This window comes from Streptomyces sp. C10-9-1, assembly GCF_024497955.1.
Lineage (GTDB): Bacteria > Actinomycetota > Actinomycetes > Streptomycetales > Streptomycetaceae > Streptomyces > Streptomyces sanyensis.
This window is the reverse complement of record NZ_JANHKP010000017.1, coordinates 57,672-114,905: the sequence shown is the minus strand read 5'-3', so window position 1 is coordinate 114,905 and position 57,234 is coordinate 57,672. Positions and strand designations below refer to the sequence as shown.

At 74.0% G+C, this 57,234-nt stretch carries 46 protein-coding genes and 1 tRNA gene (2 of these 47 running past the window's edge); 9 read left to right on the top strand and 38 right to left on the bottom strand.

Features of this window, described 5'->3' with window-relative positions; translation table 11 throughout:
• Both NPS70_RS23550 and hrpB read left to right on the top strand, forming a co-directional pair.
• Positions 1-377, top strand: the 3' end of a protein-coding gene (locus NPS70_RS23550; RefSeq protein WP_256526380.1) for a class I SAM-dependent methyltransferase. Its footprint begins 427 nt before the window's first position; only the last 377 of its 804 coding nucleotides appear in the window; the start codon falls outside the window, past its left edge; the stop codon is at positions 375-377.
• Between the two features lie 318 nt (positions 378-695).
• A complete protein-coding gene (gene hrpB / locus NPS70_RS23545) occupies positions 696-3,290 on the top strand; it encodes an ATP-dependent helicase HrpB (protein WP_256526379.1) in 2,595 nt (864 codons plus the stop codon).
• A 277-nt stretch (positions 3,291-3,567) separates the two neighbouring features.
• Here the strand turns inward: hrpB and NPS70_RS23540 are convergent, their stop codons facing one another.
• Positions 3,568-5,394: a lytic murein transglycosylase gene (locus tag NPS70_RS23540; protein ID WP_256526378.1), complete on the bottom strand. Its 1,827-nt coding sequence runs from the start codon at positions 5,392-5,394 to the stop codon at positions 3,568-3,570.
• A gap of 223 nt (positions 5,395-5,617) precedes the next feature.
• Between NPS70_RS23540 and NPS70_RS23535 the strand changes: the two genes are divergently transcribed.
• Positions 5,618-6,553: a DUF4184 family protein gene (locus tag NPS70_RS23535; RefSeq protein ID WP_256526377.1), complete on the top strand. Its 936-nt coding sequence runs from the start codon at positions 5,618-5,620 to the stop codon at positions 6,551-6,553.
• Here the strand turns inward: NPS70_RS23535 and polA are convergent.
• Positions 6,466-9,123, bottom strand: coding sequence for a DNA polymerase I (polA, locus tag NPS70_RS23530; RefSeq protein WP_256526414.1), 2,658 nt, complete (start codon positions 9,121-9,123; stop codon positions 6,466-6,468). The two genes, NPS70_RS23535 and polA, sit on opposite strands and share 88 nt — an antisense overlap.
• Positions 9,124-9,301: 178 nt before the next feature.
• Between polA and NPS70_RS23525 the strand changes: the two genes are divergently transcribed.
• Positions 9,302-11,581 carry an FdhF/YdeP family oxidoreductase gene (locus NPS70_RS23525; RefSeq protein ID WP_256526376.1) on the top strand — a complete coding sequence of 760 codons (2,280 nt, stop codon included), beginning with the start codon at positions 9,302-9,304 and terminating at the stop codon, positions 11,579-11,581.
• A gap of 50 nt (positions 11,582-11,631) precedes the next feature.
• Positions 11,632-12,093 carry a PaaI family thioesterase gene (locus tag NPS70_RS23520; RefSeq protein ID WP_256526375.1) on the top strand — a complete coding sequence of 154 codons (462 nt, stop codon included), beginning with the start codon at positions 11,632-11,634 and terminating at the stop codon, positions 12,091-12,093.
• A gap of 126 nt (positions 12,094-12,219) precedes the next feature.
• Here the strand turns inward: NPS70_RS23520 and NPS70_RS23515 are convergent, their stop codons facing one another.
• The 6 genes from NPS70_RS23515 to NPS70_RS23490 all read right to left on the bottom strand — a co-directional run bounded on the left by NPS70_RS23515 (position 12,220) and on the right by NPS70_RS23490 (position 19,264).
• Positions 12,220-12,909, bottom strand: coding sequence for an ABC transporter ATP-binding protein (locus NPS70_RS23515; protein ID WP_256526413.1), 690 nt, complete (start codon positions 12,907-12,909; stop codon positions 12,220-12,222).
• Positions 12,910-12,983: 74 nt separating this feature from the next.
• Positions 12,984-14,189 carry an ABC transporter ATP-binding protein gene (locus NPS70_RS23510; protein WP_256526374.1) on the bottom strand — a complete coding sequence of 402 codons (1,206 nt, stop codon included), beginning with the start codon at positions 14,187-14,189 and terminating at the stop codon, positions 12,984-12,986.
• Complete coding sequence (locus NPS70_RS23505) at positions 14,189-15,571, bottom strand: branched-chain amino acid ABC transporter permease (protein ID WP_256526373.1); 1,383 nt, start codon at positions 15,569-15,571, stop codon at positions 14,189-14,191. The genes NPS70_RS23510 and NPS70_RS23505 overlap by 1 nt, the downstream gene beginning before the upstream one ends.
• Positions 15,568-16,491: a branched-chain amino acid ABC transporter permease gene (locus NPS70_RS23500; protein WP_256526372.1), complete on the bottom strand. Its 924-nt coding sequence runs from the start codon at positions 16,489-16,491 to the stop codon at positions 15,568-15,570. Before NPS70_RS23500 ends, NPS70_RS23505 begins: the two co-directional genes overlap by 4 nt.
• Before the next feature lie 179 nt (positions 16,492-16,670).
• Positions 16,671-17,831: a branched-chain amino acid ABC transporter substrate-binding protein gene (locus tag NPS70_RS23495; protein WP_256526371.1), complete on the bottom strand. Its 1,161-nt coding sequence runs from the start codon at positions 17,829-17,831 to the stop codon at positions 16,671-16,673.
• A 782-nt stretch (positions 17,832-18,613) separates the two neighbouring features.
• Positions 18,614-19,264: an ANTAR domain-containing response regulator gene (locus NPS70_RS23490; RefSeq protein ID WP_256526370.1), complete on the bottom strand. Its 651-nt coding sequence runs from the start codon at positions 19,262-19,264 to the stop codon at positions 18,614-18,616.
• A gap of 101 nt (positions 19,265-19,365) precedes the next feature.
• Between NPS70_RS23490 and NPS70_RS23485 the strand changes: the two genes are divergently transcribed.
• Positions 19,366-19,438 (top strand) — tRNA-Leu (locus NPS70_RS23485).
• 218 nt (positions 19,439-19,656) lie between these two features.
• Here the strand turns inward: NPS70_RS23485 and pyk are convergent.
• Complete coding sequence (pyk, locus tag NPS70_RS23480) at positions 19,657-21,084, bottom strand: pyruvate kinase (protein WP_256526369.1); 1,428 nt, start codon at positions 21,082-21,084, stop codon at positions 19,657-19,659.
• Between the two features lie 123 nt (positions 21,085-21,207).
• The gene (locus NPS70_RS23475) at positions 21,208-21,915 is read right to left on the bottom strand and encodes an SIMPL domain-containing protein (RefSeq protein ID WP_256526368.1); all 708 of its coding nucleotides are present in this window, start codon (positions 21,913-21,915) and stop codon (positions 21,208-21,210) included.
• Between the two features lie 127 nt (positions 21,916-22,042).
• Here NPS70_RS23475 and NPS70_RS23470 point away from each other — a divergent pair, with 127 nt between their 5' ends.
• Positions 22,043-23,857: a bifunctional UDP-sugar hydrolase/5'-nucleotidase gene (locus tag NPS70_RS23470; RefSeq protein WP_256526412.1), complete on the top strand. Its 1,815-nt coding sequence runs from the start codon at positions 22,043-22,045 to the stop codon at positions 23,855-23,857.
• A gap of 30 nt (positions 23,858-23,887) precedes the next feature.
• Here the strand turns inward: NPS70_RS23470 and NPS70_RS23465 are convergent, their stop codons facing one another.
• From NPS70_RS23465 to NPS70_RS23445, 5 genes are all read right to left on the bottom strand, one after another.
• Positions 23,888-25,321, bottom strand: a complete 1,434-nt coding sequence (locus NPS70_RS23465; protein ID WP_256526367.1) for a lysine N(6)-hydroxylase/L-ornithine N(5)-oxygenase family protein — start codon at positions 25,319-25,321, stop codon at positions 23,888-23,890.
• Positions 25,287-26,693: an aminotransferase class V-fold PLP-dependent enzyme gene (locus NPS70_RS23460; RefSeq protein WP_256526366.1), complete on the bottom strand. Its 1,407-nt coding sequence runs from the start codon at positions 26,691-26,693 to the stop codon at positions 25,287-25,289. The genes NPS70_RS23465 and NPS70_RS23460 overlap by 35 nt, the downstream gene beginning before the upstream one ends.
• 295 nt (positions 26,694-26,988) lie before the next feature.
• Positions 26,989-29,475, bottom strand: coding sequence for an aminopeptidase N (gene pepN / locus NPS70_RS23455; protein ID WP_256526365.1), 2,487 nt, complete (start codon positions 29,473-29,475; stop codon positions 26,989-26,991).
• 284 nt (positions 29,476-29,759) lie between these two features.
• Positions 29,760-30,083, bottom strand: a complete 324-nt coding sequence (locus NPS70_RS23450) for a chorismate mutase (protein ID WP_256526364.1) — start codon at positions 30,081-30,083, stop codon at positions 29,760-29,762.
• A 195-nt stretch (positions 30,084-30,278) separates the two neighbouring features.
• On the bottom strand, positions 30,279-31,052 hold the full coding sequence (locus tag NPS70_RS23445; protein ID WP_256526363.1) for a serine protease: 774 nt from the start codon (positions 31,050-31,052) through the stop codon (positions 30,279-30,281).
• A gap of 251 nt (positions 31,053-31,303) precedes the next feature.
• Here NPS70_RS23445 and NPS70_RS23440 point away from each other — a divergent pair, with 251 nt between their 5' ends.
• Entirely contained in the window at positions 31,304-32,197 is an 894-nt protein-coding gene (locus tag NPS70_RS23440; protein ID WP_256526362.1) for a hypothetical protein, read from the top strand.
• 79 nt (positions 32,198-32,276) lie between these two features.
• On the opposite strand, the gene NPS70_RS23435 is transcribed toward NPS70_RS23440, so the two are convergent.
• The 17 genes from NPS70_RS23435 to hisI all read right to left on the bottom strand — a co-directional run bounded on the left by NPS70_RS23435 (position 32,277) and on the right by hisI (position 52,333).
• On the bottom strand, positions 32,277-33,920 hold the full coding sequence (locus NPS70_RS23435) for a DEAD/DEAH box helicase (RefSeq protein WP_256526361.1): 1,644 nt from the start codon (positions 33,918-33,920) through the stop codon (positions 32,277-32,279).
• A gap of 89 nt (positions 33,921-34,009) precedes the next feature.
• Complete coding sequence (locus NPS70_RS23430) at positions 34,010-34,213, bottom strand: cold-shock protein (RefSeq protein WP_256526360.1); 204 nt, start codon at positions 34,211-34,213, stop codon at positions 34,010-34,012.
• 239 nt (positions 34,214-34,452) lie between these two features.
• Positions 34,453-35,175, bottom strand: coding sequence for a VWA domain-containing protein (locus tag NPS70_RS23425; protein WP_256526359.1), 723 nt, complete (start codon positions 35,173-35,175; stop codon positions 34,453-34,455).
• A gap of 294 nt (positions 35,176-35,469) precedes the next feature.
• The gene (locus tag NPS70_RS23420) at positions 35,470-36,930 is read right to left on the bottom strand and encodes a glutamate synthase subunit beta (protein ID WP_256526358.1); all 1,461 of its coding nucleotides are present in this window, start codon (positions 36,928-36,930) and stop codon (positions 35,470-35,472) included.
• Complete coding sequence (gltB, locus tag NPS70_RS23415) at positions 36,923-41,482, bottom strand: glutamate synthase large subunit (RefSeq protein ID WP_256526357.1); 4,560 nt, start codon at positions 41,480-41,482, stop codon at positions 36,923-36,925. Before gltB ends, NPS70_RS23420 begins: the two co-directional genes overlap by 8 nt.
• A 467-nt stretch (positions 41,483-41,949) precedes the next feature.
• Positions 41,950-42,678, bottom strand: a complete 729-nt coding sequence (locus NPS70_RS23405) for a VIT1/CCC1 transporter family protein (RefSeq protein WP_256526356.1) — start codon at positions 42,676-42,678, stop codon at positions 41,950-41,952.
• A gap of 361 nt (positions 42,679-43,039) precedes the next feature.
• Positions 43,040-44,101 carry a prolipoprotein diacylglyceryl transferase gene (gene lgt / locus NPS70_RS23400; RefSeq protein WP_256526355.1) on the bottom strand — a complete coding sequence of 354 codons (1,062 nt, stop codon included), beginning with the start codon at positions 44,099-44,101 and terminating at the stop codon, positions 43,040-43,042.
• A gap of 96 nt (positions 44,102-44,197) precedes the next feature.
• Positions 44,198-45,034 (bottom strand): thioredoxin domain-containing protein, encoded by an 837-nt coding sequence (locus tag NPS70_RS23395; RefSeq protein ID WP_256526354.1) that lies wholly within the window; start codon positions 45,032-45,034, stop codon positions 44,198-44,200.
• A gap of 63 nt (positions 45,035-45,097) precedes the next feature.
• Entirely contained in the window at positions 45,098-45,913 is an 816-nt protein-coding gene (trpA, locus tag NPS70_RS23390; RefSeq protein WP_256526353.1) for a tryptophan synthase subunit alpha, read from the bottom strand.
• Positions 45,910-47,199 (bottom strand): tryptophan synthase subunit beta, encoded by a 1,290-nt coding sequence (trpB, locus tag NPS70_RS23385; protein ID WP_256526352.1) that lies wholly within the window; start codon positions 47,197-47,199, stop codon positions 45,910-45,912. The genes trpA and trpB overlap by 4 nt, the downstream gene beginning before the upstream one ends.
• Positions 47,200-47,499: 300 nt before the next feature.
• Entirely contained in the window at positions 47,500-47,766 is a 267-nt protein-coding gene (gene trpM, locus NPS70_RS23380) for a tryptophan biosynthesis modulator TrpM (RefSeq protein WP_256526351.1), read from the bottom strand.
• A 7-nt stretch (positions 47,767-47,773) separates the two neighbouring features.
• Entirely contained in the window at positions 47,774-48,583 is an 810-nt protein-coding gene (gene trpC / locus NPS70_RS23375; RefSeq protein ID WP_256526350.1) for an indole-3-glycerol phosphate synthase TrpC, read from the bottom strand.
• A 113-nt stretch (positions 48,584-48,696) separates the two neighbouring features.
• On the bottom strand, positions 48,697-49,173 hold the full coding sequence (locus tag NPS70_RS23370; protein WP_256526411.1) for a DUF2752 domain-containing protein: 477 nt from the start codon (positions 49,171-49,173) through the stop codon (positions 48,697-48,699).
• Between the two features lie 232 nt (positions 49,174-49,405).
• A complete protein-coding gene (locus NPS70_RS23365) occupies positions 49,406-49,660 on the bottom strand; it encodes an HGxxPAAW family protein (protein ID WP_256526349.1) in 255 nt (84 codons plus the stop codon).
• Between the two features lie 106 nt (positions 49,661-49,766).
• Positions 49,767-50,432: a TIGR02234 family membrane protein gene (locus tag NPS70_RS23360; RefSeq protein ID WP_256526348.1), complete on the bottom strand. Its 666-nt coding sequence runs from the start codon at positions 50,430-50,432 to the stop codon at positions 49,767-49,769.
• Positions 50,433-50,438: 6 nt separating this feature from the next.
• Positions 50,439-51,950: an anthranilate synthase component I gene (locus NPS70_RS23355; RefSeq protein ID WP_256526347.1), complete on the bottom strand. Its 1,512-nt coding sequence runs from the start codon at positions 51,948-51,950 to the stop codon at positions 50,439-50,441.
• An 11-nt stretch (positions 51,951-51,961) separates the two neighbouring features.
• Positions 51,962-52,333, bottom strand: a complete 372-nt coding sequence (gene hisI, locus NPS70_RS23350) for a phosphoribosyl-AMP cyclohydrolase (protein ID WP_374212047.1) — start codon at positions 52,331-52,333, stop codon at positions 51,962-51,964.
• 144 nt (positions 52,334-52,477) lie between these two features.
• On the opposite strand from hisI, the gene NPS70_RS23345 reads away from it, so the two are divergent.
• Positions 52,478-53,110: a TIGR03085 family metal-binding protein gene (locus NPS70_RS23345; protein ID WP_256526344.1), complete on the top strand. Its 633-nt coding sequence runs from the start codon at positions 52,478-52,480 to the stop codon at positions 53,108-53,110.
• A gap of 35 nt (positions 53,111-53,145) precedes the next feature.
• Here the strand turns inward: NPS70_RS23345 and NPS70_RS23340 are convergent, their stop codons facing one another.
• The 6 genes from NPS70_RS23340 to NPS70_RS23315 all read right to left on the bottom strand — a co-directional run.
• Positions 53,146-54,336: an MFS transporter gene (locus NPS70_RS23340; RefSeq protein ID WP_256526410.1), complete on the bottom strand. Its 1,191-nt coding sequence runs from the start codon at positions 54,334-54,336 to the stop codon at positions 53,146-53,148.
• Between the two features lie 229 nt (positions 54,337-54,565).
• Positions 54,566-55,321 carry an imidazole glycerol phosphate synthase subunit HisF gene (gene hisF / locus NPS70_RS23335; protein WP_256526343.1) on the bottom strand — a complete coding sequence of 252 codons (756 nt, stop codon included), beginning with the start codon at positions 55,319-55,321 and terminating at the stop codon, positions 54,566-54,568.
• On the bottom strand, positions 55,318-55,734 hold the full coding sequence (locus tag NPS70_RS23330; protein ID WP_256526342.1) for a RidA family protein: 417 nt from the start codon (positions 55,732-55,734) through the stop codon (positions 55,318-55,320). Before NPS70_RS23330 ends, hisF begins: the two co-directional genes overlap by 4 nt.
• Entirely contained in the window at positions 55,731-56,459 is a 729-nt protein-coding gene (gene priA, locus NPS70_RS23325) for a bifunctional 1-(5-phosphoribosyl)-5-((5-phosphoribosylamino)methylideneamino)imidazole-4-carboxamide isomerase/phosphoribosylanthranilate isomerase PriA (protein WP_256526341.1), read from the bottom strand. Before priA ends, NPS70_RS23330 begins: the two co-directional genes overlap by 4 nt.
• Positions 56,456-57,097, bottom strand: coding sequence for an imidazole glycerol phosphate synthase subunit HisH (gene hisH, locus NPS70_RS23320; protein ID WP_256526340.1), 642 nt, complete (start codon positions 57,095-57,097; stop codon positions 56,456-56,458). Before hisH ends, priA begins: the two co-directional genes overlap by 4 nt.
• A 5-nt stretch (positions 57,098-57,102) precedes the next feature.
• On the bottom strand, positions 57,103-57,234 hold the 3' portion of the coding sequence (locus tag NPS70_RS23315; RefSeq protein ID WP_256526339.1) for a hypothetical protein. The gene runs 36 nt beyond the window's last position; 132 of the gene's 168 nt are visible here — the last part of the coding sequence; its start codon lies off the right edge, out of view; it ends in the stop codon at positions 57,103-57,105.

The window sequence follows — 57,234 nt, the reverse complement described above, 5'->3', positions numbered from 1 at the left end:
TCGTGGCCGACCCGGTCGCGGTCTTCCGCGAGGTGCGGCGGGTGCTGCGGCCCGGTGGGCGCTGGGTCTTCTCGGTGACGCACCCGATCCGCTGGGCCTTCCCCGACGAGCCCGGCCCGGAGGGCCTGTCGGTGGCCGCCTCCTACTTCGACCGGACGCCCTACGTGGAGCAGGACGAGCGGGGCGAGGCCGTCTACGTGGAGCACCACCGGACCCTGGGGGACCGGGTGCGGGACGTGGTGGCGGGCGGGTTCCGGCTGGTGGACCTGGTCGAGCCGGAGTGGCCGTCGTGGAACGTGCAGGAGTGGGGCGGCTGGTCGCCGCTGCGGGGCAACCTGATCCCCGGAACGGCCGTCTTCGTCTGCGAGCGGGACTGACCGGATCGCCCGCGCGGGACCGCGCCGGTCCCCGGAGGCCGGCGCGCCGGTCCGGGTCCCGGGACGCGGGCGCCGGTGGGGCGGGCCCGCGGCCGAGGGCGCCGTGGCGGGAGACGGGACCCGCGGCGGAGGACCCGCGGCGCGGTCGCCGGGCGGAGGGCGCGGTGTGCCGGGACGGACGGGACGCCCTCGGCGGACGGTGCGGGCCGGCGGCCTCGGGCCACTCGCCCGGAGAGCCGATGATCATACGATCCGATGGCACACGGAGCCTGTGGACAAGTGCGCCCGCGCCGCTGCCGGCCGTACCAGACTGAGGGCGTGATCCGAACCGACGTACTCGACCGCCTGCCCGTCCGCCGTGCCGTGCCCGAGTTGCTCGCCGCGCTCGACGCACAGGGTGTCGCGGTGCTCCACGCCCCGCCCGGCACCGGCAAGACCACGCTGGTGCCGCTCGCGCTCGCGGGCCTCATAGGGGCGGGCCCGGCGGCGGGCGGGCCGTCGGGAGCCGCGGCTCGCTCCGTGATCGTGGCCGAACCGCGCAGGATGGCGGTGCGGGCCGCAGCCCGCCGGATGGCCTGGCTCCTCGGGCAGGAGGTGGGCGGCGACGTCGGCTTCTCGGTGCGCGGTGAGCGGCGCGTCGGCACGGGCACCCGCGTCGAGGTGGTCACCACGGGGGTGCTGCTCCAGCGGCTCCAGCGAGACCCCGAGCTGCCGGGGGTCGGCACCGTGCTCCTGGACGAGTGCCACGAGCGCCACCTGGACGCCGACACCGCCCTGGCCTTCCTCGTCGACGTCCGCGCCACCCTGCGGCCGGACCTGGGGCTGGTGGCCGCCTCGGCGACGAGCGACACGGGCACCTGGTCCCGCCTGCTGTCCCCGGAGGCGGGCCCACCGGCACCGGTGGTCCGCAGCGGGGGCGAGAGCCACGGCGTGGAGTTCCGGTCCGCTCCCCCTCCCCCGGGCATCCGTCCCGCCCACGGCACCCGGGTGGATCCGCAGTTGCTGAGGCACGTCGCGGCCACGGTGCGTCGCGCCCTCCACGAGCACACCGGGGACGTGCTCTGCTTCCTCCCCGGGACGGGCGAGATCGCCCGCACGGCGGGCCTGCTGGAAGGGACGGGCGCCGAGGTGCTCCAGTTGCACGGCCGGGCCCCGGCCGGCGTCCAGGAGGCGGTGCTGCGCGGCGGCGAGCGGCGGCGGGTGGTCCTGGCGACCTCGGTGGCCGAATCGAGCCTCACCGTGCCCGGGGTCCGCGTCGTCGTGGACTCGGGTCTGGCCCGCGAGCCACGCGTGGACCATGCCCGGGGTCTCGGCTCGCTGGCCACGGTTCCCGTCTCGGCGGCGGCCGCCGAGCAGCGGGCCGGGCGCGCAGGACGTGAGGCGCCGGGAGTCGTCTACCGCTGCTGGTCGGCTGCCGACGACGCCCGCAGGCCCCGCTTCCCCTCCCCGGAGATCGCGGTGGCGGACCTGGCGGCCTTCGCCCTGCGGGTGGCGTGCTGGGGCGACCCGGAGGCGGCGGGTCTGGCGCTGCCGGACGCACCGCCCGCCGGGGCCATGGCGGCCGCCCGCTCCGTCCTCACGGCCGTGGGGGCGGTCGACGCGGAAGGCAGGGCGACGCGGAGGGGCGCGGCGATGTCCCGCCTGGGCGTCCATCCGCGGCTGGCGAGGGCCCTTCTGGACGGTTCCGAGCAGCTGGGCGCGCGCCGCACCGCCGAGGCCGTGGCCCTGCTCAGCGAGGAGCCGCCCCGGGAGTACGGCGACGACCTGGCCGGCGCGTGGCGCGCGGCGGGGCGAGGCGGGGACGCCTACGCGGCACGCTGGCGGGCGGAGGCCCGCCGCCTGGAGGGAGCGCTGGCCGCCCTGCCCCCGGATGCCCGCTCCGGACGGTCCGGGACGCCGGAGTCAGCAGGAGAGGGGCGGGGGGCCGGGAACAGGGAGGCGGCCGTCGGCCTGGTCGCCGCCCTCGCCTTCCCTGAGCGGGTCGCCTCCTCACGCGGCGCAGGCACCTTCCTGATGGCGTCGGGAACCCGTGCGGAGCTCGGGGCCGCATCCCCCCTGCGCGGTGAGCCGTGGCTCGCGGTGGCGGTGGCGGACCGTCCGGTGTCGGCCGCGTCGGCTCGGGTGCGGCTGGCGGCGGCGGTCACCGAGGGGGCTGCCCGCGCGGCGGCGGCGCACCTGCTGACGGAGGTCGAGGAGGTGGGCTGGGAGGGCGGCGACGTCGTGGCGCGGCGCGTGGAACGGCTGGGGGCGGTGGAGTTGGCCACCGCTCCCCTCCCCACACCGGACGCCGGGCTGGTTCGGCGGGCCCTGCTGGACGGCTTGCGGCGGGAGGGCTGCGGGCTGCTGCGCTGGACCGGGGAGGCGGAGGGACTGCGCCAGCGCCTGGCGTTCCTCCACCGGGTGCTGGGGCCGCCCTGGCCGGAGGTGTCGGACGAGGCCTTGCTCTCCCGGTGCGAGGAGTGGCTGGAGCCCGAGCTGTCACGGGCCCGGCGGAGGGCGGACCTCGGGCGCATCGCCGCCGGGGAGGCGCTGCGGCGGCTGCTGCCGTGGGCCTCGGGCGAGGCGTCCCGGCTGGACGCGTTGGCACCGGAGCGTCTGGAGGTGCCGAGCGGATCGCGCGTCCGCGTGGACTACGCCGGGGACCAGCCCGTCCTGGCGGTGAAGCTCCAGGAGCTGTTCGGCCTCCGCGAGACGCCGCGGATCGCGGGAGTTCCGGTCGTGGTGCACCTGCTGTCGCCCGCCGGGCGCCCGGCGGCGGTGACATCCGACCTCGCCTCGTTCTGGCAGGAGGGCTACCGGGCGGTGCGGGCCGAGCTGCGCGGCCGCTACCCCAGGCACCCGTGGCCCGAGGACCCCTCCACGGCCGAGGCAACACGCTTCACCAAGGCCCGCCAGGAGCGGCGCGCCCCGTAGCTGCGGCTCCCGGTGGACGGGGCCGGGCCCGGGGCACCGGGGAGCGGACCGCGCGGGAACGCCCCGCTGCGGCGCCGGATTCGCCCACCGGACCGGCCTCCACCGGGGGTGCCGCTGCCGCCTCATGGCAGGGGCAGGGCACCTCCCGCGGCTGCCGTCCCCGGCTCGGGGAGGTGCCCCCGGGAGACGCGCCACGCGCCGCACCGCCTGCGCGGGCGCGCCCGGAGGGTGCGCCCGCGGCAGCAGCGAGGCGGGGGCCCCGTCGGTCCTGCGGCTGTCAGGCCCCGGCGGACGGGGACGGAGAGGCCTCCCGGGCGGTCGGCTCGGGGTCCGCGGGTGCGGGGGCCTCGACGGTCAGCACGACGTCGAGCAGTCCGCCACCCGGCGTGGTCAGGCGCAGGCCGAAGGTGCCCTCCGCCTCGCCCGCGTGGATACCCGAGAGGACCAGGCGTCCCTGCTCGTCCGTCAGCAGGGTGACGGTGCGGACGGGAGTGCCGCCGTCGACGCGCTCGAAGTAGGGACCTGCCGCGTCGGTCCCCTCGCCCAGGTCCTCGCCCTCGGCGGGCTCGGGCCGGGTGATCGTCGCGGTGACGGTGACGCGCGGGGCGGGGGCGCCCTCGTGGACGGCCCGGACGGTGAGAGGCCCGAACGCCTCGCCGGGCGCCGCGACGAGCCGCACCTGCTCGGCGCCGAGTGTGTCGGCGAGGCGCTCGGTGACGGTCGCCTCGAAGTCGACGGGAGCGATCCGCGGGTTCTCGACCGCGGCGCGGACGGTGAAGGTGCCGGTCCTCTCACCCGCGCGGAGGGCGGGTGCGGCGACCCTGCCGTCGGCATCGGTCGTGGCCACAGCCTCGGTGGCTCCGTCGGGGAAGCGGGCGTCGGTCTCACCGACGACGGTGAAGCGGACGGGGTGGTCCGCGACAGGGGCGCCCGAGGAGTCCAGGACGCGGACGGTGGCGCTCGTGGCGAAGACCCGGCCGGCCGTCGCCGTGAGCGGGCCGCTCCCCGCGTCCTCGACCGTCGACACCGTGACGGGCGTGGGCTTGGGAGTCGGCGTCGGAGTGGGGGTCGGCGTCGGGGTCGGCGTCGGAGTGGGGGTCGGCGTCGGAGTGGGCGTCGGGGTGGGGGTCGGAGTCGGGGTGGGGGTCGGCTTGGGCTTGGGCGTGCCTCCCTTGCCGGGCTCCGACGGCGCGGGGCTCGGCTCCTTCCCCGGCCGGGACGGCGCCGGCGAGGGCTTGCGCACGGGCGGGGCGGGCTGCACCGGGGCGGGCTGCGGTGAGCTGTCCGGGCTCGGCCTGGACGGCAGGACACCCGAGCCGTCCGGAACCTCGTGCGTGCCCCGCTGGTAGAACTCGAACCAGGAGAGCACGGTGCGCAGGTACTCCCGCGAGTGGTTGTACGACAGGACCGCCCGGTCCAGGTCGTCCTGGACGGTCAGGTCGCGGTCCCCGTGGCAGAGGTACCGTCCGGCGGCGAGCGCCGCGTCGTAGATGTTGTCGGGGTCCTTGCGGCCGTCGCCGTTGGCGTCCTGCCCCCAGGTCTTCCACGTCGACGGGATGAACTGCATCGGCCCCACGGCGCGGTCGTGCACGGTGTCGCCGTCGTAGGCCCCGTCGTCGGTGTCGGAGATGTTGGCGAAGCCGACGCCGTTGAGGACGGGGCCGAGGATGCGTCCGACGGTGGTGCCCTCGGAGTCGACGCGGCCGCCGCGGGCCTGGCCGGACTCGACCTTGCCGATCGCGGCGAGCAGTTGCCACGGGAGGCGGCAGGCGGGGTCGGTGTCGGCGACCGTGCTCTCGGCGCGCCGGTAGGCGTCGAGGACCGTCGCCGGGATGCCCGCCTCGCCCGTGCCCGCCAGGACCGTCCCCACGGGCGGGTTCGTGCTGTTCGGCGAGTTCAGCGGCGGAAGGTCGGTGTAGTAAGGGGAGTTGCCGGTGGCGGGCGTGTCCGGGGTGGGCGTGGCGTCCGTGGTGCCCTGGCTGTCGCCCGAGGTCGCCGGCGCTATACCCGGCGGCTGAGAGGCCGACAGTGCGGCCACCGCGGCCGCTGCGACGGCTGTGGTCGTGGCCCCCTTGCGCAGACGGCGGCCGAATTGCGCTGCCATGGTCAGAACCCTCCCCTGAGGCGGCGTCCCGCGCTCCCCTGCACGAGTCCGACGCGACACTAGTCCACCGCGGGGTCCTCGGCACTGCCTCCTGACCGGTATTCACCGGTTCGGCACCAACACCGCGTCCGGTGTCCCGGCCGTGGCGGAGGAGGAGCCCCGTCGGAGGTAGCGCATACTGGGCAGAGCGGATGGAACCGACCGGCGCAGGGGGAGACGCAGGATGCCGTTCACGTTGAGCCATGCCGCGGCGGTACTGCCCCTGCTGCGGAGCGACGGCTCGGCACGCGGGCCGCTGGTGGCCTCCGGGCTCGTGCTCGGCACGATGGCCCCCGACGCGACGTACTTCGCCGCGAGCTTCGTACCCGGTGCCATGGAGTTCGGCTCGGTCACCCACAGCCCCGCGGGGGTGTTCACGGTCGACGCCGCCGTGGCCGCCCTGCTGTTCGCGGGGTGGCTGCTGGTCCGCGACCCGCTGGTGGCCCTGCTGCCGGGCCACTGGCGCACCCGAACCCACCCCGTGCCGGCCGGTGCCCACGGGCGGGCCGCCCCGCGCCGCCCGCCGCTGGTGCGGGCGGCTGCGTTCTACGCCTCCGCGGTGGTCGGTGCGTCGACGCATGTGGTGTGGGATGCCTTCACCCACCCCGGCCGGTGGGGGGTGCGCCTCCTGCCGGTGCTCGACCAGCACGTGGCCGGCTTCCCCCTCTACACCTTCGTCCAGTACGGCAGTTCGGCGGCGGCCCTGCTGCTGCTCGTCTGGGCCGCGGCCTCCGCGGTGCGGCGCGCGGAGCCCGTGGCACCCAGGTGGCCGCGGGCGCGGCGCGGTGAGCGCCGCCTCGCCGCGGCGGTGGTGGGGCTGTGCGTGGCCGCGGGTGTCCTCCACCGCTGCCTGGTCTGGTACTGGCACGGGGGGCGGGTGGAGACCGTTCTCGACATCGTCCCGACGGCGTGCTTCGGCGGGGGCGCCGGGCTGGCCGCGGGCCTCCTGCTCTACGGGGCCGCCGCCCGGACCGGTGCGGCGGCCCGGTGGCGCCGGGCCGGGGCGTGGGAGCCCCCGCCCGGCGGAGGCCCTCAGTGGGCGGCGGACTCCCAGTCCGGGCCGACGCCGACCGAGACGTCCAGCGGCGCGCGCAGGGTGACCGCCGACGACATCTCCTGACGCACCAGCGCCTCCACCTGCTCGCGTTCGCCCGGGGAGACCTCCAGCACGATCTCGTCGTGGACCTGGAGCAGCAGACGGGTGGCGAGCCCCGCCTCGGTCAGTGCCCGGTCCACGTTGAGCATGGCGACCTTGACGATGTCGGCGGCCGTCCCCTGGATCGGCGCGTTGAGCGCCATCCGCTCGGCCGCCTCGCGGCGCTGCCGGTTGTCGCTGTTGAGGTCCGGCAGATAGCGGCGGCGCCCGAGCATGGTGGCCGTGTAGCCGGTGGCGCGCGCCTCGTCGACGACTCGCCGCAGGTAGTCGCGCACGCCGCCGAACCGCTCGAAGTAGGTGTCCATCAGGACCCTGGCCTCGGCGGGCTCGATGCCGAGCTGCTGCGAGAGGCCGAACGCCGAGAGCCCGTAGGCCAGCCCGTAGGACATGGCCTTGATCTTCCGCCGCATCTCGGCGTCCACGGCGGACCGCTCCACACCGAAGACCTGCGAGGCGACCGTGGTGTGGAGGTCCTCCCCCGAGGTGAACGCCTCGATCAGGCCCTCGTCCTCGGAGAGGTGGGCCATCACCCGCAGTTCGATCTGGCTGTAGTCGGCCGTCATCAGCGACTCGAAGCCCTCGCCGACGACGAAGCCCCGGCGGATCGCGCGGCCCTCGTCGGTGCGGACCGGGACGTTCTGCAGGTTCGGGTCGGTGGAGGACAGCCGGCCCGTGGCGGCGACGGTCTGGCTGAAGGTGGTGTGGATGCGGCCGTCGCCCGCGATGGTCTTGATCAGGCCCTCGACCGTGGACCGCAGCCTGGCCTGCTCCCGGTGCCGGAGCATGATCACCGGGAGCTCGTGGTCGGTCTGGGAGGCGAGCCAGGCGAGGGCGTCGGCGTCGGTGGTGTAGCCGGTCTTGGTCTTCTTCGTCTTCGGCAGGTTGAGCTCCCCGAAGAAGACCTCCTGGAGCTGCTTGGGGGAGCCCAGGTTGAACTCGTGGCCGACCGTGGCGTGGGCCTCCTTGACGGCCTGCTGCACCGCGCCGGCGAACTGCTGCTCCATCGCCTCCAGGTGGGGCCGGTCCGCGGCGATGCCGTGCCGCTCCATCCGTGCCAGCAGCACCGAGGTGGGCAGCTCCACGCCGTGCAGCAGCTCCGCCGCTCCGACCTCGGCGAGCCGCTCGCCGAGCGCCTCGCCCAGGTCGAGGACCGCGCGGGCCTGGGCCATCAGCGCGTCGGCCTCGGCGTGCTCGTCCTCCGTGCCGAAGGCGAGCTGGCCGTCGGCGGCGGCGGGGGCCAGCTCGCGGTGGAGGTACTCCACCGACAGGGCGTCGAGGGCGAAGGACCTGCGGCCGGGCTTGACCAGGTACGCGGCGAGGGCGGTGTCCATGGTGATGCCGTCGACCCGCCAGCCGTGCTCGGGGAGCACCCGCAGGGCCTCCTTGGCGTTGTGCAGGACCTTCGGCCGCGCCGGGTCGGAGATCCACGCGGCGAAGGAACGCTCGTCGGCCTCGTCGAGCCGGGTGGTGTCGAACCACGCGGCCTTCCCGTCCGCGGCGGCGAGCGCGATCTCGCTCACGCTGCCCACGCCCAGCGCCCAGCCCGCGACGATCGCCACCCCCAGCGGGCGGCCGCCGTGCTCGGCCAGCCAGGGTGCCAGCTCGCCGGTGCCCAGGACGGTGCCGTCGATCTCGACACCCTCGGCGGGCGCGGGGGGCTCCTCCTCGGCCGCTCCCGGGTCGACCGCGAGCAGGCGCTCGCGCAGGCTCGGGTTGCGGATCTCCAGGACCTCCAGGAAGCCCTTGAGGGCGGCACGGTCGTAAGGGGCCCGCTCCAGCTCGGCGACGGTCCGGGGCAGCTCGACGTCGCGCACCAGCTCGGTGAGGTGGCGGTTGAGCTTGACGGCCTCCAGGTGGTCGCGCAGGGACTGCCCGACCTTGCCCTTGACCTCGTCGGCCCGCTCGACGAGCTCCGCGAAGGAACCGAACTGCCTGATCCACTTGCTGGCCGTCTTCTCCCCGACCCCGGGGATGCCGGGCAGGTTGTCGGACGGGTCGCCGCGGAGGGCGGCGAAGTCCGGGTACTGCCGCGGGGTCAGGCCGTACTTCTCCTCGACCTTGGCGGGGGTGAACCGGGTCAGCTCGGAGACGCCCTTGGTGGGGTACAGCACCGTCGTGTGCTCGCTGACCAGCTGGAACGAATCCCGGTCGCCGGTGACGATCAGCACCTCGAAGCCGGCCCGCTCGGCCTCGGTGGCCAGGGTGGCGATGATGTCGTCGGCCTCGAAGCCGTCGACCGCGAACCGCACGGCGTTCATGGTGTCGAGCAGCTCGCCGATCAGCTCGACCTGCCCCTTGAACTCGTCGGGCGTCTTGGAGCGGTTGGCCTTGTACTCGGGGAAGTCGGCCGAGCGCCAGGTGGCGCGGGAGACGTCGAAGGCGACGGCGAAGTGCGTGGGCGCCTCGTCGCGCAGGGTGTTCGCCAGCATCGAGGCGAAGCCGTAGACGGCGTTCGTCGTCTGGCCGCTCACGGAGGTGAAGTTCTCCGCGGGCAGGGCGAAGAACGCCCGGTACGCCAGGGAGTGCCCGTCCATGAGGAGCAGGCGGGGTCGGTTGTCTGCCGTCTTCTGCGATGCCGTCTCAGCCACGCCCCCGATCCTGCCATGCACCGCTGACATTCCCGTCCGGTGCCGACCGCGGGCACGCCCGCCCCGCCGTCCCGTGACAGGATCGGAGGCGTACCGCAGGAGACGAGGCCCGAAGGAGAGCGCGATGGCCAGCAAGCCGCCCGCAGACGATCCGGTCCAGGACGCGCCGCAGGTCACCGCCCCCCAGCACGCGGCGGCCGGGCTGCCCGCGATCGCGCACACCCTGCGCGCCGCACAGCGGCAGATGGGCGTCGCGCGCACGGCCCGCACCCTGCTCAGGGTCAACCAGAAGGACGGCTTCGACTGCCCCGGCTGCGCCTGGCCCGAGGAGGACAGTCGGCACACCGCCGAGTTCTGCGAGAACGGGGCGAAGGCGGTTGCCGAGGAGGCGACGCTGCGCCGGGTCACCCCCGGGTTCTTCGCCGCGCATCCGGTGGCCGAGCTGGCCGGGCGCAGCGGCTACTGGCTGGGCCAGCAGGGCCGCATCACCGAGCCGGTGTACCTCGCCGAGGGCGCCACCCACTACGAGCCGGTGGGCTGGGACCGCGCCTTCGCGCTGATCGCCGAGGAGCTGCGCGGGCTGGACTCGCCGGACGAGGCCCTCTTCTACACCTCGGGGCGCACCAGCAACGAGGCCGCCTTCCTGCTCCAGCTGTTCGCCAGGGAGTTCGGCACCAACAACCTCCCCGACTGCTCCAACATGTGCCACGAGTCCTCAGGCTCGGCGCTCACCGAGACCCTGGGGGTGGGCAAGGGCAGTGTGACCCTGGAGGACCTGCACCGGGCGGAACTGATCATCGTCGCCGGGCAGAACCCGGGCACCAACCACCCCCGGATGCTGTCGGCCCTGGAGAAGGCGAAGGCCCGGGGCGCGCGGATCATCTCCGTCAACCCGCTGCCCGAGGCGGGGCTGGAGCGCTTCAAGAACCCGCAGAGCCCGCTCAAAGCGGTCAGGGGGGTGGCGCTCACGGACCTCTTCCTGCAGATCCGCATCGGCGGTGACCAGGCCCTGTTCCGGCTGCTCAACAAGCTGGTGCTGGAAACCCCCGGGGCCGTCGACGAGGAGTTCGTGCGCGAGCACACCCACGGCTTCGAGGCCTTCGCCGAGGCGGCCCGCTCCGCCGACTGGGAGGAGACGCTGGCCGCGACGGGCCTGGCGCGCGACGAGGTGGAGCGGGCACTGGCCATGGTCCTGTCCTCGCGGCGCACCGTCGCGTGCTGGGCCATGGGCCTCACCCAGCACAAGCACTCCGTCGCCACCATCCGCGAGGTGGTCAACCTGCTCCTGCTGCGGGGCGACGTCGGGCGGCCGGGGTCCGGCGTCTGCCCCGTCCGCGGGCACTCCAACGTGCAGGGCGACCGCACCATGGGGATCTTCGAGCGCCCCTCCCCCGCCTTCCTGGACGCGCTGGAGAAGGAGTTCGGCTTCGCCCCGCCGCGGCACCACGGCCTCGACGTGGTCCGTTCGATCGAGGCGCTGCGCGACGGCCGCGCCAAGGTCTTCTTCGCGATGGGCGGCAACTTCGTCGGGGCCTCGCCCGACACCGCGGTCACGGAGGCCGCCGTGCGGCGTGCCCGGCTCACCGTCCAGGTGTCCACCAAGCTCAACCGCTCGCACGCCGTGACCGGACGCCGGGCGCTGATCCTGCCCACGCTCGGGCGCAGCGACCGGGACGTGCAGGCCGGGGGCAGGCAGGTGGTGACCGTGGAGGACTCGATGGGCATGGTGCACGCCTCCCGCGGCAACCTCCCGCCCGCGGGACCGCGGCTGCTGTCCGAGCCCGCGATCGTGGCGCGCCTGGCCCGCGCGGTGCTCGGGCCAGGCTCCGCGACGCCGTGGGAGGAGTTCGAGCGCGACTACGCGGCGATCCGCGACCGGATCGCCCGCGTCGTGCCCGGCTTCGAGGACTTCAACGCGCGGATCGCCCGCCCCGGAGGGTTCACGCTGCCGCACGCCCCCCGCGACGAGCGGCGCTTCCCCACGGCCACCGGGAAGGCCAACTTCACGGCGGCGCCCGTGGAGTACCCGGTGGTGGGCGAGGGGCGCCTGCTGCTGCAGACGCTGCGCTCCCACGACCAGTACAACACCACGGTCTACGGACTGGACGACCGCTACCGGGGGGTGCGCGGCGGGCGCCGGGTCGTCCTGGTGAACCCCGGGGACGCCCTCGCGCTGGGCTTCGCCGACGGCGACTACGCGGACCTGGTGGGCGAGTGGGAGGACGGCGTCGAGCGGCGGGCCCCGGGGTTCCGGGTGGTCCACTACCCGACGGCGCGGGGCTGTGCGGCCGCCTACTACCCCGAGACCAACGTGCTGGTCCCGCTGGGCGCCACGGCGGACACCAGCAACACCCCCGCCAGCAAGTCCGTGGTGGTCCGTCTGGAACAATCACCGACCGTCTAAGCGTTCGCTCAGGCAGCAGGGACCAGCCGTACGACGATCGGAGCACGCCCATGGGCGAGAACACCACCGTGAAGTTCCCGCAGGAGGTCATCGACGAGTACGCGGCGCTCGGTGTCGACCTCCCCTCCCTCTTCTCCGCCGGCCACCTCGGCGAGCGCATGGGGGTGCGGATCGTCGAGGCGGCGGCCGACCGGGTGGTCGGGACCATGCCGGTGGAGGGCAACACCCAGCCCTACGGCCTGCTGCACGGAGGCGCCTCCGCCGTGCTGGCGGAGACGCTCGGCTCGGTGGGCTCCATGCTCCACGGCGGCCCCTCGAAGATCGCCGTCGGTGTGGACCTCAACTGCACGCACCACCGGGGGCTGCGCTCCGGGATGGTCACCGGGGTCGCCACCCCCGTGCACCGCGGGCGCTCGACCGCCACGTACGAGATCGTGATCTCCGACGAGCAGGACCGGCGGGTCTGCACCGCCCGGCTCACCTGCCTGCTGCGCGACGCCCCGCAGTCCTGAGCCCGCGACCGCCCGCCCCGGTGCGGCACCGGGGCGGGCGGTCGCGGCGGAGGGCCGGGAGGCGGTCGCCTCCCGGCCCTCCGCCGGTTCACGGTGCGAGACGGCGGGCCGCCGCAGGTGCCCGCGTCAGGCGGCACCCTCGCCCAGGTAGGCCTCCCGGATCCGCGGGTCGGACAGCAGCTCGGCCGCCGGTCCCGACATGGCCACGGAGCCGGTCTCCAGCACGTAGCCGCGGTTCGCGAGCCCCAGGGCCTGGGTGGCGTTCTGCTCGACGAGCAGCACCGTGGTGCCCTGCTTGTTGATCTCCTCGATGATCTCGAAGATCTGCTGGACGATCAGCGGGGCGAGTCCCATCGAGGGCTCGTCGAGCAGCAGCAGCTCCGGCTCGCCCATCAGGGCGCGGCCGATCGCCAGCATCTGCTGCTCGCCGCCGGAGAGCGTGCCCGCCAGCTGGGAGCGGCGCTCCGCGAGGCGCGGGAAGAGGGTGAACACGCGGTCCATGTCGGCGGGGTCCACCGAGCTGAACCGGTAGGCGCCCATCTCCAGGTTGTCGCGGACGGTCATCGCCGCGAAGACCCGCCGGCCCTCGGGGACGTGCCCGATGCCGAACTGGACCAGTTCGTGGGACTTGATCCCGTCGATGCGCTCCCCGCGGTACCGCACCTCGCCCTGGCGGGGCTGGAGCATGCCCGAGATGGTGCGCAGCGTGGTGGTCTTGCCCGCGCCGTTGCCTCCGAGCAGGGCCACGATCTCGCCCTTGCGCACCGTCAGGTCGATGCCCTTGAGCGCCTCGATGGCCCCGTAGAAGACGTGCATGGAACAGAGTTCGAGGAGCGTCTCCTCGGCGGAGTCCGGCGTACCGGTGTCCTTCCGCAGCTCGGTCGTCGTGCTCACTTGCCGCTCTCCTCGTTCGACGCGGTCTCGCCGCCACCGGCTTCGTCCGACGGCCCGGCGGCCTCCGGGGCGTCCCCCGTGGTCCCGGAGTCCCCGGAACCCTCGGAGTCAGCCGTGTCCCCGGCATCCCCGGAGTCACCCGAGTCCCCAGAACCCGCCGCGTCCCCGGAACCCCCGGAGTCACCCGAGTCCCCAGAACCCGCCGCGTCCCCGGAGTCCCCGGAACCCTCGGAGTCAGCCGTGTCCGCGGCATCCCCGGATTCACCCGAGTCCCCGGTGCCCTGCGCCGAGGGCTCCTCCGGGACGGACTCGCCCTCGGCGGGCGAGCGCTGCTCGGCGATCACCGCCTGGGCGACCTGCTCCGTGTCGGCCGACGCCCCCAGATACGCCTCGATCACCGCGGGGTGCTGCTGCACCTCGCCGGGCTCCCCCTCGGCGATCCGCTTGCCGAAGTTGAGGACCATCACCCGGTCCGCCACCGACATCACCAGGCGCATGTCGTGCTCGATGAGCAGCACGCTGACGCCCAGCTCGGTGTTGATCCGGCGGATCAGCCGCTCGAGCTCCAGCTTCTCCGTGGGGTTGGTGCCGGCCGCCGGCTCGTCCAGGAGCAGGATCTGCGGCTCGGTGGCCAGGGCACGGGCGATCTCCAGACTGCGCTGGTCGCCGTAGGACAGGCTGCCGGCGATCTCGTTGAGCTTCTCCTCCAGCCCGACGAAGGCCAGGAGCTTGTGCGCCCGCTCGTCGCTGAGCCGCTCCGCCTTGCGGGCCTTCGGCAGGCCCAGCATGATCGACACGGGACCGGCCTTGAGCCGGGTCTCCGCCGCGATCTTGACGTTCTCCAGCGCGGTGAGCGCCGAGAACAGGCGGATGTTCTGGAAGGTGCGGGCCAGACCGATCCGGTTGACGATGTGCGGCTTGCTGCCCAGCAGCGGCTTCTCGCCACCGTCCGCCGAGCGGAAGACGATCTTCCCCTCCTGCGGGGTGTACGCCCCGGTGAGGGAGTTGAACAGCGAGGTCTTGCCCGCGCCGTTCGGCCCGATCACCGCCAGGACCTCGCCCCGGCGCATGTTCACGTCGACCTTGTCCAGCACGGTCAGACCGCCGAACCGCAGGGTCAGCTCCGACGCCTTCAGCACCAGGTCCGGTTCCGCCCCGGAGGGCGATGCGGCCGCCGTGTCGTTCTTCACCTCGGTGCCCATCAGTTCTTGCCTCCCGCCGGCTCGGACGTCGCGTCCGCGTCGCCGCTGCCTTCCTCGGCCAACTTCAGCTCGCGCTGTCTCCGGCGGGACGGCCAGACTCCCTGCGGCCGGTAGATCATCATGACCACGAGCAGTGCGCCCAGGTACATGTAGCGGTCGGACGGGTCCACCCAGTCCTTCAGCGCCTCGGGCAGCCACACCAGGATCGCCGTGCCGATCAGCACACCCGGGATCGAGCCCATGCCGCCGAAGATGACGTAGGCGAGGATCAGGATGGACTGCAGGAGCGGGAAGACCTCGGGGTTGATGTACCCGTACTTGCTGGTGAAGATCACGCCCGCCACGCCGGAGGTCGAGGCGCCGATCGCGAAGGCCATCAGCTTGAACTGCACGGTGTTGACACCGTTGGCCGCCGCCGCGATCTCGTCCTCGCGGATCGCCGTCCACGCGCGGCCCACCCGGGAGTGCTCCAGCCGCGAGAAGAGGATGATCACCAGGACGATGAAGAAGACGAGCAGGTACCAGTACGGCAGCGGCTTGATGGACCACGTGTACTCGATGCCCGCGAAGTCGATGGAGAAGTCCGGGATGAGGCGGGCGCCCTGCGGGCCGCCCGTGATGCCGTCCGCGTTCTTCGCCACCAGGTAGATGATCTCGTGGAAGCCGAGGGTCACGATGGCCAGGTAGTCGCCGCGCAGCCGCAGGGTCGGGGCGCCCAGCAGCACGCCGCAGACCAGGCAGGTGAGCACGGCGACCGGGATGACCCAGAAGTTGTTCAGGACGACCGGGGGCTCGACCGGGAGCCGGCCCGTCCAGAAGGCGGTCGAGTAGGCGCCGACGGCGAAGAAGGCGAAGAAGCCGAGGTCGAGCAGGCCCGCCCAGCCGATCACCACGTTGAGGCCGATGGCCAGGAGCGCGAAGATCGCGATCTGGTCGACCAGCACGGTCTGCCAGCTCCGCTCCAGGCCCGAGGGGACCACGAGCACCAGGACCAGCAGCACCGCGTAGGCGCCCAGTCGCAGCCGCTTGTCGGCCTGGAAGCGCGCCCGGAGGGAGCCGACCGGACCGCCGGCCGCCGCCGCGGCCGAACCGCGCGCCGCGGACACCGCGCCCTTGATGGGCGTGGCGGCGAACTCGCGCAGTGCCCAGACGCCCACCGTGGCGCCGAGGCAGACCCACAGGTTGACGCCCGTGAGGGTGTGGGTGATGGAGTAGAAGATGTCCCGTGTGTTGCCCTGCTCGCCCGTGACCAGGGCCAGCAGGAGCCCGAGCGCGATCATCGCCCACAGGCGGGTGTAGCGCTCGGTCCGGTACCACGCCGTGCGGCGCAGCTTCGCCGCAGCGGACGGCGTCAGGTTCTGCGAGGTGTCCACCGTGCTCATGCCGCCCTCCCCACTCGCTCGCCGAGGATGCCCATCGGGCGGAACATCAGCACCAGGATCAGGACCACCATGGCGGAGACGCTGCGCCACTCGTCACCGAGCAGCGGCACCGTCATCGTCTCCACGATGCCGATCAGGACGCCGCCGAACATCGCACCGCGGATGTTGCCGATGCCGCCGACGACGGCGGCGGCGAAGGCGGTGATGCCCGGAATGAAGCCCATCGTGTAGGAGACCTGGTTGAGGTTGGCGAACAGGAAGCCCGCCACACCGCCCAGGACACCGCCGATGATGAAGGTGCGCGACACGACCTTGTCGATGTTCACGCCCATCAGGCCCGCGACCTCGGCGTCCTGCGCCACCGCGCGGATGCCCATGCCGAGCTTGGTGCGGTTCACCACGAGGTCGAGGAGGACCATCATGACCACCGCGGTCGCGAACTGGAGCAGCTGGGTGATGTTCACCCCTGCGCCGAAGAGCGAGAAGATCTCGCGGTTCTCGTACATCTCCGGCAGCGGCAGCGGGTCGCGCCCGAAGAGCTTGCCGGCCAGGTTGTAGAGGAAGAACGAGGCGCCGATCGCGGTGATCAGGAAGATCAGGCGCGGAGCACCGCGCCTGCGCAGCGGCCGGTAGGCCACCTTCTCCAGGCCGTACGCCGTGACACCACCGAAGAGCGCCGAGCCCGCCATCGCGAGCGCGACGAAGCCGATGGACGCCATGACGGACGGGTTGTCCCCCGGACTGACGAGCTGAAGGACGATGAGGCTGCCGTAGGCACCGAGCATGAACACCTCGCTGTGCGCGAAGTTGATCAGCTGGAGCACGCCGTAGACGAGGGTGTAGCCGATGGCGATGACGGCGTACAGCGAGCCGAGCATCACCCCTAGGACGAGGTAGTCCCAGAATTCCTGAAGGGACATGGAGCAGACTTCCTTGTGGGAGCCGAGCGGACCCGCGCGCTCGTGGCGACGGGGTCGGCCCGCGGGCGGAACGATCGATGCGAAGAGGGCGGGGAGAGGGGCCCTGCTTCATGGACGGGGGCCGGGAGAACTGCCGTCTCCCGGCCCCCGGTCATGGCCTCGGCCATGCGAGCCCGGTGTCAGCCGACCAGCTCGTTGATGTTGCCCTGGTAACCGATCTTGCCGCCCTTGACCTGGTACAGGTAGACGTCGGTGCCCTTGAACTCGCCGTTCGCCTCGAAGGAGAAGGTCTTCGTCAGGCCCTTGTAGGACGCCTTCTTGAGGGCGTCACGCAGCGTCTCGCGGTCGATGTCCCCGCCGGCCTTGCGGATCTCCTCGATGATCATGTTCGCCGCGTCGTAGGACTCGGCGGAGTAGGTGCCGGGCGCCCGGCCGAAGGCCTTCTGGTAGTCCTCGGCGAACTTCTTCGTGCCCGCCTCGACGGTGGCGTCGGTGCACGGGCAGGTCAGGAACCAGTTCTCGGAGGCGTCGCCGGCGAGCTCGACGAACTTCATGTCGTTCGTGCCGTCACCGGAGATCGCGGCGCCCTTGTAGCCGGCCTCGGCGAGCTTCTTCGCGAAGGGGGCGGCGTCCTGGTAGTAGCCGGCGTAGATGAGCGCGTCGACCTTGGAGTTGACGACGTCCTTGGCGGTGGCCGAGTAGTCCGGCGTCTTCTGCGGGACGGACTTCTTGACGACCTCGATGCCGGCGTCCTTGAGGTTCTTCTCGGCCACGGTCGCGAGGCCCACGCCGTAGTCGGTCTTGTCGTCGATCAGGTAGACCTTCTTCGCCTGGACCTTCTTGGCGTAGTAGGTCGCCATCCCGGCGCCCTGCTGGTTGTCGTTGGGGACCGCGCGCAGGAAGGAGGTGAAACCGTTCGCCTCGTCGGTGAGGTTCGGGTTGGTCGCCGACGGCGAGACCGTGACGAGACCCGACTCCGCGTACAGCGGAGAGGCGGTGTTGGTCGGGCCGGAGAAGGCGGGGCCGACCACGGCGAGGACGCTCTCGTCGTCGATGATCTTCTGAGCGGTGGCGGTGGCCTTGTCCGGCAGGCCCTGGTCGTCACCGGGCACGTACTCGAGGGTGAAGTCGAGGTCGCCCTTGGCGTTCGCCTGGTCGATGGCCAGCTTGACGCCGTTCTGCATGTTCTCGCCCAGCGCGACGTTGTCGCCGGAGAGCGGGCCCTGGAAGGCGATCTTCACGGCATCGCCGTCGCCGCCCGAGTCAGAGCCGCATCCGGTCAACGCCAGAGCGCCCACGGCGAGCGGAATGGCCAGCTTGACGATGGTCTTGTTCAGCACTACGAACCCCTTGGAGCCGCCCGAACGATCTTGTCTACGAGGGCAGTTGCAGTCGCCTCTCGCAGGACACCGCTTGTCCGCGCGGTGTGCCGGGAATGTAATCGCGCGTTCGGGCGCAGGGGTAGGTGAGGAGACGATGTGTGATCGCCCTGTGACCTGAGTCATGCGCCGGAAACAGAACACTCCTTACCGGCGACCGGACATGTCATCCGGGATCCACAAGATCCCGACAACTCGCTCACGCTCGCGAGCCGCCGGGCCGGCGGATCGCCGCGGTTCGGCGGCCGTGGCGCAACCTCGCAGCTCAGAGCCCTACCCCCCGAGAGGGCCACGGTATGCGCACCGGCGGGCCCGCGTCCGGTAAATGGCTGAATTCCCCCTGTCCGCAGAGCGGACGCCCTGTTCGGGTGGAGTCGGCGTCTCATCCGGCGACACGGGCCCGCCGCGCCTCCGCACCGGGTCCGGCGGGCACCCGGGAGGCCCGTACCGCTACACGGAGTCAGCGGAGGGGCGGCCGCGGGCACCTCCGGCGGCGCGGCGCGCCCCTCCGGGCACACCACCGCCCCCCACGCCTTCACGGTCTCCACGGGATCCCCACACCCGGGACGGCAGGACCCCCGCCGCACCCGACGGGTGCGGCGGGGGTCCGCAGCCGCCCGGCACCCCGCGCGGGGGCCCGCCGGTACGGCGCACACGGTGCGCGACGGCGCCCCTGCCGACCAGCGACGAGGCGAGCGACCGGAGGCCGGGTCCGGCGGGCCGCCCGGCAGCCGGAGCGGCCCCTACTGCCCCTTCGCGGCCTTCTTCTCCTCCGCGTCCTCGATGACCGCCTCGGCCACCTGCTGCATGGACAGCCGCCGGTCCATGGAGGTCTTCTGGATCCAGCGGAAGGCGGCGGGCTCGGTGAGGCCGTACTGCGTCTGCAGGACGGACTTGGCGCGGTCGACCAGCTTGCGGGTCTCCAGGCGCTGCGCGAGGTCGGCGACCTCCTTCTCCAGGGCCTTGAGCTCGGTGAACCGGGAGACGGCCATCTCGATGGCGGGGACCACGTCGCTCTTGGAGAACGGCTTCACCAGGTAGGCCATCGCGCCCGCGTCGCGCGCCCGCTCCACCAGGTCGCGCTGGGAGAAGGCGGTCAGCATCAGCACCGGGGCGATGGACTCCTCGGCGATCTTCTCGGCCGCCGAAATGCCGTCCAGGACGGGCATCTTCACATCCAGGATCACGAGGTCCGGCCGGTGCTCCCGGGCGAGCTCGACGGCGCGCTGCCCGTCCCCCGCCTCCCCGACGACCGCGTAGCCCTCCTCCTCCAGCATCTCTTTCAGGTCGAGCCGGATGAGCGCCTCGTCCTCGGCGATCACCACACGGGTCGTCATCGGAGGTACGTGCGCGGTGTCGTCGGCGATCGGCTGGGGCGACTCGGGGGCGGTCACGGAAGGCTCCTCGTTCTCAATCAGGGTGCTCCTCAAGAGCCTACCCAGCTCCTGTATGGTTGGGGGACGAGCGGATTGCTTGATCCTTTATTTCCAAGGGAGCCCCGGTAGCCCAGCGGTAGAGGCAATGGTCTCAAACACCATCCAGCGTCGGTTCGAATCCGACCCGGGGTACTTTATCTCGCTTTCCAAGGTCACCTTCGGCCGGGTGAAACCCCCGCTCCGGTGAGCCCTCGCGCACCGCCCGGGCCATGTCACACGAAGGTGTGAGCGCGCCCGCGGCGCCGGGCCGGAATCCCGCCGGGGCGCCGCCGAGGCCACGCGCCGCCTCCCCCGCGCAGCGGACCGCTCCCCCCTTCGGCCGGGACCCCCGGCGGCGACGGGACGGCCTTTCAGTGCACGCTCTCCCCGATCCGGTGGACGCGTACGAGGTTGGTGGAGCCGGAGACCCCGGGCGGGGAGCCCGCGGTGATGACCACGATGTCGCCGGGCCGGCAGCGCCCGATCCGCTGCAGCTCCTCGTCGACCTGGGCCACCATCGCGTCGGTGGAGTCGACATGCGGCCCGAGGAAGGTCTCCACTCCCCAGGTCAGGCTGAGCTGCGAGCGGGTGGCCGGGTCGGAGGTGAAGGCCAGCAGCGGGATGGGCGAACGGTAGCGGGACAGCCTGCGGACCGTGTCGCCGGACTGGGTGAAGGCCACCAGGAACCGGGCCCCGAGGAAGTCGCCCATCTCGGCCGCGGCGCGGGCGACGGCACCCCCCTGGGTGCGGGGCTTGTTCCGCTCGGTCAGCGGCGCCAGGCCGCGTGCCAGCAGGTCCTCCTCGGCCGCCGCCACGATCCGGCTCATCGTCCGGACGGTCTCGACCGGGTACTTGCCCACGCTGGTCTCGCCCGAGAGCATCACCGCGTCGGTGCCGTCGATGACGGCGTTCGCCACGTCGGAGGCCTCGGCGCGGGTGGGGCGGCTGTTGTCGATCATCGAGTCCAGCATCTGGGTGGCGACGATGACCGGCTTGGCGTTCCGCTTGGCCAGCTTGACCGCGCGCTTCTGGACGATGGGCACCTGCTCCAGGGGCATCTCGACGCCGAGGTCCCCGCGGGCCACCATGATTCCGTCGAAGGCGGCGACGATGCCGTCGATGGTCTCGACCGCCTGGGGCTTCTCCACCTTGGCGATGACGGGGAGCCGGCGGCCCTCCTCGTCCATCACCCGGTGCACGTCCTCGATGTCCCGGCCGCTGCGGACGAAGGACAGCGCGATGACGTCGGCACCGGTCCGCAGGGCCCAGCGCAGGTCCTCGACGTCCTTCTCGGAGAGCGCGGGGACGGAGACGGCGACGCCGGGGAGGTTGAGCCCCTTGTGGTCGGAGACCATCCCGCCCTCGACGACCGTGGTGTGCACGCGGGGGCCGTCGACGCGGGTCACCTCCAGGGCGACCTTGCCGTCGTCGACCAGGATGCGCTCGCCCGGGGTGACGTCCGCGGCGAGCCCCCGGTAGGTCGTGCCGCAGATGCCGCGGTCACCGGGGACGTCCTCGACGGTCACGGTGAACGCGTCGCCGCGTTCGAGAAGTACCGGGCCTTCGAGGAATCGGCCGAGGCGGATCTTCGGGCCCTGAAGGTCCGCCAGCACGCCGACACTGCGGCCGGTCTCGTCGGCCGCCTTGCGGACGTGCCGGAACCGCTGCTCGTGGTCGGCATGGGCCCCGTGGCTCAGGTTGAACCGGGCGATATCCATTCCTGCTTCGACCAGAGCCTTGATCTGGTCGTATGTGTCGGTGGCGGGTCCCAGGGTGCAGACGATCTTTGCTCGGCGCATGATTCGAGCCTATGGCTTACCGGCGGGTAGAGAATCAGCCTCTCGTGTCCGTCCAACAACCTTTGCATGAAGGGTTATTGACAACTGTTGAATTGTGCGGAGGGGCGCTCCGATGAGCATTTCTCACAGGCTCGGCGGTGTCATCGTGAACCGTGCGTTCACCTGTGCGACGACGGTCTGCTGCTGCGGTTCGAGGTCGAGTGCGGGAGCCGCCTCCGCCTGGACCGCCCCTCCGAAACCACGCACGGCCGCGGGCGCAGGGGGACCCCCGTAGGGGGTGTGCGCCTCCGCGCCGATGTCCGCGAGTTCGAGCAGCGCGTCCAGCCGTCCGCCGAGGGCCTCGGCATACTCGCGCGCACGGCGCACCGCGTCGTGGACGGCGGCCCGGCGCGCCTCCGCATGGGCCGGCGAGTCGGCGCGCAGGGACCACCAGGGACCGCTCACCCGGGTGAGTTCCAGGTCGGCCAGGCGCGTGACGAGCTCGCCGAGGGCCGTGAAGTCGGTGAGCCGGGCGGTGATCTGGACGCTGCCGTGGTACGCGCGGACCCGCTCGCCCCGCCCGTGCTGGGCGAGTTGCGGGCTGATGGAGAAGGAGCCGGTGGAGAGCTTCTCGACGGCGTCCCCGTAGGAGCGGATCAGGTCGAGGACGGCCGCGTTGCGCCGTGTGAGGTCCTCCAGCGCGGCACGCCGGTCGCGGCCGCGGGCGGTGACGTGGACGCCGAGGGACGCGATCTCCGGGTCCACCCGGTGTCGCGCCTCGCCGCGGACCGCGACCCGGGGCGCCCCGGGCGTGCCGGGGGAAGCGGAGTGGTCGTCGGTGGCGCCGGTCATGCAGCCCTCCCGGGTCGGCGTGCGGGCCGCGCGGGTGCGCGGGCCGGTTGTGCGGCCAACCCTTCCGTACAGCAGGGTCGTTGCGCCAGAATCTACGCGCGTCGTGCAGGTGATCGAGGGAGACGAGATGCCGCTGAACCGCAGGACCTTCCTGGGGCGGTCCGCCGCCGCCGGGGCCGGGGTCGCCGCCGCCGGGGCAGGTGCGGCCCCGGCCGCCGCCGCCGAGCCGGGACGGGGAGGAGGCGGCCCGCACCGGTCCAAGCGCTACTCCTTCACCGTGATGGGGACGACCGACCTGCACGGAAACGTCTTCAACTGGGACTACTTCACGGACCGGGAGTTCGACGACAAGGACCACAACGACGTGGGCCTGGCGAAGATCTCGACCCTGGTCGAGCGGGTGCGCGCCGAGAAGGGGCGGTGCAACACGCTGCTCGTCGACGCGGGCGACACCATTCAGGGCACCCAGCTGTCGTACTACTACGCCAAGGTCGATCCCATCACGGCCCGCCGGGGCCCGGTGCATCCGATGGCCCGCGCCATGAACGCCATCGGGTACGACGCCGCGGCCCTGGGGAACCACGAGTTCAACTACGGCATCCCCGTGCTGCGCGCCTTCCAGGAGCAGTGCGACTTCCCGCTGCTCGGCGCGAACGCGCTGGACGCGAAGACCCTGCGCCCCGCCTTCCCGCCCTACAGCATGCACCGGTTGCGCACCCCCCACGGGAGCGATGTGCGGGTGGCCGTACTCGGCCTGACCAACCCCGGCATCGCGATCTGGGACAAGCTGAACGTGAGCGGGCGGATGGTCTTCCCCGGGCTGGTGGAGCAGGCCGCGAAGTGGGTGCCGCGGCTGCGGTCGATGGGCGCCGACGTCGTGCTGGTGTCCGCGCACAGCGGCTCCTCCGGCACGTCCTCCTACGGCGACCAGCTTCCCCACGTGGAGAACGCCGCCGCGCTGGTGGCCGAGCAGGTCCCCGGCATCGACGCGATCCTGGTCGGCCACGCGCACCAGGAGATCGCCGAGCACGTGGTGGTCAACCGGCGGACGGGCCGGCCCGTGGTGCTGTCGGAGCCCCTCAAGTGGGGGCAGCGGCTGACCCTGTTCGACATCGGGGTGGTCCGGGAGCGCGGCCGCTGGCAGGTGGAGAGCGTCGGGGCGCGGGTCCTCAACTCGAACACGGTCGAGGAGGACCGGGCGATCACCCGGCTGCTCGGCAGGGAGCACCGCGAGGTCGTTGCCTACGTGAACCAGGTGATCGGCACCTCGGTGTCGGCCATGACCACCGCCGAGGCGCCCTGGCGCGACGCACCGGTCATCGACCTGATCAACCACGTGCAGGCCGAGACCGTGCGGGCGGCCCTCTCCGGCGGCGAACACGCGGACCTGCCGGTGCTCTCCCAGGCCTCGTGCTTCTCCCGGACCGCCGCGATCCCGGCGGGCGAGGTGACCATCAGGGACGCGGCGGGCCTCTACGTCTTCGAGAACACCCTGGAGGCGCGGCTGATGACGGGCGCCCAGCTCAGGGACTATCTGGAGTACTCCGCGAGGTACTACGTGCGGACCGCGGCCGGCGCCCCGGTCGACCCGGCGGCGCTGACGAACGCCTCGGGGATCCCTGACTACAACTACGACGCGGTGTCGGGCCTGGTGTACGACATCGACATCGCGCGGCCGGAGGGTTCGCGGATCACGGGCCTGTCCTTCGAGGGCCGGCCGGTCGACCCGGAGCAGCGGTTCGTGCTGGCGGTCAACAACTACCGGGCGAGCGGGGGCGGGAACTTCCCCCATGTCGCGCGGGCCCCGCAGCTGTGGGCCAACTCCGAGGAGATCCGGAACACGATCATCTCCTGGGTGAAGGCCGCGGGCACGGTCGACCCGGCGGACTTCGCCTCGGTGGGCTGGCGGCTGACCCGGGAGGGCGCGCCGGTCTTCGGCTGAGTCCCGCCCCGCCCGGGCGCCCCCGGCGGGTCAGGCCTCCAGGGGGGTGAGGGCGGGGGCCTGGCCCGGGATGACCGGCGCCTCCCGCTTCTCGAGCCCGAAGCTGGTGAAGGCCGTGCGCCGGGGCAGGGGGTACGGCTCCGTGCCCGTGAGGGTGTTCAGGATGGACGCGCTCCGCCACGCCGCGAGTCCGAGGTCGGGGGCGCCGACGCCGTGGCTGTGGCGTTCGGCGTTCTGCACGAAGACGGACCCGGTGACGGAGGGGTCGAGCTTCATCCGGTACTGCGCGTCGACGACCGGGCGGCCCCCGGCGTCGCGTCGCATGTAGGGGTCGAGCCCGGCGAGGAGCCGCCCGAGGGGGCGCTCGCGGTAGCCGGTGGCGAGCACCACGGCGTCGGTGGTGAGCCGGGAGCGGGTGCCCTGCTGGACGTGCTCCAGGTGGAGTTCGACCTTGGTGGTGGCGACCCGGCCGGCGGTGCGGACGTGCACCCCGGGGGTCATCACCGCCTCGGGCCAGCCGCCGTCCAGGCTGCGCCGGTACAGCTCGCGGTGGATCGCCTCGACGGTCGCCGCGTCGATGCCCTTGTGGAGCTGCCACTGGCGGGGCAGCAGTTCGTCGCGCACCCGCTCCGGCAGGGCGTGGAAGTAGCGCGTGTAGTCCGGGGTGAAGTGCTCCAGTCCGAGCTTGGAGTACTCCATGGGGGCGAAGGCCTCCGTACGGGCCAGCCAGTGGAGCCCCTCCGCCCCCCGGGGGCGGCCGCGCAGCAGGTCCAGGAAGACCTCGGCACCCGACTGCCCCGAGCCGATGACCGTCACGTGACCCGCGGCGAGCAGTGCCTCGCGGTGGGCCAGGTAGTCGGCGGAGTGGACGACGGGGACGCCGGGGGCGTCGGCGAGGGGGCGCAGGGGGTCCGGCACCCAGGGTTCGGTGCCGATGCCCAGGACGATGTTGCGGGTGTGGGTGCGGCAGAGCGCCTCGGCTCCGCCGGCGGCGTCGAGCTGGGTGAAGTCGACCTCGAACACGTCGCGTTCGGGGTTCCAGCGCACGGCGTCGACCTGGTGGCCGAAGTGGAGTGCGGGCAGGGACCGGGCGACCCACCGGCAGTAGGCCTCGTACTCGGCGCGCTGGATGTGGAAGGTCTCGGCGAAGTAGAAGGGGAACAGGCGCTCCCGGGCCCGGAGGTAGGACAGGAAGGAGTGGGGGTTGGCCGGGTCGGCGAGGGTGACCAGGTCGGCGAGGAAGGGGACCTGGAGCGTGGCGCCGTCGATCAGGAGTCCGGGGTGCCACCGGAACTCGGGCCGCTGCTCGTAGAAGGCGGTCGCCAGTCCTTCCGGCACGCGGTCCGCGAGGGCCGCGAGGGAGAGGTTGAACGGGCCGATGCCGATGCCGACGAGGTCGAGGGGCCGGTCGGGTCCGGGGGCTGCCGCGTCAGGAGCGGGATCGGGTGCGGGCGTCGCCGTCATCGGGGGTGCTGCCTTCCACGAGGGTGATCAGGGTGCGCAGGTGGTCCGGGGTGGTGTGGGGGTTGAGCAGAGTGGCCTTCAGCCAGACGCGCCCGTCGGCGCGGGCGCGGCCGAGGACCGCGCGGCCGGAGAGGAGCAGGGTCCTGCGGATCGCGGCGGTGCGCTCGTCGGAGGCGCCGCGGGGGCGGAAGAGCACGGTGGACAGCACGGGCCGCCCGTGGAGGTCGAGGCCGGGGTGCTTCTCGACGAGGTCGGCCAGGTCCTGCGCGGTCGAGCAGACGCGGTCGACGAGGTCCCCCAGCCCGCGGCGGCCGAGCGCCCGGAGCGTGACCGCGATCTTCAGTACGTCGGGGCGGCGGGTGGTGCGCAGGGAGCGGCCGAGGAGGTCGGGCAGGCCGGCCTCGGTGTCGTCCTCGGCGTTCAGGTAGTGGGCCGTGTGGTCGAGGGGGGCGAGGAGGGCGGTGTCGCGGACGGCGAGCAGCCCGGCGGCGACGGGCTGCCAGCCCAGCTTGTGCAGATCGAGGGTGACGGTGTCCGCCCGGTCGAGCCCGGCCAGCAGATGGCGGCGGGCGTCGCTGAACAGCAGCGGGCCCCCGTAGGCGGCGTCGACGTGGAGGGCGGCGCCGTGGCGGGCGCAGGCCTCGGCGATCCCGGCCAGCGGGTCGATCCGGCCGCTGTCGGTGGTGCCCGCGGTGGCGGCGACCAGGACGGGGCCCGGGGCGGCGGCCAGGACCCGGTCGAGCGCGGCGGGGTCCCGGAGGGGCGCGGTGCGGGGGGCGGGCAGGCCGAGGAGCCAGGCGGCGCGGTGGACGGAGTGGTGGGTGTCGTCGCCGCACAGCACCTGCACCGCGCCCCGGTGCTCCCGGGCCAGGAGCAGGGCGAGCTGGTTGGACTCGGTGCCGCCGGTGGTCACCAGGGCGTCGGGGGCCGCGCCGCCGGGGAAGACCTCCCGGGCCAGGGACCGGGTGACGGCGGCTTCGAGGGCGGAGGCGGCCGGTGCCTGGTCCCAGGAGTCCATCGACGGGTTGAGCGCGGCGGCGGCGAGTTCCGCGGCGGCGGCGAGCGCCAGCGGAGGGGTGTGCAGATGCGCGGCGCACAGGGGGTCGGCGGGGTCCGCCGAGCCGTGCGCAAGGGCCTCGACGAGGTCCCGCAGGGCGGAGTCGGGGCCCCGGCCGTCCTCGGGCAGCGGGTCCCCGAGGGCCCGGGCGAGGGCGGAGTCGACGGCCTCGGGGCCTCCGGGGGGCAGCGGGCCGCCGCGGCTCCTCGCGCCGGAGCCCAGGGCGTCGAGCACGGTGCGGACCAGGGGGCGCAGAGCGGCGGGGCCGTCGGTCCCGCCGGCGAGGGGCGGCGGGGGCGGGGGCTCTGCGCGCATCGGGGTCCTTCGGCGGTCGCGGGCGGGACCCGGAGCACCCGGCGTCCCGTGTGTCCAACGAGCCGGGAGCGGCGGGGTTTTGGCCCGGCGCCCGCCCACCGGGGCGCGCACGGCGCACAGGGTGGTGCAGCGCGCGTGCCGGGGTGTGACGCACGCCGCCGGGGCGCGCGGTTGCGGGGCCAGGCGCACGGGCGCGGGCCGCAGGCGGCGTCCGCTGGGCCGGGAGTGCGGACCGCCCTCGCCCCCGCCGAACGGCCCGGCCCGGGGCGCCGCCGCCGCGGGCCCCGCCGTCCCCTCAGACGCCCCGGACCCGCAGCGCCCGGGCGAGGTCGTCGAGCTGGTCGACGAGCTTGCGGTGCAGCGCGGGCAGCATCTCGGAGCCCTTCAGGCAGTCGCGCCCCTGCCGCAGTGCCTCGGCGGTGACCTCGTGGGCCGGGAAGGCGTACCGCCCCGCGGCGTCCGCGATGGCGGGCCCCCGGCGGTCGGCCAGCCCCACCGCGTCGGCGTAGAAGCGGCCCACGTACTCCCGGGTCAGCGACGCCTGCTCGGGCTGCCAGAACCCCTGCGCGGTCGCGGCGAAGAGGTAGTTCGACAGCTCCTCCCCCTCGAACATCCGGGACCAGGCGGCCGCCTTGGCCTCCGCGAAGGGCAGGGCGGCGCGGCAGCGGACGGCACCCTCCAGTCCGGTCGCACTGGGGTCCCGGGCGAGTTCGGCCGCGATCTCGGGCTCCCCGGCCTCGCCGAGCACGCAGAGCCGGGTGAGGATGCGCCAGCGCAGCTCCGGGTCGAGTTCGGGGCCTCCGGGGACGCTGCCGTCGGTCAGCCACTCCTGGATGGACGCCGAGTGGGCGGCGGCGTCGACGAAGTGGCGGACCGCGGTCAGCCGCATGCCCGGGTCGCTGCCGTCCTCGGTGCGGCGGAGCAGGGCGCGGCAGGTGTCGGTGAGGAGGGACAGGGCCGCCGGCCGCCGGCCGGGGGCGAGGTAGCGGTCGGCGATCTGGGTCGCGGCGAAGGACAGGACGCCCTGGACGACGGCGAGGTCGGTCTCCTTGGGCAGATGGGCGCGGGCGGCCTCCAGGTAGGCCGCCGGGGCGAGTTCGCCGTCGCGGACCATGTCGCGGGCCGCGTTCCAGACCACGGCGCGGGTCAGGGGGTCGGGGATGCCGGACAGGGAGCCGAGGGCGGTGGCCCAGGACTCCGCGTCCAGGCGGACCTTGGCGTAGGTGGTGTCCCCGTCGTTCAGGAGGACCAGTGCGGGGCGGCGCCCGGGGTGGGGTTCGCCCTCGGTGAGCGGGACGTCGACGTCGATGCGCTCGCGCAGCACGAGGGACCCGGGGCGGACGGGGTCGCGGTCGTAGGCGCCGACGGTGATGCGGTGCGGGCGGCCGCCGTCGCGGTCGACGGTGAGGGTCCAGCCGCCGGGGCCGTCGGCGACCTGCGGGGTCAGGGTGTCGACCCCGGTGGTGCGCAGCCAGCTCTTCGCCCAGCCGTGGACGTCGCGGTCGGTGGCGGCGGCGAGCGAGTCGAGGAAGTCGGCCAGCGTGGCGTTGGCGAACCTGTGGCGCCGGAAGTGGTTGTTGATCCCGGCGAGGAAGTCCTTCTCCCCGAGCCAGGTGACCAGCTGCCGCAGGGCGGAGGCGCCCTTGGCGTAGGAGATGCCGTCGAAGTTGAGCATGGCGGAGGCGGTGTCGGGGACCGCGTCCGGGTCGGGTGCCACGGGATGGGTGGAGGGGCGCTGGTCGGCGTCGTAGCCCCACGCCTTGCGCGCGATGCCGAAGTCGACCCAGGTGTCGGTGAAGCGGGTCGCCTCGGTGAGGGTCTGGTAGCCCATGTACTCGGCGAAGGACTCGTTGAGCCAGATGTCGTCCCACCAGGCGAGGGTGACCAGGTCGCCGAACCACATGTGGGCCATCTCGTGCGCGATGACCATGGCTCTGGTCTGGCGCTGGGTGTCGGTCACCGCGGAGCGGAAGACGAACTCGTCCCGGAAGGTCACCAGTCCCGGGTTCTCCATGGCGCCGGCGTTGAACTCCGGCACGAACGCCTGGTCGTAGGAGTCGAAGGGGTAGGGCTCCTCGAACTTCTCGTGGTAACGGTCGAAGCACTGCCGGGTGATCTCGAACAGCTCCTCGGCGTCGGCGTCGAGGTGGGGGCCCAGCGAGCGGCGGGTGTGCAGTCCGAAGGGCAGCCCCGCGTGCTCCGTGCGGACGGAGTGCCAGGGGCCGGCGGCCACGGCGACCAGGTAGGTGGAGATCGGCGGCGTCGCGGCGCAGCTCCAGCGGCCGTCCCCGTGGTCGGTGGCGACGCCGTTGCCGAGGACCGTCCACCCGCCGGGTGCGGTGACGGCGAGCTCGAAGACGGCCTTCAGGTCGGGCTGGTCGAAGGCCGCGAAGACCCGCTGGACGTCCTCCATGAACATCTGGCTGTAGACGTAGGTCTCGCCGTCGCTGGGGTCGGTGAAGCGGTGCATGCCCTCACCGGTGCGCGAGTAGTCCATCAGCGCCTCGACCTGGAGCCGGTGCTCGCCGGGTTCGAGGGTCAGCGGGTACCGGTTGCCGTCGAGGGCGCCGGGGTCGAGTGCCTGTCCGTCCAGCGTGAGGGAGTGGAGCGCGGAGGGCTTGAGCTCGACGAAGGTGTCCCCGGCGGAACGCGCGGTGAAGTGGATCAGGCTCCTCGACGCGAAGGTGTCGTCCCCGGTGGTGAGGTCGAGGTCGATCGCGTAGCGGTGCACGTCGATCAGCTGGGCTCGGGTCTGCGCTTCGTCGCGCGTCAGTACGGACATGGGGGTCATGCTGCCCGATGAGTGCCCCCGGGTACACGGGGGTGCCGTGCGCTGTGGGCGCACAGGCCCGCACGCGGCGGGCGCAGAGGCGCGGCGGGCGCATGTCGGGGGCGCGCGGACGGGCCGGAGGCGGTCGCTCCGGCGTCGCGGCCGGGGTACGGGGGGGTACGGGCGGGTGCTGCGCGCGGACGGTGCGGGCGGCGCGGGGGCGGCCGGGCGGGGCCCGCGGGGCCGCCGGGGCCCGGGCGGCGCGGCGGCTCGCGGTCCCCGGGCGGCCCCGGGCGTCAGCCGTTCCCGGGAGGGGCGTTCTCCGCGATGGTCTCGTGGTGGCGGATCACCTCGGCGATGATGAAGTTCAGCAGCTTCTCGGCGAAGGCGGGGTCGAGCCGCGCACTCTCGGCGAGGTGGCGCAGGCGCTCGATCTGGCGCGCCTCGCGGGCCGGGTCGGCGGGGGGAAGCTGGTGCTCGGCCTTGAGATGGCCGACCTGCTGGGTGCACTTGAAGCGTTCGGCGAGCATGTACACGACCGCGGCGTCGATGTTGTCGATGCTCTCGCGCAGGCGGTCGAGTTCGGCGCGTACGTTCTCGTCGATGTCCTTCGTGGTCATGGTCAGCGAGCTTACGTCGAAGGGGCGTCCCGGTCCGCGGGTGCCCGGGGACCGGGACGCGTCAGGGGCGGCACGAGAGCCGGGGCGGGCCGCCGCCCGCCCCGGCACCCCGGCCGCGCCCCCCGCGCCGTGCGGCGGGGGCGCGGCGGCTGGGGCGCCGCCCCGCCCCGACCGGGGCACGGGGGCGGGCCGGTCCTAGAGTCCGGCCGCGGCCGACCGGATGGCGGAGGCGAAGGCCGAGACCTCGGTGTAGACCCCCGGGTATCCGGCCCGGGCGCAGCCGTAGCCCCAGCTCACGATGCCGACCTGGATCCAGTCGCCGGCGGCGTCGCGGCGGAACATGGGGCCGCCGGAGTCGCCCTGGCAGGTGTCGACGCCGCCCTGGCTGTAGCCGGCGCAGATCTCCTCGTCCGCCACGAGTTCGCGGCCGTAGGCCTGGCTGCAGGTGGAGTCCGGGACGAAGGGCACCTGGGCCTTGAGCAGGTAGCGCTGCTGGAAGCCGCCCTCGCGGTTGGCGCCCCAGCCGGCCACCGTGAAGGTGCCGTTGTCGTACGCGGTGGTGTCGGCGATCTTCAGGGTCGGCAGGTCGATGGGCCGGGCGAGCTTGATCAGGGCCCAGTCCTTGCCGCTGCCGTTGTAGCCGGGGGCGCGCAGGACCTTGGTGGAGCGGACCGTGATCGCGCTGGAGCTGCGCAGGTCCACCGTCCCCGCGGTGGCGGTGATGCCGGTGTTGTCGCCGGAGGAGCCGACGCAGTGGGCGGCGGTCAGGACGATGTCCCGGGCGTAGAGGGCGCCGCCGCACCCCATGGAGAGCCGGACCATGAAGGGGAACTCGCCCTGGGCGGCGCGGGTGCCGCCGACGACGGGCTGGGGGGCCGCGGTGGCGGCGGCGGGCTGGAGGCTGACCGCGGCGAGCACGACCGCTCCGGCGGCGGCGCAGCGTTTGAGGGCACGCAGAAGCTGCTTCAAGGCACTGCCTTTCGTGGGGGGTTGAGGCATGCACCGGCTGGTGTGCGCATGACGCGGAACGTGGGGATGACATGCGCTTGACAAGCCTTACTGCGGATTATGAGCACCGGGCGACAGGCCCACAAGAAGGCGCTTTCGGCCACCCGCCCGGGGACGCGCCCGCCGCCGCGCCGCGCCGCCCGCCACCCGCGCCGCGAGCGGTCCGGCCGCCGTACAGTGGGGGCGCCGGACGGTCGTCCACGGGGGTGGTCATGGGGAAGAGCGGTGAGGTGGTGCACGGCTTCCCCCACCTCGACACGGTGCACTCCGCGGTCACGGCGCTCTACCGGCGGCTGTCCGCCGACGGCGTGGGCGCCTACGCGGCGAGCGTGCCGCCCGCGGACGTCGCCTTCGCCGACCACGACGACCTGTACCTCGGAACCCAGCGGGTCGCCCGTGCCCTCGTCGCCCATCTGCGGCTCCCCGAGGCGCGGATGATCGTCGCCTTCCGGGCGATGGAGCACGCCGCGAGCGTGGAACTGACGGCGGGTCCCGAGTACTTCATCGAACTGAACGACCGGTTCCGCACCCACCGCCGGGACATCGGCGCCGCGCTCGCCCACGAGATCACCCATGTGCTGCTGCACCGGCTCGGGCTCTCGTTCCCCGGAACGCGCGACAACGAGATCCTCACGGACACGGTGACGGCCTACCTCGGCGCCGGCTGGCTCCTGCTGGACGCCTTCCGCGAGGACGGGATGTCCAGCCAGAAGCTGGGCTACCTGACACCGGAGGAGTTCGGCTACGTCCTCGCCGGCCGCGCGGCGCTCTTCGGCGAGGACCCCTCCCCCTGGTTCACCAGCCCCCAGGCGTACCGGGCCTACACCGCGGGGCGGGCCCGCGCCCTGAGCGACGCGCGCAGGCCGCCGCTCGCCTCGGCCGGCCGGGTGGGGCGCCTGCGATACGCCCGGGACCGCCGCCGCGCGCTGGAGCACCCCGGCTCACGCCAGGAGGGCCAGGGTGCCTACGCCTTCGAGTCCGGTCCGGACGGGGTCTGCGTCACCTTCCCCTGCACCACGTGCCACCAGCGCATCCGGGTGGCGGTCCGCGGCCGGGCCCGGGTGCGGTGCGGGCTGTGCCGCACCGTTCTCGAATGCGACACCTGAGGGGCCGCACACGGTGCCGTCCCGTCGCCCCGAACCGGACCGGGGGACGGCGGGCCCGCGTACGGCTCCCCGCGTGCCGTCAGGCGCTCTGGCCCCGCCCCGCGCGGCGCGTGCGCGGACGCCGGCCGCCCGAGCCGTCCGCCGGCTGGGCGCCGCCCCGCGTACGGGGCTCCGCCCCGGAGGACGCCGCGGTGTCGCGGCCGCTCCCCCGGCGCGCCTGCCGCCCGGGGGTGCGGCCGGAGGCACTCGCGGACGCGGACCGGGCGGTGCCGCCGCGCCGGGCCGGGCGGCGGGAGCCCGAGGTCCCCGAGGGCGCGGCAGACCGGGCGGGCGCCTGCTGAGGGACCGCGATCGTCACCGGGATGCCCGAGGGCTCCCGCGCACCGGTCAGCCGGACCAGCTCCTCGTCGCCGGAGCGGACCCGGGTCACCCGGGGCGCTATCCCGGTCTCCGCCATCAGCCGGTCGGTGTCCCGGCGCTGGGCGGGCAGCACCAGGGTGACCACCGTGCCCGAGCGGCCCGCACGGGCGGTGCGCCCGCCGCGGTGCAGGTAGTCCTTGTGGTCGACGGGCGGGTCCACGTTGACCACGAGGTCCAGGTCCTCCACGTGGATGCCCCGGGCGGCCACGTTGGTCGCCACCAGGGCGGTGACCACGCCGGTGCGGAACTGCTCCAGGGTCCTGGTGCGCTGGGGCTGCGAGCGCCCGCCGTGCAGGGCGGCCGCGGGCACGCCGCTGGCCAGCAGCCGCTTGGCGAACCGGTCGGCGGCGCGCTTGGTGTCGACGAAGAGGATGGTCCGGCCGTCCCGGGCCGCGATACGGAGGGCGACGGCGCGCTTGTCGGTCTCGTCGGCGACGTGCAGCAGATGGTGGTCCATCGAGGTCACGGCGCCCGCGGTCGGGTCGACGGAGTGGACGACGGGATCCGTCAGGAAGCGGCGCACCAGCCGGTCGATGTTGCCGTCGAGGGTGGCGGAGAACAGCATGCGCTGCCCGTCCGGCGCGGTCTGCTCGACGAGCTTGGTGACCTGCGGCATGAACCCCATGTCGGCCATCTGGTCGGCCTCGTCGAGGACGGTGACCTCGACCCGGTCGAGACGGCAGTCACCGCGCTCGACGAGGTCGATCAGCCGCCCCGGCGTGGCCACCAGCACCTCGGCGCCCCGGCGCAGCGCGCCCGCCTGGCGGGTGAGCGAGACCCCTCCCACCACGGTCGTGCGCCGCAGGCCCAGGGCGGAGGCGTAGGGCTCCAGCGCGTCGCCGACCTGCTGGGCGAGCTCACGGGTGGGGACGAGGACCAGGGCCAGCGGCGCCTTCGGCTCGGCGCGCCGGCCGGCGGTACGGGCGAGCAGGGCCAGGCCGAAGGCCAGGGTCTTGCCGGAGCCGGTGCGGCCGCGGCCGAGCACGTCGCGTCCCGCGAGCGAGTTGGGCAGCGTGGCGGCCTGGATCGGGAACGGCTCGGTCACGCCCTGGGCCGCGAGGGTCTTCGCGACGGCGGCGGGCAGGTCGAGCTCCTCGAACGCCGTGACGGCGGGCAGCGCCGGGGTCAGCGTCTCGGGGAGCGCGAACTCCTTCGGGGGGCCGGACGGCCGCGCGGCCGCGCCCCTGCCCGCGCGGCGGCCGGCGGGGGCCGGGGTGCGCGCCGTGCTACGGGCTCCGCCGCGGGATTCGGAGCGGGGAGCGGCGGCCGTGCGCTTGCGTGCCGGGCGTTCGGAGCGGTTCATACGGGGTGGGCCCTCCTGGGCTGGACGGAGACGGGCCGGGGCCCGCACCGTGCGGTGCGGGCCCCGGTCGCTTGACGCGCGTCCGGCGGTCAGGCCGGGAGGATGTTCTCCGCCTGCGGGCCCTTCTGGCCCTGCGTGACGTCGAAGGTGACCTTCTGGCCTTCCTGCAGCTCGCGGAAGCCGGAGGTGGCGATGTTGGAGTAGTGGGCGAAGACGTCGGGGCCGCCGCCGTCCTGCTCGATGAAGCCGAAGCCCTTCTCCGAGTTGAACCACTTCACGATGCCGGTAGCCATACTGTTCTCCTTGAACGGGGCAAGCCGGGACTCCGCACCTCGCGAAATCCCCGTCGCTGCATTGACCCCCTCCGGAGAGAGTCCGGAAACACGACGTGCGCCTGAGGAACATTCCGTCAGGCGCACACAGAGCATGGGTACCAAAACCGCAACGCCACCACCCTAGCACGGAGCCGCCGCGGTCCTGCGCGGGCGGTCCGCACACGCCCCTGCCCACGCCACGGCCCCGGGCCCCGCGCTCAGCCCCGCACGATGCCCCGGGCCCGGGCCGCCGCGAGCCACTGGGGGAACTCCCCCAGCAGCCGGTCGTAGAGCTCGGCGTCGGGGACGCGGCGGGGATCGGGCCCGGCGTGGAAGAAGCCCGCGTTGTCGACCACCCGGTGGCGCGGCACGGCGAGCCCGTCCAGGCGGCGGAGGAAGTCGAACTGGTTGCTGCGCTTGTCGCCGAATCCGACGAACTGCCAGAACAGCGGCAGGCGGGCGGCCTTGCACAGGTAGCGTTCCGCGGCGTGCCGGCTGATCGGGCCGCCGTCCGTCTGGAAGACGACCAGGGCGGGGGCGCCGGCACCGCTGTCCAGGTAGTGGTCGAGGACCTCGTCCATGGCCAGGTGGTAGCTGGTGCGGCCCATGTGGCCGAGGCGGGAGACGATCTCGTCGATGCGCCCGCGGTGGTTGTCCAGGGCGATGTCCTCCACCGCGTCGACGTCCGTGGAGAAGAACACCACGGGGACCACCCCGTCGTCGTCGAGGTTGGCCGAGAGGCCGAGCACCCGGTCGGCGAGCGCCTGGACGCTGCCGTCGCGGTAGTAGTCGCGCATCGAGCCGGAGTAGTCGACGACCAGGTACACGGCGGCGCGCTGCCCCTCCAGGCCGTGCTTGCGCAGACTGACCCCGGCGGACTTGTAGAGGCTGACGAGCCCGGGGGCCCGCTCCTGCACCGCACCCAGTCCCACGCCGGCCATGGCCGTTCCCCCCCTGCCCGCTCCGGCGGGCCCACTCGTGTGCGACGGACGGCGGCCGTGCCCGCGGGCCCGGGCCGCGGCGGACCGGAGCGCGGATCGGGGCCCGTGGCGATCGTACGCCCCGGCCGGCCGCGGTGCGCCCGTGCGCGACGGGACCCGGACATGCCGCAGCGCCCGCCGGGTCCGGTCGGGGACGGGCGGGCGCCGCGCTAGTTCCGCACGCCGTTGTACGGGACGTCTTCGATGGCCCCTCGGGGCCGGTCACCGCCCCGTCGGGGGCGGCGGTTCCGGTCGTCAGACCGTCAGCGCGCGGTCCGTGGGCCGGATCGGCGCCGGCAGCTGGCTCGCACCGGTCAGGTAGCTGTCGACACCGCGGGCGGCCGAGCGGCCCTCCGCGATCGCCCAGACGATCAGAGACTGGCCGCGGCCCGCGTCACCGGCGACGAACACGCCGTCGACGTTGGTGGCGAAGTCCGCGTCGCGGGCGACGTTGCCCCGGGCGTCGAGCTCCAGCCCGAACTGCTCGACCAGGCCGTTGGACTGGTCGATGCCGGTGAAGCCCATGGCGAGCGTCACCAGCTGGGCCGGGATGCGACGCTCGGTGCCGGGCTTCTGCTCCAGCTTGCCGTCCCTGAACTCTACCTCGACCAGGTTCAGCGCCTGGACATTGCCCTCCTCGTCGCCCTCGAAGGAGGTCGTCGAGACGGAGTAGACCCGCTCGCCGCCCTCCTCGTGCGCCGAGGTGACCTTGTAGAGCATGGGGAAGGTGGGCCACGGCTGACCCGCGTTCCGCTCCTCGCCCGGGCGCGGCATGATCTCCAGCTGCGTGACCGAGGCCGCGCCCTGGCGGTGGGCGGTGCCGACGCAGTCCGCGCCGGTGTCGCCGCCGCCGATCACGACCACGTGCTTGCCCTCGGCCGTGATGGGCGGCGCGACGAAGTCGCCCTCCTGCACCTTGTTGGCGAGCGGCAGGTACTCCATCGCGAAGTGGACGCCGTTCAGCTCGCGGCCGGGGACCGGCAGGTCGCGGGAGACGGTGGCACCGGCGGCGATGACGACCGCGTCGTAGCGGCGGCGCAGCGCGTCGGCCGGCATGTCGGTGCCGATCTCCACCTCGGTGCGGAACTTGGTGCCCTCCGCGCGCATCTGCTCGATGCGGCGGTTGATGTGCACCTTCTCCATCTTGAACTCGGGGATGCCGTAGCGCAGCAGCCCGCCGATGCGGTCGGCGCGCTCGTAGACGACCACGGTGTGGCCGGCCCGGGTGAGCTGCTGGGCGGCGGCCAGGCCCGCGGGGCCGGAGCCGACGACGGCGACCGTCTTGCCGGAGAGGCGCTCGGGGGGCTGCGGGGTGACGCCGCCGGAGTCCCACGCCCGGTCGATGATCGAGACCTCGACGTTCTTGATGGTGACGGCCGGCTGGTTGATGCCGAGCACGCACGCGGCCTCGCAGGGCGCCGGGCACAGGCGGCCGGTGAACTCCGGGAAGTTGTTGGTCGCGTGCAGCCGCTCGGACGCGGCGGACCAGTCCTCCCGGTAGGCGTAGTCGTTCCACTCGGGGATCAGGTTCCCGAGGGGGCAGCCGTTGTGGCAGAACGGGATGCCGCAGTCCATGCAGCGCCCGGCCTGCTTGCTGATGATCGGCAGGAGGGAGCCGGGGACGTAGACCTCGTTCCAGTCCCTGACGCGCTCCGCCACGGGGCGGGTCTCGGCGACCTCGCGCCCGGTGGTCAGGAAGCCCTTGGGGTCAGCCATGGGTCGCCGCCTCCATCATCTTCTCGGTGGTCTCCTGCTCGGAGAGACCGGCGAGCTCAGCGGCGTCCTTGGCGGCGAGCACGGCCTTGTACGTGGTCGGGATGATCTTGCTGAACCGGGCCGCGGCTGCGGGCCAGTCGGCAAGGAGCCTCTCGGCGACGGTGGAGCCCGTCTCCTCGTGGTGGCGGCGCACGACGTCGTGCAGCCACTGCAGGTCGGCCTCGGACGGGGCCTCGATCGCCGCCAGGTTGCCGGCGTTGACGTTGTCCCGGTCCAGGTCGATGACGTAGGCGACGCCGCCGGACATGCCGGCCGCGAAGTTGCGGCCGGTCTCGCCGAGGACGACCGCGTGGCCGCCGGTCATGTACTCGCAGCCGTGGTCGCCCACGCCCTCGGAGACGACCAGCGCGCCCGAGTTGCGGACGCAGAAGCGCTCGCCGGTGCGGCCGCGGAGGAACATCTCGCCGCCGGTGGCGCCGTAGCCGATGGTGTTGCCGGCGATGGTCGAGTACTCCGCGAGGTGGTCGGCGCCCCGGTCGGGGCGGACGACGACCCGGCCGCCGGAGAGGCCCTTGCCCACGTAGTCGTTGGCGTCGCCCTCCAGGCGGAGGGTGACACCGCGCGGCACGAAGGCGCCGAAGGACTGGCCGGCGCTGCCGGTGAAGGTGATGTCGATGGTGTCGTCGGGCAGCCCCGCACCGCCGAACCGCTTGGTCACCTCGTGGCCGAGCATGGTGCCGACCGTGCGGTTGATGTTGCGGATGGCGACCTGGGCGCGCACCGGCGACGCCTGCTCGGCACTCGCGGCGCCCAGCGCGTCGGCGGCGAGCCTGACCAGCTCGTTGTCGAGCGCCTTCGCCAGCCCGTGGTCCTGCTCGACCAGCTGGTGGCGCACCGCGCCCTCGGGCAGCTCGGGGACGTGGAAGAGCGGGGCCAGGTCCAGGCCCTGCGCCTTCCAGTGGTCGACCGCCCGCGTGGTGTCGAGCAGTTCGGCGTGGCCGACGGCCTCCTGGAGCGTGCGGAAGCCGAGCTCGGCGAGGAGCTCGCGGACCTCCTCCGCGATGAACTCGAAGAAGTTCACCACGAACTCGGCCTTGCCGGAGAAGCGCTCGCGCAGCACCGGGTTCTGGGTGGCGATGCCGACCGGGCAGGTGTCCAGGTGGCAGACGCGCATCATGACGCAGCCGGAGACGACCAGCGGAGCGGTGGCGAAGCCGAACTCCTCGGCGCCCAGCAGGGCGGCGATGACCACGTCGCGGCCGGTCTTGAGCTGGCCGTCGGTCTGCACCACGATCCGGTCGCGCAGGCCGTTGAGGAGCAGCGTCTGCTGGGTCTCGGCGAGGCCGAGCTCCCAGGGGCCGCCCGCGTGCTTCAGCGAGGTCAGCGGGGAGGCGCCGGTGCCGCCGTCGTGGCCCGAGATCAGGACGACGTCCGCGTGGGCCTTGGAGACGCCCGCGGCGACCGTGCCGACACCGACCTCGGAGACCAGCTTCACGTGGATGCGGGCCGCCGGGTTGGCGTTCTTCAGGTCGTGGATGAGCTGGGCGAGGTCCTCGATGGAGTAGATGTCGTGGTGCGGCGGCGGGGAGATGAGCCCGACGCCCGGCGTGGAGTGCCGGGTCTTCGCCACCCACGGGTAGACCTTGTGGCCGGGCAGCTGGCCGCCCTCGCCGGGCTTGGCGCCCTGGGCCATCTTGATCTGGATGTCGTCCGCGTTGACCAGGTACTCGCTGGTCACACCGAAGCGGCCGGAGGCGACCTGCTTGATGGAGGAGCGGCGCTCGGGGTCGTACAGGCGCTCCGGGTCCTCGCCGCCCTCGCCGGTGTTGGACTTGCCGCCCAGCCGGTTCATGGCGATGGCCAGGGTCTCGTGCGCCTCCCGGGAGATGGAGCCGTAGGACATGGCGCCGGTGGAGAAGCGCTTGACGATCTCGGAGACCGGCTCCACCTCCTCCAGCGGGATGGAGGGGCGCTCGGAGGAGAAGCCGAACAGGCCGCGCAGCGTCATCAGGCGCTCGGACTGCTCGTTGACCCGGTCCGTGTACTGCCGGAAGACGTCGTACCGCTTGGTGCGGGTGGCGTGCTGGAGGCGGAAGACGGTCTCCGGGTCGAACAGGTGGGGCTCGCCCTCGCGGCGCCACTGGTACTCGCCGCCGATCTCCAGCGCGCGGTGCGCGGAGGGGATGCCGGACGCGGGGTACGCCTTGGCGTGGCGGGCGGCCACCTCCTTGGCCACGACGTCCAGCCCGGCGCCGCCGATCTTGGTGGCGGTGCCGTGGAAGTACTGGGCCACGAAGCCCTCGTCCAGGCCGACGGCCTCGAAGACCTGCGCGCCCCGGTAGGAGGCCACGGTGGAGATGCCCATCTTGGACATGACCTTCAGCACGCCCTTGCCCAGGGCGTGGATCAGGTTCCGGATGGCCTTCTCGGGCTCGGTGCCCTCGATGAAGGTGCCGGCGCGGACCAGGTCCTCGACGGACTCCATGGCCAGGTAGGGGTTGACGGCGGCCGCGCCGTAGCCGATCAGGAGCGCGACGTGGTGCACCTCGCGGACGTCGCCCGCCTCGACCAGCAGGCCCACCTGGGTGCGCTGCTTGGTGCGGATGAGGTGGTGGTGCACGGCGGAGGTGAGCAGCAGCGAGGGGATCGGCGCGTGCTCGGCGTCGGAGTGCCGGTCCGACAGGACGATGAGGCGGGCGCCGTTGGCGATGGCCGCGTCGGCCTCGGCGCAGATCTCCTCCAGGCGCGCGGCGAGGGCGTCGCCGCCGCCGGAGACCCGGTAGAGGCCGGCGAGGGTGGCGGCCTTCATGCCGGGCATGTCGCCGTCGGCGTTGATGTGGATGAGCTTGGCCAGCTCGTCGTTGTCGATCACCGGGAAGGGCAGCGTGACGCTGCGGCAGGACGCGGCGGTCGGCTCCAGCAGGTTGCCCTGGGGTCCGAGCGAGGAGTGCAGCGAGGTGACGAGCTCCTCGCGGATGGCGTCCAGCGGCGGGTTGGTGACCTGCGCGAACAGCTGGGTGAAGTAGTCGAACAGCAGCCGGGGACGCTCGGAGAGGGCCGCGATCGGCGAGTCCGTGCCCATGGAGCCGATCGGCTCGGCGGCGCTGCGGGCCATCGGGGCCAGCAGGACGCGCAGCTCCTCCTCGGTGTAGCCGAAGGTCTGCTGGCGGCGGGTGACCGAGGCGTGGGTGTGGACGATGTGCTCGCGCTCGGGCAGGTCCTCCAGCTCGATCTCGCCGGTCTCCAGCCACTCCGCGTAGGGGGCCTCGGCGGCGAGGGCGGACTTGATCTCGTCGTCCTCGATGATCCGGTGCTCGGCGGTGTCCACCAGGAACATGCGGCCGGGCTGGAGGCGACCCTTGCGGACCACCCGGGCGGGGTCGATGTCGAGGACGCCGACCTCGGAGGACAGCACCACCAGGCCGTCGTCGGTGACCCAGTAGCGGCCGGGGCGCAGCCCGTTGCGGTCCAGCACGGCGCCGACCTGCGTGCCGTCGGTGAAGGTGACGCAGGCGGGGCCGTCCCAGGGCTCCATCATCGTGGAGTGGTACTGGTAGAACGCGCGGCGGGCGGGGTCCATGGAGTCGTGGTTCTCCCACGCCTCGGGCACCATCATCAGCACGGCGTGGGGCAGCGAGCGGCCGCCGAGGTGGAGCAGCTCCAGCACCTCGTCGAAGGAGGCGGAGTCGGAGGCGTCCGGCGTGCAGACCGGGAAGATGCGGTCCAGCTCGCCCTCGCCGAAGAGGCCCGAGGCGAGCTGGGACTCGCGGGCGCGCATCCAGTTGCGGTTGCCCTTGACCGTGTTGATCTCGCCGTTGTGGGCGACGAAGCGGTACGGGTGGGCGAGCGGCCAGCTCGGGAAGGTGTTGGTGGAGAACCGCGAGTGCACGAGGGCGACCGCCGTGGCGCAGCGCCGGTCGGACAGGTCGGGGAAGAAGGGCTCCAGCTGGCCGGTGGTCAGCATGCCCTTGTAGACGATCGTGCGCGAGGAGAGCGAGGGGAAGTACACCCCGGCCTCGCGCTCGGCGCGCTTGCGGAGCACGAAGGCCTTGCGGTCCAGGGCGATGCCGGAGTTCTCGCCGTCGGCGACGAAGAGCTGGCGGAACGACGGCATGGTGGCGCGGGCGCCGTTGCCGAGCAGGTCGGGCGCGACGGGGACCTCGCGCCAGCCGAGGACGTCCAGGCCCTCCTCGGCGGCCAGGGCCTCGATGCGGGCGGTCGCGGTGCCGTCCTCCTCGGCGGGCAGGAAGGCGATGCCGACCGCGTAGGAGCCGGCTTCGGGGAGGTCGATGCCGGCCACCTCGCGCAGGAAGGCGTCGGGCACCTGCAGGAGGATGCCCGCGCCGTCGCCCGAGTCGGGCTCGGAGCCGGTGGCGCCGCGGTGTTCGAGGTTCCGCAGTACGGTCAGCGCCTGCTCGACCAGCTCATGGCTGGCAACACCGGTGAGGGTGGCCACGAACCCGACACCGCAGGCGTCGTGTTCGTTACGGGGGTCGTACATCCCCTGGGGGGCGGGGCGACCGTCCATGGGCGACCAGGCGTCGGAACGCATCGGCTCTCCCGTCGTCGTCGTGGCATGTGCTGTGCCGAGGGACGACGTTGGCCCTGGCGAAATTTCGTGCAGGTTACATGATGGCGTGCTTCTCGGAAAGTGGATAGAGCATTCCAGCATGCGGACACCGCAGAGGGTGCGGTGACGGGAGGGACCCCGGAGGGAAGGGCCGGGGGAACAGGAGGAATCGGATGGACCCACGGCCCCCGGGGGGGCGGACGCGGCCGGGCTTCGTTGCCCGCAGCGCTTTCGGCTCATGCCCGGGGATTGCGGAATCGAAACCACCGGGTAACGGCTACTTATGTGGTGCCTTGCATAGTGTCCCACTCCCGGGCCGCCCAGGGGAGGGACGTACGTCACAGGGTCGGGCACCGGGCGCGGAAACGCCAGCGTGCCGTCCCGGAATCCGGGACGGCACGGCGGAAAAGCGCTCCTGCGGGGGCGGCGGGGCGGGCGACCCCGCCGGCTCAGACGGCGGCGCCGATCAGCACTCCGAGCCCGTAGGTCACGGCCGCGGCCGTGCCGCCGAGGAGCAGCTGCCGGAGCCCGCTGAACCACCAGCCGCGCGCTGTGACCTTCGCCACCAGGGCGCCGCAGGCGAAGAGACCGACCAGCCCCAGCAGCACGGCCGGCCACAGGGACCCGGCCCCGAGCAGGTACGGGAGCACGGGCAGCAGCGCGCCCAGCGAGAAGGACCCGAACGAGGAGACCGCGGCGACCAGCGGCGAGGGCAGGTCGTCGGGGTCGATGCCCAGCTCCTCGCGGGCATGGATCTCCAGCGCCTGCTCCGGGTCCTTCGAGAGCTGCATCGCCACCTCGCGGGCCAGCTCGGGCTGGACCCCGCGGGCCACGTAGAGCGCGGCCAGCTCCTCCATCTCGTCGACCGGGTGCTTGTGCAGCTCGCGCCGCTCGACCTCCAGCTCGGCCTGGACGAGCTCGCGCTGCGAGGCGACCGAGGTGTACTCGCCGGCCGCCATCGAGCAGGCGCCCGCGGCCAGGCCGGCCAGGCCGGTGACGACGATCACCTGCTGGGAGGCGGCGCCGCCCGCCACGCCGGTCATCAGGGCCAGGTTCGAGACCAGCCCGTCCATCGCCCCGAAGACCGCCGGGCGCAGCCAGCCGCCGTTCACGTCGCGGTGCGTGTGGTTGTCCCGGTGCGCCTCGTGCAGCGCGGCCCCGGTCTCGATGACGGACACGGCTCTCCCCTCTCCGGCGGTCCGCTGCGTGCGGAACCGCCCTGCGATGCTTCGAAAATACGCACGATGTAAGGGGCGCGCTAGCAAGGCAGGCCGTACTTACCCGGAGCAGGGGCACCACCGGGGGCCGCCCGGGCCGCGCCGTCGGGCGGTGCCCGGGCGCCCGTCGGGGTGAGGCGGGCGCCCGTCGGGGTGAGGCGGGCGCCCGTCGGGGTGCCCGGGGCGGACGCACCCGCGGCCGGGCGGCCCCGGTCGCGCGTGCCCTCCCGCGGCGCCCGGACGGCGCGGCGGCCGGAAACGCGGGACCGCCCCGGGCGGGTGCCCGGGGCGGCCTCGGATACGGATGTGCGGCGCCTCGCCGCTACTCGCCGCCGGCGTCCGACGCCGCGGCGTCGGCGGTCGTCCCGGGCTCCTCGGACGTCCGGCCGGCCGCGCCGCCGGACGGCTTGCCGTCGGCGGCCCCGTCCGAGGGCTTCGCCTCGCCGGAACCCGCCGCGCCGTCGCCGTCCGCAGCGGTCGGCTTGTCCGTGTCCGCGGCCCCCTCCGCGTCCGGCTTCCCGCCCGTGCTCCCCCCGGACCCGGCCTTCGCCGAGGGCGGCAGGTCCGGCTCCACCACGGACTCGCGCCCGGGCCGCAGACGCGCGGAGACGATCATGTAGACGACCGCCGCGGTGAAGACCAGGATCGAGGTCCACAGGTTGAGCCGGAGGCCGAGGATGTGGTGCGCCTCGTCGACGCGCATGTACTCGATCCAGCCGCGGCCGGCCGTGTACGCGGCGACGTACAGGGCGAACGCCCGGCCGTGGCCGAGGCGGAAGCGCCGGTCCGCCCAGAACACCAGCGCCGCCACCCCGAGGCACCAGAGCGACTCGTAGAGGAAGGTCGGGTGGTAGGTGGCCAGCTCGGGGGTGGCGTCCGGGCGGTACGCCGGGTCGATCCGCAGCCCCCAGGGCAGGTCCGTCGGACGGCCGTAGAGTTCCTGGTTGAACCAGTTCCCCCAGCGGCCGATGGCCTGCGCGATCGCCAGTCCCGGTGCCACGGCGTCGGCGTACGGCGGCAGGGCGATGCCCCGGCGGCGGCAGCCGATCCAGGCACCCAGCGCGCCCACGGCGACCGCGCCCCAGATGCCGAGGCCGCCCTCCCAGATCTTGAACGCGTCGACCCAGTTGCGGCCCTCGCCGAAGTACAGCTGGTAGTCGGTGACCACGTGGTACAGGCGCCCGCCGGCGAGTCCGAACGGGACCGCCCAGACGGCGATGTCCCAGGCCGTGCCCTTCTTCCCGCCCCGCGCGACCCAGCGGCGGTCGACGATCCAGAGGGCGGTGAACAGACCGGCGAGGATGCAGAAGGCGTAGCCGCGCAGCGGGACCGGTCCGAGTTCGAGGACTCCGGTCGAGGGGCTGGGAATGTAGGCGATGTCCATGGCAGCAACGACGCTACCCTGCCGGGCGGGACACGGGGCAGCCCACCCGGCAACTTCTGGGTAACGAGGCGCCCGCGGGCCGCCGGGACCGGGGGCTCAGGGGGCCTCGGAGCTCCCGGCGCCCGGGGCCGGGGTCGCCGTACCGGGCTCCTTGCCCTCGTTGGCCTCCTCGACCCACTTCTTGAAGTTGGCCACCGAGATCTGCTCCTCGCCCTTGGTCGGGAAGATCGACTCCCCGTTGAGCAGGACGGTCGGCGTGCCGCGGAAGCCGCCCTCGGTGAAGGCCAGCCCCGACTTCTCCACCCAGGTGTCGTGGACGCCCTCGTTCACACAGCTGCGGAACGCGGGGGTGTCCAGCCCCTCCACCTGGCCCGCCAGCTCGATCAGGCGGGCGTTGTCCGCGAAGTCGTCGTCCTGCTCCGGCGGCTGGCTGGCGAAGAGCACGTCGTGGTAGGCGGCGAACTCGCCCGCGTCCTGGGCGCAGGCGGCTGCGTTTCCGGCCCGCAGCGAGCCGGAGCCGCCCATGTTGCCGTCGATGATGGTGGCCAGGTGGTACTCGACCCTGAGCTCCCCGGCGTCGACCATGTCGTGGATGGTGCCGCGGAGCGCGTTCTCGAACTGGGCGCAGGCGGGGCAGCGGAAGTCCTCCCAGACGGTGAGGGTGGACGGGGCGTCGTCCGCGCCGACGGGGATGGCGAGCTGCTCCTCGCCCTGCGCGCCGCTCGGGGCGCTCAGCGGCCCCGCCTGCGACCCTCCCGAGTCCTTGCCGCTGTTCGCCGCGAGGAGGCCCACCACGGCCGCCAGGCCGAGGACGCCCACGACCGCCGCGGCCACGATCACCGTGCGGCGGCGGCGCTCACGGGCCTTCTCCCGCTCACGTTCCTTCTGGAGCCGCTCGCGGGCGCTCCCCTTGCGTTCTTGGTTGTCGCTCACGCACCGCCAACGAACCGGGGAGGCACGGGCGTGCCTCCCCGGTCCCACATCCACCCGTTCGAGCTACCCGGACCGGCGGACACCCCGGGCCAGGTCGCCCGCCAGTTCGCGTACCGCGGCCACGGCCGCGGCGTCCCCGTCCGCGTCCAGCATCCGCTTGACGAAGGCCGAGCCGACGATCACCCCGTCCGCGAAGGACGCCACCTCGGCGGCCTGCTCGGGGTTGGAGACGCCGAGCCCCACGCAGACCGGCAGTTCGCAGGTGGCCCGGGTGCGGCGCACCAGGTCGGCCGCCTGCTCCCCCACGGAGGCGCGGGTCCCGGTGACGCCCATCAGGGAGGCCGCGTACACGAAGCCGCTGCCGGCGGCGGTGATCTTCGCAAGCCGCTCGTCCTTGCTGCTGGGGGCGACGACGAACACGGTGGCCAGCCCGTGCTTCTCCGCGTGCTCCCGCCACAGCGCCGACTCCTGGACCGGCAGGTCGGGCAGGATGCACCCGGCACCGCCGGCCTCCGCGAGTTCCGCGGCGAAGCGCTCGGCACCGTAGCGGTCCACCGGGTTCCAGTAGGTCATCACCAGGACCGGCTTGCCGGTCGCCGCGTGGGCCTCGCGCACCGTGCGAAGGACGTCGGCGATGCGCACCCCGCCGCGCAGGGCGATGTCGTCGGCGGTCTGGATGACGGGGCCGTCCAGGACCGGGTCGCTGTGCGGGAGCCCCACCTCGACGATGTCGGCTCCCCCGTCGAAGGCGGCCTTGACCGCCTCGATGCCGACCTCGACGGTCGGGAAGCCCGCGGGCAGGTAGGCGATGAGCGCCGCCCGGCCCTCCGCGCGGGCGGCCGCCAGGGTCCGGTTCAGCAGGTCGACGGTGCCGCTCATTCGGCGTCCCCCTGGATCTCGGCGGCGCCGTCGGCGGAGGCGTCGGCCTCGACCCGGGCGTCGGTGTCGTAGAGCCCGAAGTAGCGGGCCGCGGTGTCCATGTCCTTGTCGCCCCGGCCGGAGAGGTTGACCACGATCAGCCCCTCGGGCCCGAGTTCGCGCCCGACCTCCAGTGCGCCCGCGAGGGCGTGCGCGGACTCGATGGCGGGGATGATGCCCTCGCTGCGCGACAGCAGCCGCAGGGCCTGCATCGCGGCGTCGTCGGTGACGGCGCGGTACTCGCCCCGCCCGCTGTCCTTGAGGTACGCGTGCTCCGGGCCGATGCCCGGGTAGTCGAGGCCCGCCGAGATCGAGTACGGCTCGGTGATCTGGCCCTCGTCGTCCTGGAGCACGTAGCTGCGGGAGCCGTGGAGGATGCCGGGCTCCCCCGCGGTCAGGGTGGCCGCGTGCTCCCCGGTCTCCACCCCGTGGCCGCCCGGCTCGCAGCCGATCAGCCGGACGCCGGTGTCGGGCACGAAGGCGTGGAAGAGGCCGATGGCGTTGGAGCCGCCCCCCACGCAGGCCACGGCCGCGTCGGGCAGCCGCCCGGTCCGCTCCAGCAGCTGGCGGCGGGCCTCCACGCCGATGACGCGGTGGAAGTCGCGCACCATGGCCGGGAAGGGGTGGGGTCCGGCGACCGTCCCGAAGAGGTAGTGGGTGTGGTCCACGTTGGCGACCCAGTCGCGGAACGCCTCGTTGATGGCGTCCTTCAGGGTGCGGCTGCCGGACCCCACGGCCACGACCTCGGCGCCGAGCATCCGCATCCGGGCCACGTTGAGCGCCTGCCGCCGCGTGTCGACCTCGCCCATGTAGATGGTGCAGTCGAGGCCGAACAGGGCGCAGGCGGTGGCGGTCGCCACGCCGTGCTGCCCGGCGCCGGTCTCGGCGATCACGCGGGTCTTGCCCATGCGCCGGGTGAGCAGTGCCTGCCCCAGCACGTTGTTGATCTTGTGTGAGCCGGTGTGGTTCAGGTCCTCCCGCTTGAGGAAGACCCGGGCTCCCCCGGCGTGCTCGGCGAAGCGGGGCACCTCGGTCAGCGCGCTGGGGCGGCCGGTGTAGTCGGCCAGCAGGGCGCCGAGCTCCTCGGCGAACGCGGGGTCGCTCTTGGCCTTCTCGTACTCGGCGGCCACCTCCTCGACGGCGGCGACGAGCGCCTCCGGGATGAACGTGCCGCCGAACGCGCCGAAGTAGCCGTCCGCGGTGGGGACCAGGCCTTCCGGGTCCGGGATGAAGAAGTCGCTGCACATGGCGACGGAGCTCCTTAGCTCAAGGGACGTGAGGTCTGCGGGTGCGGGGAGCGCGCGGGCCGCCGCGTCCCGGGCCCGTGCCCCCGGACTCCGCCCGGGCGGCCGCTCCCGGGCGCGGGGGTGCCGCGCCCGGGAGCGGCCGCGCGGCGGTCGGGGCGGGGTGGGGAGCGGTGGGTGCCGCGGCGACGCGGCGGGCGGATGCCCGGTCCGGCGCAGCCCGGGGTCCGGGGCGGCCGGCCCGCCCGCCACGGGGGCGGGCAGGTGGGCGCCGCGGTCCGGTCGGGACGGTGCCGCAGCCGGTCAGCGGCTGTCGCGCGCTCGCTCCGGGCGCCATCGCATCCCGTTGACCTGGCCCGGCTCGTCGCCTATCACATAGCGCACCCGGCGTCCGTGGACGCGGCGTGCGGGTGCCCGGCAGCCGCGCGGACGGCAGCCGCGGGCGAGGCGGGCGTAGGCGTCCCCCGGCGCCGCCGCGGCCGCGGCACGGGCGGCGCGGCCCGCGGGCGGCACCTCCGAGCCGCCCGGGCGGGTGCCCGGGGCCGGTGCGGAGCGGGGCGCGGGGGTCATGGCGGGTTCAGTCCCGGCCCTGGCGCAGGGCCGGGTGGGCACCCGCGGCGACCAGGTCGGCGACGGCCGCCTTCGGGTCGCGTCCCGTGACGAGGGACTCCCCCACCAGCACCGCGTCGGCGCCGGCATTGGCGTAGGCGATGAGGTCGTGCGGGCCGCGCACACCGGACTCCGCGACCTTGACGACGTGCGCGGGGATCTCGGGGGCGACGCGCTCGAAGGTGGACCGGTCGACCTTGAGGGTCTTCAGGTCGCGGGCGTTGACGCCGATGATCCGGGCCCCCGCCTCGACCGCGCGCTCGGTCTCCTCCTCGTCGTGGACCTCCACGAGGGGCGTGAGGCCGATGGACTCCGCACGCTCGATCAGCGAGACCAGGGCCTCCTGCTCCAGCGCGGCGACGATCAGCAGCACCACGTCCGCACCGTAGGCGCGGGCCTCCCAGAGCTGGTAGGCGGTGACGATGAAGTCCTTGCGCAGCACCGGGACGTCGACCCGGGCGCGAACGGCCTCCAGGTCGGCGAGCGAGCCGCCGAAGCGGCGCTCCTCGGTGAGCACGGAGATGACGGCGGCGCCCCCCGCCTCGTAGTCCGCGGCGAGCGCGGCGGGGTCGGCGATGGCGGCGAGCGCGCCCTTGGAGGGGCTGGAGCGCTTCACCTCGCAGATCACCTGGACGCCCTCGCCGCGCAGTGCGGCGACGCCGTCCCGGGCCGCCGGGGCCTTGGCGGCGCGCTCCTTGAGTTCGTCGAGGCTCACACGCGCCTGCCGTTCCGCGAGGTCGGCGCGCACACCTTCGATGATCTCGTCGAGCACACTCACGCGAGCGGCCCCCTTCCGGGAGGTGGTAGCGGTCCGATACAGCCGTCTCGATGGTATCCGTATGCGGGCGGTGGGCCCGCATCCGGCCACCGCCTGTCCCACGACCTGGGACGTCAGGGGGCGAGCAGCGAGCCGAAGGGAAGGTTCCGCACGACGCTGAAGACGGCGAGGAGGCTCCCGGTGAGCCACCACCAGGCGGGCGCGAGCACGATCCGGGTAGGGCGGCCGCGGGCGGCGCGGACCACCCACACGACCCACACGACGGCGAAGGCCAGGTATCCGGCGACGGCCGCCGCGTTGGACCCGAGCGCGGCCGGCAGGTCGCCGTGGACGAAGGCGTGGGCGCTGCGCAGCCCCCCGCAGCCGGGGCAGTAGATGCCGGTGAGGGCGAGCAGGGGGCAGACCGGGTAGTGGCCGGGCTCGTTCGGGTCGACGGCGCCCACGTAGGCGAAGGCGCCGGCGACGGCGGCGAGGGTGGCCAGCGGGGCGGCGAGCCGCCGGGCGAGGGAGTGGGGCCCGCCGGGCGCCGCGGGAGCGGGGGCGCCGGAGTGGGGCCCCGGGGGCGGTCCGGGAGCGTGGGCGGGGCCCACCCGGGCGGTTCCGGGGCCGTGCGCGGCCCCCGGAGCACCGGGATGGCCTCCGGGCTCGGGCGGCGTCGCGGCGGGGCCGGGCGGGAGCGCGGCGGACGCGGAGGGCTCGGTGGACGGGGCGGCCGGTGAGGGCGGGGTCGCGGTCACGGAGGTGATTGTCCCCGCTCGACGACGGCGGCGCAGCACGGGCCTCCGTGCTGCGCCGCCGTTCGGTGCGCCGGGTGCCGCCGGGTCAGGCGGCCGCGCCCTCCCGGGCGGCGGCACGTGCGCGGGCCTCGACGACCGCGGCCGGCTCCTTCGGCGTGCCCATGCCCGCGACCTTCATGGCCCCGCCGACGACCGCGCCGAGCGCGATGACGGCGCAGCCGGCCCAGAACCCCACGGGGCTGTCCGCGACCATGAACAGGCCCGCGGCGCAGAAACCGATGAAGGCGATGATGACGCCGGTCCAGGCGGCCGGGGTGTGTCCGTGGCTGCTGCCCGCCATGAGTGTGCTCCTCGTTTCCGATGCGCTGTCGTGAGCTGGTGCTCCTGAGGTGAGCCGGACGCTCCCTGCCATTGTCCCGCACGCCGGGCGCGCCGATGACCCGGGGTCATGCTTCGCGGGTGGGGTCCTCGCCGCGGTCGAGCGCCTTCCACAGGTCCTCGGGCCGATCGGGGTCGACGGCGGCGGGTGCGGGGCGCCTGCGGGGCGTGCCGTCGCGCTCGTACCGGCCCGACATCGCCGGCCAGCGGGCGCCGAAGCGCAGCGCGAGCACCCCGGCGAGCAGGATCAGCAGCCCGCCGGCCGCGCCGGCGTAGGGCCACGGGGTGTGGGTGAGGCCGTCGACGGCCGCCGCGGCGTCACCGGTGGTGCGGGCCGCCGCCTCGTCCAGGGCGGCCCGGTCGGAGGAGCCCAGCAGGGCCGCGGCCACCACACCCGCCCCGCTGAGCGCGAGGAGCGCGGACACCAGGAGCCGGCCCCCGCGCCGCACGGCGAAGAGGGCGACCAGGGCGGCCAGGGCGACCACCGCCAAGGCGCTGGGCACGCCGGTGACGTCGCCGCCCGTGGCGTCCAGGGCCACGGTCCCCCCTCCGACCTCGGCACGGCCCTCGGCCCAGATCCGGCCGGAGGCGAGCAGGACGGCGGTGGACCCGGCGGAGCCGAGGAGCAGGGCGGCGGCCAGGCTGCGGCGGGCGCCGCCGGGGGCGGCCGGGGCGTCGGGCGCGGCCCCGGCACGGGGCGGGGGTACGGGCGGCAGGGCACTCACGCCCCCCACTATCCCTCACGCCCCGGTGCGGCTGCCCAGCCGGTTGGCGGTGTGCACGGCCCGCAGCACCGCGGCGGCCTTGTTGCGGCACTCGGTGTCCTCGGCCACGGGGTCGGAGTCGGCGACCACACCGGCTCCGGCCTGCACGTACGCGGTGCCGTCGCGCAGCAGGGCGGTGCGGATGGCGATGGCCGTGTCGGAGTCCCCGGCGAAGTCGAGGTAGCCGACGGCGCCTCCGTACAGGCCGCGGCGGGCGGGCTCCAGTTCGTCGATGATCTGCATGGCGCGCGGCTTGGGGGCCCCGGAGAGGGTGCCCGCCGGGAAGCAGGCGGCGAGGACGTCGAAGGCGGTCCGCCCCTCGGCGACCCGGCCGGTGACGGTGGAGACGATGTGCATGACGTGCGAGTAGCGCTCGATGGACATGAAGTCGACCACCTCGACGGTGCCCGGGGCGCAGACCCGCCCCAGGTCGTTGCGGCCGAGGTCGACGAGCATCAGGTGCTCGGCCCGCTCCTTGGGGTCGGCGAGCAGCTCCTCCGCCAGGTCGTGGTCCTCCTGGGGGGTCGCTCCGCGGGGACGGGTGCCGGCGATGGGGTGGACCATGGCCCGCCCGTCCTCGACCTTGACCAGGGCCTCGGGGCTGGAGCCGACGACGTCGAAGCCCTCGAAGCGGAAGAGGTACATGTACGGCGAGGGGTTGGTGGCCCGCAGCACCCGGTAGACGTCGAGGGCGCCGGCCGTGCAGGGCGTCTCGAAGCGCTGCGAGGGGACGACCTGGAACGCCTCGCCCGCCCGGATGCGCTCCTTGATGTCCTCGACGGCCTCCTGGTAGTCCGCGCCTCCCCAGCGGGCGGAGAACTCCGGCAGCTCGGAGGGCGGCAGCACGGCCGGAGCGGAGGGCAGGGCCCGGGCCAGGTCGGCCTCCATGGCGTCCAGGCGGGCGACGGCGCCCGCGTAGGCCTCGTCCACCCCGGTGTCGAGGTCGTTGTGGTTGATCGCGTTGGCGATCAGCAGGACGGTGCCGTCCCAGTGGTCGAGGACGGCCAGGTCGGAGGTGAGCAGCATGGTGAGCTCGGGCAGGCCGAGGTCGTCGTGGTCGCCGGGGCCGATCCGCTCCAGCCGCCTGACGATGTCGTAGCCGAGGTAGCCGACCATGCCGCCGGTGAAGGGCGGCATGACCGAGTCCGGTCCGCCGTCCGCGGGGGCGGGGGGCGTGTGCAGGGCCTGGATGGTCTCGCGCAGGGCGTGCAGCGGGTCGCCGCCGTCGGGCACGCCCACGGGCGGCGTGCCCAGCCAGTGGGCCTGCCCGTCGCGGACCGTGAGGGTGGCGTCGGAGCGTACGCCGACGAAGGAGTACCGGGACCAGGACCGCCCGTTCTCCGCGGACTCCAGCAGGAAGGTGCCCGGGCGCTCGGCCGCGAGCTTGCGGTAGAGCCCGACGGGCGTGTCGCCGTCGGCGAGCAGGCGGCGGCTCACGGGGATGACGCGGCGGTCGGCGGCCAGCTTCCGGAAGGTGTCGAGATCCATGGCGGCAGACCCTACTGGTCGAGGAGCACGTCGGCGTCGAAGCAGGTGCGGGCGCCCGTGTGGCAGGCTGCTCCGACCTGGTCGACCCTGACGAGCACGGTGTCGGCGTCGCAGTCCAGCGCCACCGACTTCACGAGCTGGACGTGCCCGGAGGTGTCGCCCTTCACCCAGTACTCCCCGCGGCTGCGCGACCAGTAGGTGCAGCGGCCGGTGGTCAGGGTGCGGTGGAGCGCCTCGTCGTCCATCCACCCCAGCATGAGCACCTCCCCGGTGTCGTACTGCTGGGCGATGGCGGGGACGAGGCCGTCGGCGCTTCGCTTGAGCCGGGCGGCGACCGCGGGGTCGAGGGCGCTGTCGGGGACGCTGCTGGTCATGCACGCCATTGTGCCGTGCCGCGGGGGGTGCGCGGGCGCCGCGTCCGCGCACCGGGCACGGCACCGCCCGTGCCCCGGGCCGTCGGCGGTACCGGCGACGCACCCCGCGCGCCCGCTGGGCGCAGCGGGCGGTACCGCCGTACGCTGGCGGTCATGTCGACCCATGCCAAGCGTGAACGGCTCCTGCTCGCCGACCTGTTGGAGGCGGCGGGCCCCGACGCCCCGACCCTGTGCGGCGACTGGCGGACCCTGGACCTCGCCGCCCATGTGGTGATGCGCGAGCGCCGGCCGGACGCGGCGGGCGGGATCCTGCTCACGGCGCTGAAGGAGCGGACGGAGCGGATCCGGTCCGAGTTCGCCGCCAAGCCCTACGGCGAGCTGCTCACGCTCATCCGCACGGGGCCGCCGCGGATGTCCCCGTACGCGATCAAGCAGGTCGACGAGGCGGCCAACACGGTCGAGTTCTTCGTGCACGCCGAGGACGTGCGCCGGGCGCAGCCCGACTGGACCCCCCGGGACCTGGACCCGGTCTTCGAGAACGTGCTCTGGTCCCGGCTGGAGAAGGCGGCGCGGCTGCTGGGCCGCCGCTCCCCCGTCGGCCTGGTGCTGCGGCGCCCGGACGGCCGCACGGCGGTGGCCCACCGGGGTGCGCCGGTGGTCACGGTGACCGGGCAGCCGGGCGAGCTGACGCTCTTCGCCTTCGGGCGGCAGGCGGTGGCGCGGGTCGACCTGGAGGGAGACAAGGACACCATCGCGCAGGTGACCGAGGCCCGGCTCGGCTTCTGACGCCCGGATCGCCGCCGGGCGGTGCGGCGGGCGGCTCAGCCGGGCAGCTCGGCGCGCCGCAGCGGGCCCCGGGCGAGGCCGAGCACGGCGCCCGCGGCACAGACCGCGGCGCTCACGGCGAACACCGGGGTGGTGCCCCACAGACCGACGGCGGCTCCGGTGAGCGGGAAGCTCAGCGGAGCGAGCCCCAGGCTGACGAAGGTCGCCAGCGAGGTGACCCGGCCCAGGTGGGCGGGGTCCGCCGCGGTCTGCAGCAGTGCGCCGCACAGCGAACCGCTGACGCCGGTGAGCACCCCGACGGCCGCGGCCGCCGCCACCGCCGCCGCGAGGTGGGCGGCGAGCGCCAGCCCGGCGATGGCGGCGGAACCGGCGAGCAGCGCCCCGCACATCACCAGACCGGCCCGGGGCAGGCGGCCGCGCACGGCGAGGAGCAGGGAGGCGGCGCCGGAGCCCGCGGCGAAGCCCGCGAGCACCCAGCCGAGCCCGGTGGCACCCCAGCCCCGGGCGTCGGCGAGCAGCGCCAGGCCGACGCCGAGCGGGCCGACGAAGCCGAGGTCGCTGACGGCGACGACGGCCACCAGGGGCCCGAGGACGGGGTGGCGGCGCACGTACCGCAGCCCGCCCGCCAGCTCCGCCGGGAACCCGCCGCGCCCCGCCCGGTCCTGCTGCGGGGCGGGCGGCAGCGGGGACACCCGCAGGGCGAGCAGCAGGGGCAGACCGGCGGCGAACAGGGCCCCGGCCGCGGCGAAGGCGGCCGCCGGCCCGCCGAGGGCGACCGCCGCCCCGGCGAGCGGCGCGCCGACGACCGCGGCCCCGCGGCCCGCGAGTCCGCGCAGGCCCTGGATCCTGGCGAGCTGGCCGGGGGGCGCGATCCGCGGGGGCAGCGCGCCGACCGCGGGCATGAACACCGCGTCCAGGGCGCCGAACACCAGCGCGGCGGCCGCCAGCAGCCACAGCCCGGGCGCGGTCAGCCACAGCAGCGCGGCCAGGCCGAGGACGACCGCGGCGCGGGCGGCGTCCGTGCCGATCACGACCCGGCGCGGGCCGAGCCGGTCGGCGAGCACTCCCCCGCCGAGCATCAGCAGGGCGCGCGGGACCGCGCTGACGGCCATCACCACACCCGCCTGGACGGCACCGCCGGAGCGGGTCGCCGCCCAGGTGAGGGCGAGGTAGTAGACGCTGTCCCCGGTCGCCGACGCCGCGTAGGCGGCCAGCCAGCGGAGCACGTTGGCGTCCCGGTGGGCGGGGCGTCCGGGGGGCGGCGCCGTGGGCGGCGGGCAGCCCGGGGCGGCGGCACCGGGCGCCCCGGTGCCGCCGCCCCGGGGCGGGGGCTGCGGGGCCGTGGGCGGGGTCACCTCGGGGGCCTCTCGGGGACTGGTCGGGATGCGGGCGGGCGCGGCGAAGGCCCCTGGGAACCGCCGTGGCGGCGGATCCCGGGGGCCTTCGCCGGCGGGGTCAGCGGACCGGGTGGCCCGCTTCCCGCAGGGCGTCCTTCACCTCGGCGATGCGCAGGTCGCCGAAGTGGAACACGGAGGCGGCGAGCACCGCGTCCGCGCCCGCGTCGATGGCGGGCGCGAAGTCGGCCGCCCTCCCGGCGCCGCCGGAGGCGATCACCGGCACGGTGACATGCCGGCGGACGGCGGCGATCATCTCCGTGTCGTAGCCGTCCTTGGTGCCGTCGGCGTCCATGGAGTTCAGCAGGATCTCGCCCGCACCGAGCTCGGCCGCGCGGTGGGCCCACTCGACCGCGTCGATGCCGGTGCCCCGGCGGCCGCCGTGCGTGGTGACCTCGAAGGAGCCCTCGGCGGTGCGCCGGGCGTCGACCGACAGCACCAGCACCTGGCGGCCGAAGCGTTCGGCGATCTCGCGGATCAGCTCCGGCCGGGCGATGGCCGCGGTGTTGACGCCGACCTTGTCCGCACCGGCCCTCAGCAGGCGGTCCACGTCGTCGGCGGAGCGGACGCCGCCGCCCACGGTGAGCGGGATGAAGACCTGCTCGGCGGTGCGGCGGACCACGTCGTAGGTGGTCTCGCGGTTGCCGGAGGAGGCGGTGATGTCCAGGAAGGTCAGCTCGTCGGCGCCCTCGGCGTCGTAGAGCTTGGCCATCTCGACCGGGTCGCCCGCGTCGCGCAGGTCGCGGAAGTTGACGCCCTTGACGACGCGCCCGGCGTCGACGTCCAGGCAGGGGATGACGCGTACCGCGAGGGTCATGCGGTTCCTCCCTCGGTTGCGGTGGGGGGCCGGTACGCCTCGACCTCGACCTCGACCACCAGCGAGGGGTCGACGAAGCCGGAGACGATCACCATGGAGGCGGCCGGGCGGACGTCCCCGAAGAGCTCCCGGTGGGCGCGGCCGACCTCGTCGACGTCCCGGGCGTGGGTGAGGTACATGCGGGTGCGCACGACGTCGGCCGCGCCCAGGCCGAACTGCTTCAGGGCGTCGAGGGCCACCCCGAAGGCGGTCAGGGCCTGCTCGTGGGGGCTGCCCGCGGCGATCTCGCCGCCGACGACGGAGGTGCAGCCGGAGACCAGGACCAGCCCGTTCGGCAGCCGGACGGCCCGGGAGTAGCCGAAGGCCTCCTCCCAGGGGCCGTCCGAGCCGACGCGGTCGACGGATCCGGTCACGCCGACACCGCCGCGAGTGCCTCCTGGAGCGTGAACGCCTCGGCGTAGAGGGCCTTGCCGACGATGGCGCCCTCGACACCCTCGGGCACCAGGGCGGACAGCGCGCGCAGGTCGTCGAGGGAGGAGACGCCGCCGGAGGCGACGACGGGCTTGTCGGTGGCTGCGCAGACGTTGCGCAGCAGCTCCAGGTTGGGGCCCTGGAGGGTGCCGTCCTTGGCGATGTCGGTCACCACGTAGCGGGCGCAGCCCTCGGAGTCGAGGCGGGCGAGGGTCTCGTAGAGGTCGCCCCCGTCGCGGGTCCAGCCACGCCCGCGCAGCGTGGTGCCGCGGACGTCCAGTCCGACGGCGATGCGGTCGCCGTGCTCGGCGATCACCTTGGCGACCCACTCGGGGGTCTCCAGGGCCGCGGTGCCGAGGTTGACCCGGCGGCAGCCGGTGGCGAGCGCGGCGGCGAGCGAGGCGTCGTCGCGGATGCCGCCGGAGAGCTCGACCTTGATGTCCATGGCACCGGCGACCTCGGCGATCAGCTCCCGGTTGTCGCCGGTGCCGAAGGCCGCGTCGAGGTCGACCAGGTGCAGCCACTCGGCACCGGCGCGCTGCCAGGCGAGGGCGGCCTCCAGCGGGGAGCCGTAGGAGGTCTCGGTGCCGGACTCGCCGTGCACGAGGCGGACGGCCTGCCCGTCGCGGACGTCGACGGCGGGGAGGAGTTCAAGCGTGCTGCTCACAGTGTTCCGATCCAGTTGGTGAGGAGCTGGGCTCCGGCGTCGCCGGACTTCTCGGGGTGGAACTGGGTGGCCCACAGCGCGCCGTTCTCGACGGCGGCGACGAAGCGCTCGCCGTGGGTGGCCCAGGTGACCTGAGGGGCGCGCAGGGCCGGGTTGGCGGTTTCGAGCTCCCACCCGTGCACGGCGTAGGAGTGCACGAAGTAGAAGCGCTCCCGCGGGCCGAGCCCGGCGAACAGGGCGCTGTCCTCGGGGGCGTCCACGGTGTTCCAGCCCATGTGGGGGACGACCGGGGCCTTCAGCGGGCCCACCGTGCCGGGCCACTCGTCGAGGCCCTCGGTCTCGACGCCGTGCTCGATGCCGCGGGAGAAGAGGATCTGCATGCCGACGCAGATGCCCATGACGGGCCGGCCGCCCGCCAGGCGCCGGCCGACGACCCAGTCGCCGCGGGCCCGCTTCAGGCCCCGCATGCAGGCGGAGAAGGCACCGACGCCCGGCACCAGCAGGCCGTCGGCGTTCATGGCCGTGTCGTAGTCGCGGGTGATCTCGACCTCGGCGCCGACGCGGGCCAGGGCGCGCTCGGCCGAGCGGACGTTGCCGAAGCCGTAGTCGAAGACGACGACCTTCTTGGATGTGCTCATGGCGCTCACTCCCAGATTCCCTGGATCCGCAGGACGCCCGCGAGCAGGCACATGAAGGAGGCTCCGGCGAGGAGCCCGATCACGCCCCGGGGCAGGCCCTGCTTGGCGAAGGAGTAGACCCCGCCGGCGAGGAAGAG

What these genes read in the sequence shown, in the direction of transcription:
- NPS70_RS23540 (WP_256526378.1), bottom strand. Translation starts at nt 5,394, where the DNA reads ATGGCAGCGCAATTCGGCCGCCGTCTGCGCAAGGGGGCCACGACCACA.
- NPS70_RS23535 (WP_256526377.1), top strand. Translation starts at nt 5,618, where the DNA reads ATGCCGTTCACGTTGAGCCATGCCGCGGCGGTACTGCCCCTGCTGCGG.
- polA (WP_256526414.1), bottom strand. Translation starts at nt 9,123, where the DNA reads ATGGACGGGCACTCCCTGGCGTACCGGGCGTTCTTCGCCCTGCCCGCG.
- NPS70_RS23525 (WP_256526376.1), top strand. Translation starts at nt 9,302, where the DNA reads ATGGCCAGCAAGCCGCCCGCAGACGATCCGGTCCAGGACGCGCCGCAG.
- NPS70_RS23520 (WP_256526375.1), top strand. Translation starts at nt 11,632, where the DNA reads ATGGGCGAGAACACCACCGTGAAGTTCCCGCAGGAGGTCATCGACGAG.
- NPS70_RS23515 (WP_256526413.1), bottom strand. Translation starts at nt 12,909, where the DNA reads ATGCACGTCTTCTACGGGGCCATCGAGGCGCTCAAGGGCATCGACCTG.
- NPS70_RS23510 (WP_256526374.1), bottom strand. Translation starts at nt 14,189, where the DNA reads ATGGGCACCGAGGTGAAGAACGACACGGCGGCCGCATCGCCCTCCGGG.
- NPS70_RS23505 (WP_256526373.1), bottom strand. Translation starts at nt 15,571, where the DNA reads ATGAGCACGGTGGACACCTCGCAGAACCTGACGCCGTCCGCTGCGGCG.
- NPS70_RS23500 (WP_256526372.1), bottom strand. Translation starts at nt 16,491, where the DNA reads ATGTCCCTTCAGGAATTCTGGGACTACCTCGTCCTAGGGGTGATGCTC.
- pyk (WP_256526369.1), bottom strand. Translation starts at nt 21,084, where the DNA reads ATGCGCCGAGCAAAGATCGTCTGCACCCTGGGACCCGCCACCGACACA.
- NPS70_RS23475 (WP_256526368.1), bottom strand. Translation starts at nt 21,915, where the DNA reads ATGACCGGCGCCACCGACGACCACTCCGCTTCCCCCGGCACGCCCGGG.
- NPS70_RS23470 (WP_256526412.1), top strand. Translation starts at nt 22,043, where the DNA reads ATGCCGCTGAACCGCAGGACCTTCCTGGGGCGGTCCGCCGCCGCCGGG.
- NPS70_RS23465 (WP_256526367.1), bottom strand. Translation starts at nt 25,321, where the DNA reads ATGACGGCGACGCCCGCACCCGATCCCGCTCCTGACGCGGCAGCCCCC.
- NPS70_RS23460 (WP_256526366.1), bottom strand. Translation starts at nt 26,693, where the DNA reads ATGCGCGCAGAGCCCCCGCCCCCGCCGCCCCTCGCCGGCGGGACCGAC.
- pepN (WP_256526365.1), bottom strand. Translation starts at nt 29,475, where the DNA reads ATGTCCGTACTGACGCGCGACGAAGCGCAGACCCGAGCCCAGCTGATC.
- NPS70_RS23450 (WP_256526364.1), bottom strand. Translation starts at nt 30,083, where the DNA reads ATGACCACGAAGGACATCGACGAGAACGTACGCGCCGAACTCGACCGC.
- NPS70_RS23440 (WP_256526362.1), top strand. Translation starts at nt 31,304, where the DNA reads ATGGGGAAGAGCGGTGAGGTGGTGCACGGCTTCCCCCACCTCGACACG.
- NPS70_RS23435 (WP_256526361.1), bottom strand. Translation starts at nt 33,920, where the DNA reads ATGAACCGCTCCGAACGCCCGGCACGCAAGCGCACGGCCGCCGCTCCC.
- NPS70_RS23430 (WP_256526360.1), bottom strand. Translation starts at nt 34,213, where the DNA reads ATGGCTACCGGCATCGTGAAGTGGTTCAACTCGGAGAAGGGCTTCGGC.
- NPS70_RS23425 (WP_256526359.1), bottom strand. Translation starts at nt 35,175, where the DNA reads ATGGCCGGCGTGGGACTGGGTGCGGTGCAGGAGCGGGCCCCCGGGCTC.
- NPS70_RS23420 (WP_256526358.1), bottom strand. Translation starts at nt 36,930, where the DNA reads ATGGCTGACCCCAAGGGCTTCCTGACCACCGGGCGCGAGGTCGCCGAG.
- gltB (WP_256526357.1), bottom strand. Translation starts at nt 41,482, where the DNA reads ATGCGTTCCGACGCCTGGTCGCCCATGGACGGTCGCCCCGCCCCCCAG.
- lgt (WP_256526355.1), bottom strand. Translation starts at nt 44,101, where the DNA reads ATGGACATCGCCTACATTCCCAGCCCCTCGACCGGAGTCCTCGAACTC.
- trpA (WP_256526353.1), bottom strand. Translation starts at nt 45,913, where the DNA reads ATGAGCGGCACCGTCGACCTGCTGAACCGGACCCTGGCGGCCGCCCGC.
- trpB (WP_256526352.1), bottom strand. Translation starts at nt 47,199, where the DNA reads ATGTGCAGCGACTTCTTCATCCCGGACCCGGAAGGCCTGGTCCCCACC.
- trpM (WP_256526351.1), bottom strand. Translation starts at nt 47,766, where the DNA reads ATGACCCCCGCGCCCCGCTCCGCACCGGCCCCGGGCACCCGCCCGGGC.
- NPS70_RS23365 (WP_256526349.1), bottom strand. Translation starts at nt 49,660, where the DNA reads ATGGCGGGCAGCAGCCACGGACACACCCCGGCCGCCTGGACCGGCGTC.
- NPS70_RS23355 (WP_256526347.1), bottom strand. Translation starts at nt 51,950, where the DNA reads ATGGATCTCGACACCTTCCGGAAGCTGGCCGCCGACCGCCGCGTCATC.
- hisI (WP_374212047.1), bottom strand. Translation starts at nt 52,333, where the DNA reads ATGGCGTGCATGACCAGCAGCGTCCCCGACAGCGCCCTCGACCCCGCG.
- NPS70_RS23345 (WP_256526344.1), top strand. Translation starts at nt 52,478, where the DNA reads ATGTCGACCCATGCCAAGCGTGAACGGCTCCTGCTCGCCGACCTGTTG.
- hisF (WP_256526343.1), bottom strand. Translation starts at nt 55,321, where the DNA reads ATGACCCTCGCGGTACGCGTCATCCCCTGCCTGGACGTCGACGCCGGG.
- hisH (WP_256526340.1), bottom strand. Translation starts at nt 57,097, where the DNA reads ATGAGCACATCCAAGAAGGTCGTCGTCTTCGACTACGGCTTCGGCAAC.